This window comes from Xanthomonas nasturtii (assembly GCF_001660815.1).
GTDB lineage: Bacteria > Pseudomonadota > Gammaproteobacteria > Xanthomonadales > Xanthomonadaceae > Xanthomonas > Xanthomonas nasturtii.
In genome coordinates this window covers 57,672-115,342 of the sequence record NZ_LYMI01000003.1, presented here as the reverse complement: position 1 = coordinate 115,342, position 57,671 = coordinate 57,672, and the positions used below count along the sequence as shown (strand labels likewise).

The window sequence follows — 57,671 nt, the reverse complement described above, 5'->3', positions numbered from 1 at the left end:
CCCGGCATGCGCGAGCTCAAGCCCACCGGTGAAGAAGATCTGGCCGAAGGCGGCTTTTCCGATGTGGAAGCCTTGGCGGCGCAGTGCCGCTTCAACGATTGCGCGCATATCGCCGAACCCGGTTGCGCGGTGCGTGCGGCGATCGAAGCCGATACGCTGGATCCGGAGCGGGTGGCCAACTACATGAAGCTGCGGGTGGAAGTGGCCAGTGCCGCCGAAAAGCTCGCCACCCGCGTTGCGCAGAACAACCGTGGCAAGGGATCGGGCAAGCGGCCGGCCAGCGTCGATCGCCCCGGGCGGCGCTAACCATGCCATCGCGCAAAGGCCCGCCGGACATCGTCCATCACGCGGCGCTGGATGCGCGTTTGGTCAAGGCGGTGCGCGGCGTGCGCCTGCTGGCGTTGGCCAGCTGGCCGCGCTCGCTGCAGGAGCCGTTTCTGCACAGCGTGGCGCGCGGGCAGCCGGAATTGCCGCAGGTGGAGTACCCCGCGCTCGATTTCAGCGACACCCGGCGCGAACTGGCCGCCATCGCCAAAGCCGCCGATCCGCATCACCCGCTGGGCGCGTACCTGATCGATTCGGCGCATAGCTGGAGCCTGGCCGCCGGCCTGCTGGAATCGCTGGGCACCAGCGCGGTCAGTGATTATTCGGCGCAGCTGTTCGGTGTGCCCGACGACCCGATGCCGGGTAACGGCCCGACCACGCGCGAAGCGGCCCGGCACTTCATCCAGATCGCGCACGAACTGGACCGCGAACTGCTGGCGCCGGAAGAGCAGGTGCCGGTCTCGGCCACCGCGTTGCGCATGCAGTTGCAGAACGATCTGGACGCATTCTTCGAAGGGCGCGTCATCACCGTCACGCTGGACCCGGATCTGCTCGCCAAGGCGGCGGCCGGCGCGCACCGGATTCGTTTACGCACCGGTGCCACCTTCAGCGATTACGACCGCGCGCAGCTGTTCCATCACGAAGCGCTGGTGCATTCGCTCACCGCGCTCAATGGGCGCGCGCAGGTGCATCTGCCCAGCCTGGGCATTTCCTCGCCGCGCACCACGGCTACGCAGGAAGGTCTGGCCACCTTCGCCGAGCAGATCACCGGCAGCATTGATATCGAACGCATGAAGCGCATCAGCCTGCGCATCGAGGCGATTGCGATGGCGCGCTCGGGTGCGGATTTCATCGAGGTGTTCCGCTATTTCACCGACGGCGGGCAGAGCGCTGCAGAAAGTTTCTCGTCCGCGCAGCGCGTGTTCCGCGGGGTGCCCACCAGCGGCGGCGGTGCCTTCACCAAGGACACCGTTTACCTGCGCGGGCTGGTGGCGGTGCACACGTTTTTCCGGCATTCCCTGCAGCGCGATCAGCTGCAGCTGTGCCGGTACCTGTTTGCCGGCAAGATGGCGCTGGGCGATGTGGCGCGCTTTGCGCCCTTGTTCGATAGCGGCGTGCTGGTTGCACCGCGCTGGCTGCCGCCGTGGGTGAGCCGGGTCAGCGGGCTGGCCGGCATGCTGGCCTTCTCGTTGTTCGCCAATCGCATCCGCATGGATCAGCTGCAGCCGCCGGCGATGAATGTCTGAGAATCGTTACGACAGGGTGCGACCACTTGCCGGGTAGCTGCGAACACGCACCGCGATTTTAGAGCAGCTGAAACAACGACTGCGTTCACCGTCAGGCGGTCGCGGCCGATGCTCGGAATCGGCATAGCCACTCGTACACCCTGGTTCCTCCGTGCCGTCTGCACCACCTGTGGACTGCTCGCTACGTTTTGTTAGCCGCTCTTGGTAGTCGCGCGTCCCGTGCGGATGTAGCGGGCCTCGCGATTGCGTGGCCTTCTGCAAGTGGCGCTGAACCGTATGCATCGCGGCGACACGTTCTACACGATGTTGCAACGGGCTGATCCACACACTGGTCACCTCGCCCGAGATGGGCAACGACACGAGGAAATGCGATGAACATCCTGATGGTGCTCACCTCCCACGACCAACTCGGCGATACCGGCAAGAAAACCGGCTTCTGGCTTGAAGAATTCGCCGCGCCGTACTACGTGTTCAAGGACGCCGGCGCAGACATCACCCTGGTCTCGCCCAAGGGCGGCCAGCCGCCGCTGGATCCCAAGAGCGACGAGCCTGACGCACAGACCGATGCCACCAAGCGCTTCAAGCAGGACGCCGACGCGCAGCAGGCACTGGCCAGCACGCATCGTCTGGCGGACGTCAAAGCCGAGGACTTCGATGCCGTGTTCTATCCAGGTGGCCACGGACCGTTGTGGGATCTGGCCGAAGACGCGCAGTCGATCGCCTTGATCGAAGCCTTCGCCGTTGCCGACAAACCGCATGCTCTGGTCTGCCACGCGCCGGGCGTACTGCGTCGGGTCAAGGGCAGCGATGGCAAGCCGCTGGTCAACGGCCGCCGCGTCACCGGCTTTACCAATGGCGAGGAGGAGGGCGTTGGCCTGACCAAGATCGTGCCGTTCCTGGTCGAAGACATGCTGACCGAACTCGGTGGACGTTACGAGAAGGGCGCCGACTGGGGCGTGCATGTGGTGGCCGATGGCACGCTGGTGACCGGGCAGAATCCGGCCTCGTCCGAAAAAGCCGCCGAGACCTTGCTCGAGCTGTTGAAGCGCTGATTTTGCGGTTGTCGTGTGGTCGTGCATCGACCGCCGGAGGAAGCCGCGCCTTTCGACTTGGAGCGGCTGACACAACGTAGCGATTAGTCGTCAGGTGGGTGCGGACGGGGCGAAGGAGCTGGCATGTACGAGTTGTACATGCCGATGCCGAGCACCAGCTGCACCCGACTGACGGTGAGAGCAGTAGTTTTTTAGCTACTCTTGGTCTTGCGTTTTCAGAATGCCGCAACGTCCGATAGCTCAACGCAATCCAGTGCTCGCAACCAAGCGCACCGACCATCTCGACTGGCCCTTGCCCGTCCACCGTCGCGGGACCTTACGCGGCATGGATGCCGCGTAAGAGCCTACATGGACGTACTTGCGGCGTGTCCTGCGATGGTGGGCGGGCAAGGGCCCTGCAGCCAGGCCGCAGATCGCCCGCTCTGGCAGATCATCCGCTTTGAAGTGCGTTCACTACTGCCCAAAACCGCTTAGGCACTATGCTCCAACCAGCGCACCGCATAAGCCGGCAGCACCAGCCGCATGTCATCGCTCAGCGATTCGACCGCTGCGTCGCTGTCATCAGCCAGTAACGTCCATCGGCCATGCCCGATCGCAGCAAGCTCCACCGTCAGGGGCTGATCGCCGAAGTTGTGGACGGCCAAGAAACCATCGCCACGCGTCAACGCAAACAGTCGCGGATCGCCCAGCGGAACGCTGCCCAACGCCTGATCGGCAGCGAGTGCAGAAAGCGCAGCACGTTGCTGGATCAATGCACGCAATCGGCGATACACCTTGCCGCTCAAACTATCCGCAGCCTCACGTTGAGCAGCAACCTGCCAATCCATCGCCGGACGATGCAACCAGCGGCCTTCGTGCTGACGAAGCGGGTCGCCTCGATAACTGATGTCGTTGGGCAAGGCGAGTTCGTCGCCCATATAGATCAACGGCACGCCCGGCATTGCAAGCACGATCGCATAGAGCAGTACCAACCGATCCACCGCAGTGTCCAATGCCACCGCATTGCCTGCCTCCTGTGCCGCCTGAATGCCCGCAAGCGCAGCGGCCATGCCATTGGTGCCATGCACGCCGTCGCCACTGCTCTGGAAGCTCTCGCCGCGCGCGTAGCTGCCTGGCACATCGTTGGCATAGAAACGCGCGACATCGCGTAACGCAAACGGTGGCTGCTCGGCATTGCCGGCCGCTTCGTGCTGCAGCACGTTCCAGCCGATATCGTCGTGGCAACGCACATAGCTTAGCCATGCGCAATTGCGCGGCAATGGCGGGCTATGCGCGATGACGTCGTGCAGGATGTCGCCGCGTTGCAACGCCAGTGCCGACCAGCCGGCTGCCATCAGCGTGCTGTGATACGCGAGATGGCACTCGTGTCCCTGGTCCGCACCTGTGCCGAAGTAGGGCGGCAGCTGCGTCATCGGCACGATGGCTTCGGCCTTCATCACCACCGCCGGCGCAACGATGTCGGTGACCGCGCGCAACGCCACCAGCAAGGTGTGCGCCTCAGGCTGGTTCATGCAATCGGTGCCGGTGCGCTTCCACAGGTAGGCGGTGGAATCCAGGCGAAACGCCTCAACGCCCAGGTTGGCCAGCCGCAACATGGCCAGCGCCATGTCGCCGAACACGGCCGGGTTGCTCCAGTTCAAATCCCATTGATAGGGGTAGAACGTGGTCCACATCCACTGCGCGGTGTCGTCCACCCAAGTGAAGTTGCCGGGCGCGGTGTGCGGAAACACCTGTCCTAACGTGCTTTCGTACTGATCGGGCAGGGTGCGGTCGGCAAAGTGATGGTAGTAGTCGAGATAGCGTGCATCGCCGGCGCGTGCCGCCTGTGCCCAGGCGTGATCGTCGGCAGTGTGGTTGAGCACGAAGTCCGCGCACAGGCTGATATCGGCTTCGCGCAAGCGGGTGGTGAGTGCGACCAGATCGTCGTTGTTGCCCAGGCTGGGTTCTACCTGGCCGTAATCGCTGACCGCAAAGCCGCCGTCGTTGTCGCCGGCGCGTGCGCGCAGAAACGGCAGCAGATGCAGGTAGCGCACGCCTAGCTCCTGCAGATAAGGCACGCGCTCGGCCACGCCCTGCAAAGTGCCGGAAAAGCGGTCCACGTAGGCGCTGTAGCCCAGCATGTGCTGTGCGCCGAACCAGCCGGGCTTGCGGGTGGCATCGAGCTGTTGCAATGCGTGCGGACGTTGTTGCGCGTTGCTGCCGAGCGCGGCCAGCCACTGCGTCAACCACGCTGCGTAATCGGGGCGTTGCCCATACAGCGACTGCAGCGCATGCAGCAGGCGCGGTGCGTGTTCGTCAAAACGTGCCAGCAACGGGTCGGCGCGCTGTGCATCCAGCGGCGCGGCGAAGGCCGCGCGCAGAGCGGTGGAATCGATGGGGGAGGTGCTCATTGGAAGCCGCCGAGCCTGGACCCGGCGCGGGGTCCTTAGAAGTCGTAACGCAGGCTGATGCTGGTGGTGCGGCCGGCAATCGAGCGCGCGCGAATGATGCCGTTGGCCGGAATGGTGGCCTCTTCGGCTTCGGTCAGGCCGAAGGTGTTGAACAGGTTGTTGACGTTGAGTGCGACGGTGAGCGCATCGGTCACGCGGTAGTCGCCGAACAGATTCACCTGCGTATAGCCGGGCATCTTCAGCTGATTGGAATCCTGCGTATAGGCATCGGTGGTGCCGATCAGGTTCACGCCGAACTGGTAGCCGTCGCCGCGATAGCTGGGCGTCAACTGCCACACCACATCGGCCTGCCGGCGCGGCACATTGCCGGTGTTTTCCGGGGTGATCTGGTCGCGGGAGATTTCTGCATCGGTCCAGGTCAGGCCGCCGTTGACGGTGAAACCCTCGTAGCGGTAGCTGGCTTCCAGCTCCACGCCGTGCGCTTCGTAGCTGCGGTTGAAGAAGCGTTGGCTGGTGACTTCGAAGTTCTGCTCCTGGGTGCGCGCGGAGAATGCGGTGGCGAACAGGCTCAATCCATCGCGGCGCCACTTCAGGCCGGCTTCGGCCTGGCGCACCACGTTGACGCCTTCGTCGGACGACACCGAGCCGTCGTCGCGCACCACCCCGAACAACAACCGGTCTGCATTGGCGCGTGCGCCGCGGCTGATGCGCGCGAAGGCGCCCAGGTCGTCGGTGATCAGGTAATTGCCGCCCAGCGAGTACGACAGGTAGTTCCAGTCGTAGTCCACCGGGCGGGAGTTGGCGGTGTCGACCGTGGCCACGCGTTGCTCCACCGGCTGGATCACGCCGTCGCCGTTGACGTCCAGGTTCTGCGCGATGGCGGTGCCGTTGTAGGTGCCGCGCGCGTCGCCCATGTCGTAACGCAGGCTGCCGTCGACGCTGAACTTGCCGCTGTCGAAGGTAAGCGCCACGTACGGTGCATTGACGTCGTAACGCACGTCGTAACTGCGGGTGATGCAGCAGTCGCCCCAGAACGGGGTGCCGTAGGCGTACAGGCCGTTCTGCGAGCGCGACACGCCGGCAGCGTCGACCACGTTGAGCAGGCGCGAATCGCGGCCCAGGCTCTGCACGTAGGAGTTCCAGGTCCAGTCCATGTCGATGGTCTGGCGCGAGCTGTAATAGCCCATGCGCAGGTTGAGCGTGCGGCCGTCGCCGCCGAACTCGCGCGAGACGCTGAGGTCGTTGGTGACGTTGCCCAGGTCGTTGATGGCCACGTTGAACAGATGCGTGCGGATGGCGTTGCCGGTATAGGCCTGGCCGGCGTCGGCGCCGCTGGCTTGTACCAACTGCGCACCGGCACCACCAATGGACGCTGCCAGCGTGGCCGCGTCGGTGACTTCGGCCGGGAACGGGCTGACGAAGCGGCCGCTGTTGTCGGCAATACGGAATTTTTCGCTCAGGTTCCAGCCGTTGCCCAGGTCGAACCAGGCCTCGGCGCCGATGGTGCGCGAGATCGGATGCATGCCGTCGCCCAGGTCGGTGCGGCGCGGCTGGTTGTTGCCATCCAGGCCGACATCGCTGCGGAAATTGCGGCTGTACAAGGTGTCGTTGCCGGGGTCGAAGCCGGGGAAACCGCCCAGGTCCGGCGAGCCGTCGCGGCCACGCACGGAGGTGGGCACCGGCAGGTAGCCGGCGGCGCGGTCGTTGAGGTATTTGCCGTACAGGCGCACGTAGCCGTTGTCGAACAAACGGGTGAGGTTGGCCTTGATCTGGCCGCCCTTGTCGGTGGTGTAGCCGGCATCGCGCACGCCATCGCCCTGGCGGAAGAAGCCGCCGATGTTGAACTGCCACTGCTCGGCGAACGGCGCGCCGTAATTGAAGTCGATGCGGGTGTTGTCGTAGTCCAGGCCGCGGCTGACGCCGACACTGCCGCCTTCGGTATCACCGGTCTTGCTGATGAAGTTGATGATGCCGCCGGGCGCGTTACTGGTGAACGTGGACGCCGAGCCGCCGCGGATGGCCTCGATACGGTCCAGGGTGAAATCCGAACGCAGGAAGATGTCGGCGTTGCCGAAGGCGATATCGCCGAACTCCATCACCGGCAGGCCGTCTTCCTGCAACTGCAGGAACTTGGCGCCGCCAGAGGCCACCGGCAGGCCACGCACGGCGATGTTGGCATTGCCTTCGCCACCGCTGGATTCGGAGCGGATGCCGGGGATGTTGCGGAAGATTTCCGCAGTGCTGCGTGGCGCCGATTGTTCGATGGCCTCGGCACCGACGGTGCTGACCGAGACGCTGGATTTCAGCTTGGTGGTGGCGGTGGAGGTGCCGGTGACGAACACCGAATCCAGATTGACCGCGGCGCTGTCGGCAGCCGGCGGCGTGGCCGGCGCAGCGGCGGCGGTGTCCTGGGCCAGCGCGGCAGGCGCGCACAGGCAGGAAACGACCGCGCAGGCCAGGGCGTGCAGGCGCAGGGTGTGCAAGGTGGACATTGCGATTCTCTCTCTCACGGATGGTGGTGTGCCGACGCCTGCATCGTCCCCTCCCAGGGAGTGGCCGTGTGGCCTGCAGTGCGAGCGCAGTAATACGCCCGAATACAATCGATTGCAATCTTGCGTTGCAGCATGGAGATCGTTTTCTAAGCTAGCTACACCGAAATGCTAAAGCGTGCTGCGGCGCAGCGTTACAATCGATTGCAGAGAGGGCAGGGTACAGTGCGCTGCGGCCACTGGGAGCCGCACCGATGCCCAGGGCTCTGCATGTCGTCGACCGTTCCTCCGCTCTCTTTCGCGCGCATCCTGGCGCTCAATGCCGGCTTTTTCGGCGTGCAGTACAGCTTCGGGCTGCAGCAGAGCAACATGAGCCCGATCTACAACTACCTGGGCGCCGACCATGCCAGCCTGCCGTACCTGTGGCTGGCCGGGCCGATCACCGGCCTGGTGCTGCAGCCGTTGGTGGGCGCGTGGAGCGATCGCTCGGTGACCCGCTGGGGCCGGCGCATGCCGTACATGGTGCTGGGCGCGCTGGTGTGCAGCCTATGCCTGCTGGCGATGCCGTTCAGTACCGCGCTGTGGATGGCGGTGTGCCTGCTGTGGATGCTGGATGCGGCCAACAACGTGGCGATGGAGCCATACCGCGCCTTGGTCAGCGATGTGCTGGCGCCGCCGCAGCGGCCGCTGGGCTATCTCACCCAAAGCGCCTTCACCGGTCTGGCGCAGACGCTGGCCTACCTCACGCCGCCGCTGCTGGTGTGGCTGGGCATGAACCAGGATGCGGCCAACGCGCACCATATTCCATACGTCACCATCGCCGCGTTCGTGATCGGCGCGGGCTTTTCTGCGGCCTCGATCCTGCTCACCGCGCGCAGTGTGCGCGAGCCTGCGATCGCGCCGGCGGAGATCGCACGCATGCGCCAGACCGGCGCCGGGCTGGGCGCGACCGTGCGCGAAATCGGCAGCGCCTTGCGCGCGATGCCGCCCACCATGCGCCAGCTGGCGCCGGTGATGCTGTTCCAGTGGTACGGGATCTTCTGCTACTGGCAGTACATCGTGCTGTCGTTGTCGACCACCTTGTTCGGCACCACCGATGCCACCTCGCACGGCTTCCGCGAGGCCAGCCTGGTCAACGGGCAGATCGGCGGTTTCTACAATTTCGTCGCGTTTGCGGCGGCCTTTGCGATGGTGCCGGTGGTGCGTCGCTTCGGCCCCAAATATACGCATGCGGCCTGTCTGGTCGCCGCCGGCATCGGCATGTGGCTGCTGCCGGGCATCGAGAACCGCTGGCTGATGCTGCTGCCGATGATCGGCATTGGCCTGGCCTGGGCCAGCATGATGGGCAACCCGTACCTGATGCTGGCCGACAGCATCCCGCCCGAACGCACCGGCGTGTACATGGGCTTGTTCAACCTGTTCATCGTGCTGCCGATGCTGATCCAGATCGTCACCTTGCCGCTGTATTACGAGCGCCTGCTGCACGGCGACCCGCGCAACGTGATCAAACTGGCCGGTGCGCTGATGCTGGCCGCGGCCGTGGCGATGCTGTGCGTGCGCTTGCGTAAGCCGAAAGTGATCCTGACAGATTCTTAGGACTACCTAGCTGACGTCGCCGGCTGCCTGCCCCCCTCATCCGCCCTTCGGGCACCTTCTCCCGCCTGCGGGAGAAGGAAGCGGGCTGCCGGCTGGTATCTCCGAATCGGCAATCCCAATCCCGAATCCCGAATCCCGAATCCCGAATCCCGAATCCCGAATCCCCAATCCCAAATCCCAAATCCCAAATCCCAAATCCCCGCTTCACGCCGACTCGCGCACCACCAGCTTCACCGGCATTTCAACCGATTGCACGGTTTCGCCTGAGATCAAGGCAAGCAGGCGGTCCACCAGGAGCCGCGCAGCCAGGCCCAGATCCTGACGCACCGTGGTCAACGGTGGCTGGCTGTAGGCGGCCAGCGGAATATCGTCGAAGCCCACCAGCGAGATGTCCTGCGGCACGCGGTGGCCGGCCTCGACCAATGCCCGGATCGCGCCCACGGCGATCACGTCGGAGGCGGCGAACAAGCCGTCCGGCGGGTCGGCCTTCTTGAGCATCGCGCGGGTGAGGCGGTAGGCATCTTCGCTGACGAAATGGCTGCGCGCATGCAGCCGCGTGTCGAATTCCAGCCCTTGGCGCGACAACGCATCGCGGTAGCCGGCAAACCGCGGCGCCACTTCCGGCAACTGGTCGTCGCCCAGGAAGGCGATGCGCTGGCGGCCGCTGGCGATGAGGTGTTCGGTGGCAAGCGCGCCGCCCTGGAAGTTGTCGCTGCCCACGCTGATGTACGACTGCCCGTCGATCTTGCTACCCCACACCGCCATCGGCAGGCCGTCGCGTGCGGCCGCATCCAGCGCGGCGTGCTCGGAACTCTGGCCCAGCACGATCACGCCGTCGGAGCGGCTGCCGCGCGCAAGCTGTTCCACCCAGCCGTCCTGATGCCGGTCCAGTTTGGACAGCAGCATGCTGTAGCCGCGGCCGGTGAGTTCTTCGGCCAGCAATGCCAGCATGGTCATCAGGAACGGATCAGAGAGCGGCTGATCCAGCGCGTGCATCATCGGCACCGCCACGCTCACCGTATTGGAGCGTTTGGCGCGCAGGCTGCGCGCGACCGGGTCGACCTGGTAGCCGGCATCGGCGGCAATCTGCTTGATGTAGGCGCGGGTGCGTTCGGCCACGACCGGGCTGCCGGCCAGTGCACGCGACACGGTGGACTCGGACACGCCGGCCATGCGCGCGATATCGGCCATCTGCGGGCGGGCAGTGAGCGTGGTGCGTTCTGAAGGTTTGGCCATGGCAGCGTAGTGCGGAAAAGCCAGAGTGTAATCAGTTCGCACTAGAGGCGGGTTGTTCGCGCAGTGGCGGCTGCTTGTGCGCCAAGGTGCCGCGCCATCGCGCACACGCGTCCCAGCCTTGCGATCGCGGTTGCGGATCGAGTGCCGGGAGAGTGTCGCGGCTGGACAGCGCGTCATTGTGCATCCGGACATGCGGGGCTTAGAACCGTCAAAAGAAGCGGGCGGCTGCCAGGCGGGTGTGGGCGGCGTACAGGAACTGGAGTGCGATGCGTCGTACCTGCCGATGCCGAGCACCGGCCGCTCCTGTCTGCCGGCCGCGGCGTCGTTTTGTTGGTCGCATTGGGTGATCGCGGCTGGCGTGCCGGGGTGCACTCCGACAACCGCTTGCGGCCCACTGTCCGTGTCAGCCCATGTAGAGCCCGCCATTGACCGCGTAATCGGCACCGGTCACATAGGCGGCCTCGTCGGAGGCCAGCCACGCGCACAGGCCGGCGACTTCGACCGGCTTGCCCAACCGGCGTACGGGCACCGAGGTGGCGAGGCGGTCGAGCACGTCGGGCGGAAAACTGCTGATCGAGGCGCTGGCGATATAGCCGGGCGAAATGGTGTTGACGGTGACACCGCGCGAGGCGACTTCCTGCGCCAACGCGCGACTGAAGCCGTGCATCGCCGCCTTGGCGGTGGCGAAGTTGATCTGCCCGATCTGGCCCTTGTGCGCGCTGACCGAACCGATGTTGACGATGCGCCCCCAGCCACGTGCGGTCATGCCATCGACCACCTGCTTGGTGATGTTGAACAGCGAATGCAGGTTGCTGGCGATCACCGCATTCCAGTCGTCGCGCGTCATCTGCCGGAACAAGGTGTCGCGGCTGCCGCCGGCGTTGTTGACCAGCACATCGATCTCGCCGACTTCGGCCTTGACCTTGGCGAAGGCAGCCACAGTGGAATCCCAATCGGCGGCATTGCCTTCGGAGGCCACGAAGTCGAAGCCCTGTTCGCGCTGCTCGCGCAACCACGACGCCTTGCGTGGCGAATTGGGCCCGCAACCGGCAACCACGGTATGCCCGCTGCGCGCCAGCTTCTGGCAAATCGCGGTGCCCACACTGCCCATGCCGCTGGTGACGTATGCGATGCGGAGAGTCATTGGTTGGGATTCCTTTAGAGGTGGATCGGGATTCGGGACCCGGGACCCGGGACCCGCAAAATCAAGCGTAGATGGCGGGGTTTTTGGCGAGCGACGTTCTTCGGGTCCCCGCTTCCGGGTCCCGGGTCCCGTGTCCTAACGCGCCAACGGAAACAGGCCAAACAACAACCCGCCGCCAAGCATCAACAGCGAGATCAACACCGCCCACTTCAGGGTGAAGCGTTGATGGTCGGCAAAGTCGACCTTGGCCAGGCCCACCAGCAGATAGGTCGAGGGCACCAGGGGGCTGAGCAGATGCACCGGCTGGCCGGCGAGCGAGGCGCGGGCCATTTCCACCGGGGTGATGCCGTAGTGGCCGGCGGCTTCGGACAGGATCGGCAGCACGCCGAAGTAGAACGCGTCGTTGGACATGAAGAACGTAAACGGCATGCTGACGATCGCCGTGATCACCGCCAGATACGGGCCCCAGCTGTCCGGGATCACCGCCAGGAAGCTGCGCGACATCGCTTCCACCATCCCGGTGTTGGACAGGATGCCGGTGAAGATACCGGCGGCAAAGATCAGCGACACCACCGACAGCACGTTGCCGGCGTGATTGACCAGCCGGCGGCGTTGCTCGGCCAGGTTGGGGTAGTTGATCATCAGTGCCAGCGCGAACCCGATCATGAACAGCACCGGCATCGGCAGGATGCCCACCACCAGCGCGGCCATCAGCGCCAGGGTCAGGATCAGGTTCACCCACAGCAGCTTGGGCCGCTTCATGTCCTCGGTGTCTTCCACGCGCGGCAGGGCGTCATTGTCTTCGGGGATGCTGGTCTCCAGCCAGTTGCCATCGGCGGGCAAGCGCACCACGCCCAGGCGGCGACGTTCGCGCATGCCCAGGTACCACGCCAGCGCCAGGATGCCGGCGATCGCCAGCAGCATCGCCGGCACCAGCGGCACGAACACATCGGCCGGGTCCACATGCAACGCCGTCGCCGCACGTGCAGTGGGGCCGCCCCACGGGGTCAGGTTCATCACGCCGCTGGCCAGGATGGTGACGCAGGTCAGGTTGAGCGCGTTCATGCCCAGCCGCTGGTACAGCGGCAGCATCGCCGAGACGGTGATCATGTAGGTGGTGGAGCCATCGCCATCGAGCGAGATCAGCATCGCCAGGATCGCCGTGCCCATCACGATCTTCAGCGGGTCGCCCTTGACCAGCCGCAGAATGCGCCCGACCAGTGGATCGAACAGCCCGGCATCGATCATCACCCCGAAGTAGAGGATGGCGAACATCAGCATCACGCCGGTGGGCGCGATCTTCTTGATGCCTTCCAGCATCATCTCGTTGATGCCGGTGCCGAAGCCGCCCAGCAACGCGAACACGATCGGCACCGTGATCAGAGCCACCAGCGGCGACAGCCGCTTGCTCATGATCAGGTACATGAAGGTGATCACCATTCCGAAACCGAGCGCGGTCAGCATGCGGGAAAATCCTTTGAGGCGTGCAACAGGGGGAGGGTGGAGCGTGCGCATGCAGCGCAGGAACGATGACGCGTTTGCAGTTGCCTTGAAACGGATGTGGTCATGAACGACACATCAGAAGTCATATTGAAAACGGCCGGTCACCGCCAGCGTGTGGTCGACCACCGCATTGAACATGCGATCGCGGTTGCGGCTGTCGATCACATTGAGCATCACGCGCAAATTCGGCTTGAAATACCAGTTGCCGCCCAGCGTCCACGACTGCGTGCTGGCATTGAGGAAGTCCGGTTGCCCATCCAAATGCTGGTCGCCGCGCATGTAGTCGTAGCGCAGCGCCAGCTCGAATGCACCGGACGGGCGATTGGGCGTGGCGATGCGGCTGAAACGCCCGGTCTTGCGGTCGTAACCGCGCGACTCGCCGGTGACGAACCAACTCACCAACCCGTAGCTGGCCAGCAGCTTGGCGCGCTGCGCGCCATCGTCGAGCAGGCCGCCGCTGAATTCGGTCTGCCACGACCACGAGCCGAGCACTTCGGCATATTCCAGCGACCATTTGTCGAAGTCGGTATCGCGGCCATCGGCAAAGCGCGCCAGCGTGATGCGGCTGTTGTTGGCCAGATCGTTCTCGGCGCGCGGGCGGATCAGCAGCGGCGGCGCTCCGCTACTGCCCGGATGCGAATAGCGCTCGTGCGCCAGCGAGACGCCCAGGTGACGCAAGCGTGCCTGGCCCATTTCCGGGGCGTAGGTCAGGCGCGTGCCCAGCGCACCGCCCTTGGTCGACGAATTGTCGATACTTTCCAGGCTGTAGGCGGCCGTGGACCAGGTCGCATCCGGGCGATTGGTCTGCCATGAAATCGCCTTGCGATAGATCGGCGCCAGCGTGGTGGCGGCATAGCCGCGTTCCAGGAACGGGCCATAGTTGGAACCGGTGCGATCGTCCAGCGCAAAATATTGCTTGAACTGGCCCACCGTCAGCGTGCCGGCAGAAAACTTCTTGGCGATGTATACATCGCGCGCCAGGATGCCGCGGCCGCCGGACTCGTATTGCAGGCCGGCAAATTCCGCTTCGGCCTTGTAGTTGAAGCCGTAGAACTTGCCCGCCACATCCAACCACAGGCGGCGGAACTGGGTGTCGTTACGCTCGGGCGTGCCGCGTTCGTCGTTGTCGAACATGGTGAAGTCCCAGTGCACACGCCCGCCTACCTCGGCAGTGACCGGGCCTGCCTCATCGGCCGCGCGCGCAGCCGATGCCAGGCAGAGCGCAGCGCAGGCGGTGAAGGCGCGCAGACGTAAAGTGTCGTTGCTCACAGACCCTCCCAGGTACATGTGTAAATCACGTTCAGCGATGCACCGCACAACCACACTGCGGCGCGTTGGCGGAAGCCTAGTCCGGCGAAGCTGTCATGGACCTGTCGTTGGGGGGGGGGAATGGGGGAGTGGGGAATCGGGAATCGCAAGAGCGGGATTGGGGCAGCTGAATTTTTGGGGCGTAGAAGCTTTTGTTCGCCTGGCCTGTTACCTTCCGGCCGCGACCTATCGCCGTTCCGATTCCCGATTCCCGATTCCCCATTCATGCGCCTGCTGCTAGTCGAAGACAATGCCGACCTCGCCGATGCCATCGTGCGGCGCATGCGCCGTAGCGGGCATGCGGTGGATTGGCAGGCTGATGGGTTGGCGGCGGCGAGTGTGTTGCGGTATCAGAGTTTCGATCTGGTGGTGCTGGATATCGGCCTGCCCAAGCTGGATGGATTGCGCGTGCTTTCGGGGATGCGCGAGCGTGGCGATACCACGCCGGTGTTGATGCTCACCGCGCGCGATGGCATCGAAGACCGCGTGCAGGCGCTGGACGTGGGCGCGGACGATTACCTGGGCAAGCCGTTCGATTTTCGTGAGTTCGAGGCGCGTTGCCGCGTGTTGCTGCGACGCAACCGGGGCCAGGCCAGCGAGGTGGTGCAGATCGGCGGATTTGTGTTCGACAACGCTGCGCACACGGTGATGCTCGATGGCGCGCCGATCGAATTGCCCAACCGCGAATACCGCCTGCTGGAAATCCTGATCGGGCGGCTGGGCCATGTGGTCGGCAAGGACGAGATCGGCAACGGCCTGTTTGGCTTCGACGACGATGCCGGGCCCAATGCGATCGAGCTATATGTCGGGCGGCTGCGGCGCAAGCTGGCGAGCGCGCCATTGCGCATCGTCACCGTGCGCGGCGCCGGCTACAAGCTCGAAGAGGCCGACCCGCACGCGCCGGTGGAGCCGGGCGTCGATGGCTGAGCCGCTGACGGTGGCGCCGTCGATCCGGCGCACCTTGCTGCTGTATCTGGGCAGCCTGTCGCTGCTGGGTGCGGTGGTGCTGTTCTTTGCCGCACGCGATTACGGCGAACGCGCGGCCAATCGCTCTTACGATCATCTGCTGGTCTCCTCGGCCTTGTCGATCATCGATAGCGTGGCCCTGGTCGGTGGCGACTGGCAGGTGGATCTGCCCTACGCCTCGCTGGATCTGCTCGGCATGGCGCCGGAAGACCGCGTGTTCTATCGCGTGTTCGATGCGCAGGGCCGTACGATCACCGGCGAAGAGACGCTGCCGCTGCCGCCGCGCTCGCCGCGCGACGAGCGGCCGTTGTTGTTCGATGCGCAGTACAGCGGCGAGCCGGTGCGCTTTGCGGTGGTGATGCACCGGGTGGCATCGGCATCCGGGCAGGGCGAGGTGCGCGTGCAGGTAGGCCAGACCCGGCGTGCGCGCGATGCGGTGGCGCGCGATGTGGTGCTCAACGCCCTGGTGGCGATCGGCGTGCTGTCGCTGCTGGCGCTGGGCCTGGTATGGCTGGGGGTGTACCGCGCGTTGCGGCCGTTGCAGCGCATCGAGCGTGATCTGTCGCGGCGCGAACCGTCCGAGCTGAAACCGCTCAGCGTACCGGCGCCGCAGGAAATGCAGTTGATGGTGACCGCGCTCAATCGCTTCATGGCGCGGCTGTCGTCCAGCAACGAAACCTTGCGCGCATTCATGGCCGAAGCCGCGCACCAGATGCGCACACCGCTGGCAGCCTTGCGCGCGCAGGCGCAGCTGGCGATGGACGACGACGACCCGCGCGAGATGCAACGCAGCCTGGTGGCGATCGAACGCAATGCCAGCCATATGAGCCGGCTGCTCAACCAGTTGCTCAGCGATGCCAGTGTGATCCATCGCGCCAATCTGCAGCGCTTTGCCACCGTGGATCTGGCCGAGGTGTTGCACCAGGCCTTGCACGAAGCGTTGCCGCGCAGCGAAGGCGCACCGCGCGTGCAACTGGCCATCGACCCGCAACCGGCGTTGCTGCGTGGCGATGCCTTGCTGCTGCGCGAAGCGCTGAAAAACCTGATCGATAACGCCTGCAAGTACGCTGCCGGTGCACCGCTGCAGGTGGCGCTCACCAGCGACGGCAACCAGCACGTACTCACCATTGCCGATCACGGCCCCGGCATTCCGGCCGCCGAGGCCGAACGTGTGTTCGAACGGTTCGTGCGTGGGCCCGACGCGCCGGCCGGCGGCGCCGGGCTGGGGTTGGCCATCGTCAAGCGCGTGGTGGAAGCGCATGGCGGGCGTATCGATCTGGCCAACCGCATCGGCGGCGGGCTGATCGCTTCGTTGCATTTTCCTGGAGGAAGCGCGTGATGCGGCTGATGTGGGTGCTGGTGTTGCTGCTGATCCACGGAATCGCCTGTGCGGCGCCCGGCGACGTGCGGCGCTTCCCTGCGCAGGGCCCGGTGCATGCGCAATTGCGCGTGCAGGGCTCCACCGATCTGGAAGTGTTCGGCGCAGTCATCCAGGATTATCAACGCCTGCATCCAGGCACCGAGGTGATCTACGAAGACGTGATTGCCTGGGACATCTACGCGCGCTATCTGCATCCGGGCAAGGGCGCACCGGTTGCCGACATGCTGATCAGCGCCAGCATGGATCTGCAGACCAAGCTGGTGAACGATGGCCATGCGCTGGCGCATCGTTCCGCGCAGACCGAAGCGCTGCCGGCGTGGGCGCAGTGGCGGCACGAAGTGTTCGGCATCAGCTACGAGCCGGTGGCCATCGTCTACAACACGCGCAAGCTGGATGCCGCCCGCGTGCCGCGCACCCGCCGGCAATTGCTGGCCCTGTTGCGCGCGCCCGATGCACCGCTGCGCGGCAAGGTGGGCACTTACGATGTGGAACGCAGCGGCGTGGGCTACCTGTTCGCCACCCAGGACGGGCAGGTGGGCAGCATTGCCGGTGCGCTGCTGGCAGCGCTGGGGGCCAACCGGGTGGCGCTGGAAGAGCGCACCGGCACCTTGCTCGACCGCGTCAGCCGTGGCGAGTTGCTGCTGGCCTATAACGTGCTCGGCTCCTATGCGCAGACCCGCATCGATGCCGGCGCGCCGCTGGGCATCGTGCAGCCGCAGGACTACACGCTGGTGGCATTGCGCACCGCAGTGATCCCCAAGACGGCGCCGCATGCACCGGAAGCACGCAGGTTCCTCGACTATCTGCTCTCGCCGCGCGGCCAGCAGGTGCTCTCGCGCGAGGCCCGGCTGATGCCGATCCTGCCGGCGGCCGGCGGCCGCGGCGGCTCCGCGCAGCCGCCGTTCCGCCCGATCCCGCTCGGCCCCGGCCTGTTGGTGTACCTGGACAAGCTCAAACGCCGTCAGTTTCTGGATGCCTGGCGCGCGAGCACGCAGCCGCCGCGCTAGGGCGTGTGGTGCACGTTGAGATGAGGTGCGTTGGCCGTCAGCGGTGCGCAGCGGGTGCTGTGTGGCGCGGCTTGTCTTGTGCCAAGGCAAGCCGCGCGGCGCGCGCTCCGTGCCGCTGACGGCCAACCCTCCGGGAAGCGCCCTGTGGCGCGCCGATACCGCGTTGCGCGCCTTGCCTCGACGCGCCACAGGACGCTTCGCACTCACCTCAAGGTACATCGCACGCGCTAGGGCAAGGCAGCGGCGGCGGCCATGTGCCAGACTTGGTGTATGGCCGATCTCACCATTCTCGTCGCCGACGACCACCCGCTGTTCCGCGCCGCCGTGATCCACGTGCTGCAGCAGACCCTGCCGCAGGCCAATGTGGTGGAAGCTTCCAGCGCCGCTACCTTGAGCGCGATGCTGCGTTCGCACCCGCAGGCCGAACTGGTGCTGCTGGATCTGGCGATGCCGGGCGCACGCGGTTTTTCGGCGCTGCTGCATGTGCGTGGCGAGCACCCGGACATCCCGGTGGTGGTGATCTCGTCCAACGATCATCCGCGTGTGATCCGGCGTGCGCAGCAGTTCGGCGCGGCCGGTTTCATTCCCAAATCCACCCCGGCCGAATCGATCGGCACCGCGGTGGCCAGCGTGCTGGAAGGCGGCACCTGGTTCCCGCCGATGACCGCCGAACGCTCGGAGGCCGACGCGCAACTGGCCTCCAAGCTCGCCCAGCTCACCCCGCAACAGTTCCGCGTGCTGCTGAGCCTGGCCGATGGGCTACTCAACAAGCAGATTGCGCACGAACTGGGCCTGGCCGAAAACACCGTCAAGGTGCACGTCACCGCGATCCTGAAAAAGCTCGACTGCTACAGCCGCACGCAGGCGGCAGTGCTGGTCAAGGCGCTGGAGCCGGAAGGCGAGGGTTGATTGCACGTGCGCTGCGGGTTGCGGCCTGCAGCCGCACCACACATGGTCCACAGCGCACGCAGCTAGTGCACCTGCCGTCGCGCAGCGTGGCCACGCCCTCCCACTGCACGATGACATGCTCGCCATCGGCCCAGATGCGTTGTTGCACCGGGCGCAGTGGCGGGGCCAGGCGCTCGGCCAGCGAGCGGGCGGACTGCAGTGGCGATCAATGCAGCGCGGCCGCGCAAGCTGCCTGCGCTTGGGCCGGAGCCTTCGATGGTCCACACCACCTCGGGCGACAGCAGCGTCTGAAAGAAGTCGCTGCCGCCGGCCTGCCACTGCGCAAACTTCGCTTCGACAATGCGCTGGTTGCACACGTGTACCGGCTGCTCCGCACAGGCCTGTGCGGATGCAGCGTCCTTCGACATGGCAACGGCGTTGCCTGCGAACGCTGCGGCGACCAGCAGCGCTGCCGCCGCGATGGCTGTGGGTCTGGTCATGGTTGCGCCGTGGTGATCAGCTGCGCAGCTGCAGCTGATGGATGCCGTAGATCAACTGCTGCGCCATCGGCCTGCCGATAAAGCGTTCGGGGAAGATCGGCGGCAAGGCGCTGACGCTATCCAGGCGCGCAAGCTGGTCGTCGCTGAGCACGATCTCCAACGCGCCGAAGTTGTCTTCGGCCTGCTGCAGGGTAGGTGCGCCCATCACCGGCGAGACCACCGCCGGGTGGCGCAAGGTCCAGGGCAGCGCCACCTGCGAGGGGAAGCGCCCGCTTCAGCGGCGACCGCACCGGGAGGAGAACCGACAGGTGTACGGCGTGCGCAAGGTCTGGCGGCAACTCAAGCGCGAGGGCTATCAAGTGGCCCGCTGCACGGTGGAGCGGCTGATGGGCGAGCCGGGCCTGCACGGGGTGGTGCGCGGGAAGGTGGTCAAGACCACGATCAGCGACAAGCGGCCGTGCCCGCTGGATAAGGTGAACCGACAGTTCCATGCGCCGTCGCCGAACCGACTGTGGGTCAGCGACTTCACCTATGTTTCGACCTGGGCCGGGTTCGTGTACGTGGCCTTCGTGATCGACATGTACGCGCGGCGCATCGTGGGTTGGAAGGTCTCGCCGACCGCGCAGACGGATTTGGTGCTGGACGCCCTGGAGCAGGCGCTGCATGCGCGGCGCCCAACCGAGGGTGGCCTGATCCACCACTCCGACCGCGGCGTGCAGTGCGTGTCGATCCGCTACACCGAGCGGCTGGCCGACGCCGGGATCGAGCCGTCGGTGGGCAGCGTGGGCGATAGCTACGACAACGCGCTGGCCGAGACGATCAACGGGTTGTACAAGGCCGAGGTGATCCACCGGCGCGCGTGGCGCAACCGCCAGGATGTGGAACTGGCCACGCTGGATTGGGTGGACGTCGGTACAACCACAAACGCTTGCTGGGGTCGATCGGGAACATTCCTGCCAACCGCTCGCTGCGTTTTGTTAGCCGCTCTTGCTCCTGTACGAGCGACCCTGGTCGCGAGGGCCTTCGCCGTGACGGGCAAGCCCTCGCGGCCAGGCCCGCTCCTGCAACGGCCGTGGAAATAACCGCGCAAGCCAACAGGTATGCCTGCGCTCTGCGCGCGTGTCGAGGTCAGGGCTTGGGCCGATAGACCACGATGCCGGCTGTTCTGGCGACGTACTCCATGAACGGCGAGTCGACGACCTTGTTGTTTTCCGGTCGTGAGGAGGCGTTGCGCAGCACCGGGCCGGCGTCGGTCATGCTGAAGATGCCGACATGGCTGACATCCAGCCCGTCCGCAGGCGAGTACCTGCCGACATAGTCGCCGGTGCGCAGCTGACCCACGACATTGCTGTCCACCGCAGCCACCGGGATATAGGTGATGGTCCGCTGCACCACCGGCAACCCGGGCAGGTTGCTGCCATCGGCTTTCAGATTCAGCGCCTTGTCCACGCTGACCGCGTTGGGGCTGATTGAGGCGGTGATGTCGTCGGCCAGCTCATAGGGGCGGGCCACCCAATCCGAAAAGAAATGCTTGCGATAGGGAAAGCCGACGATGCCATCGACGTAGCGGGTCAGCACCAGCCGATCGACGAAATCCTGCTGCGAAGACGCCCTGCGGGCCGCTTCGACGTAGCCCAGATAGGTGAAGCAATCCAGGCCGGTGAAGTCGATGATCAGTTTTTCCGGTGTGGTCGCAGAGCCTTGCAGCATGTTGGCCTGGTACGGCGTGTCGAGAAACAGTGCAGAGATGCGCTTGATCAGATGTCCCGGGCTCAGGCCGCGATGCCGGGAGACCTGGCCCAGCACCGTGTCCAAGCGTTGCACGGTGTAGGGGTTCATGTCCGCACGGATCGGCCCGGAGGGCTGCACGCCAGCCGCAGGCGTTGTCGCCTGCGCGGGCAGGCTTGCCGCGCAGCCTGCAGACAACAGCGCGGCCATCTGTATCGCAACGGGTAACAGCAAATGCCGGCATAGCAACCATCAGAAAAACCACGGTTATTTCGCTATTTCCACAGTGAAAAAGCCAAAATTTTGAAACCCAGGCAATGCAGCATTTCGACGCCATGTGCTTTGACGCCACGTGCTTCGGCACATGGCACGCGGCATCACCCGCGCCGCATCAGCATCTGCGTCACCAGGGCACGCAGGGCAGGTGGGCGCACCGGTTTGGACAGGAATCCCCAACCCAGATCCAGCGCATGTTCGCGCAATGCAGGGTCGGGCTCTGCGGTGACCAAAATCACGCGCGGTTCGCGTTGCCAGCGTTCCACCAGCTGGGGCAGCAGCATGGGGCCGTAATGCGCGCCCATGCGTACATCCAGCAACAGCAATTCCGGCACCTCGTCGGCATTGGCAGCGCTCAATGCCTCGTCGGGGCCGCCGGCAAAATCCACGCGGCATTCCCAGCGCTCCAGCAGCGTGCGGGTGGCCTCGCAAACCAGCGGCTCGTCGTCCACGCACCACACGCGGCAGCCGTGCAGGATGGGGTCGTTGCCGTGTTCGGCGGTGCTGGCAGGCGCTGGCAATTGCCGTGCGATGGCGGCGCGTTCGCCCAGCGGCACGGTCACCGAAAATACGCTGCCACGCCCCAGCGTGGAGCGTAGCCCGATGCGGTGGCCGAGCAGGCGGCCGATACGTTCGACGATGGCCAGGCCCAGGCCCGCGCCGCGGTCGTTGGCCACGCCGTCGTCCAGGCGGCGGAATTCTTCGAAGATTTCGTGCTGCAAGGCGTCGGGAATGCCGGGCCCCTGGTCGTGCACTTCAATACGTAGCCAGCCGCCGCGACGACGGCAGCCGATCAGCACGCGTCCGCGCGGGGTGTAACGGATTGCGTTGGAAAGAAAGTTCTGCAGGATGCGGCGCAGCAGGTTTTCATCGCTCAACACCACCGCCGAGGTGGGTACCCATTCCAGCGTCAGGCCACGGTCTTCGGCCAGGATGCCGAATTCGCGCGCCAGGGTTTCCAGCAAGGGCGCCAGCGCAAAGTCGCGTACCTGGGTCTTCAGGCTGCCGGCTTCCAGCCGCGAGATGTCGAGCAAGCTGTTGAGGATGGCGTCCTGTGCAGCCAGCGCACCGTCGATGTTGTCGACCACGCGCGCGCTGCCAGCCTCGTGCACTTGCCCGCGCAACACCGAGACGAACATGCGCGCGGCGTTGAGCGGCTGCAGCAGGTCGTGCACTGCCGAGGCGACGAAGCGGGTCTTGTAGCGGTTGGCGCTTTCGGCCTCGCGTTTGGCTGCCGCCAGGTCGCGGGTGCGCTCGGCTACGCGGTGTTCCAGTGCATCGGCCAGCGAACGCAATTCGCGTGCGGCATTCTTGTAGCTGGTGATGTCGGCATAGCTGGTGACAAAGCCGCCATCGGGCAGCGGGTTGCCGCGGATCTCCAGCACGGTGCCGTCTTCTTTTTCGCTCTCGCGCATATGCGGTTTGCCGCTGCGCAAATGGTTCAAGCGGCGTTCGATCGCCGCTTCGATCGGCCCCGGCCCGAGCAGGCCGCGGCGTGCGTTGAAGCGGAACAGGTCTTCGATCGGGCGGCCGATCTTGAGCAGTTCCGGCGGGAAGCGGAACAGCTCCACATAGCGCGAATTCCACGCCACCAGATTGAGCGCCTCGTCGATCACCACCACGCCCTGCGGCAAATGTTCCAGGCTGCGGCTCAGGCCGGCATTGGCCTGCTGCGCGGCGGTGACCACGCCGTCCTGCGCGGTGCGCAGTTCTTCGGCATGTTGTTGCAGCAGCGTTTCCAGCTCATGCCGGCTGCGCTGGCGCAGTGCCGACAGCCGCCGCCGTTGCTGCACGAACAACCACAACAACGCCAGCGCCAGCCATGCACCGGCGGCGGCAATTGCCGCTGCGCGCCCGGCGGCGGCACTGGCGCGGGTGTCGTGCAGCAGATGCAGGCGCCAGCCGCTTTCGGGTACTTCCAGGGTCTGCCACAGCACCTGCGCGCCGAGCGGCGGGTCGTGGATGTCGGCCAGGACACCGCCATACCCGGTCCGTTCGATCAGCCGGCGCCGCAGCGGCAGCAGATCCTGGTCGGCGTACTGCCGCGTACTCTGCAACTCGCGGCGATCGCGCTGGCTGAGCGGGGCCAGTATGCGGTAGCGCCATTCCGGCCGGCTGGCCAGAAACACCACATCGTGCGCGTCCGAGGCCAGCACGATGTCCGGGGTCTGCAGCCATTCGCGTTCCAGTGCGGCCAGCGCGATCTTGATCACCACCACGCCCTGCACCTGGCCGGCAGCATCGACGATGGCCTGCGACAGGAAATAACCCGGCTCGCTGGTGGTCATGCCGATGCCGTAGAAGCTGCCGCTGCCGGTGGCCAGCGCCTGCTGGTAATACGGGCGGAAGGCGTAATCCACGCCGACGTTGCTGCGCGGCGCCTGCCAGTTGCTGGCCGCCAGCGCCACGCCGTCTTGGTTGATCAAGGTCAGCGTGGACGACTGGGTGACGTTATTGGCGCGTTCGAGTTTGCGATTGAGCCGCTGCACCTGCTCTGGCGACAGCGGGCCGGATACGGCCGCACGCAGCTCCGGGTCCAGCGCCAGAATCTGCGGCAGCGTGCGATAGCGGTCGATACGCTGCTGCAGCGCCTGCGCGTAGAGGCGCAGCTGCCGGCGCACGGTGGCGCTTTCGTCGTGCAGTGCATTTTGTTCGACGAAGTGCCCGGCCGCGAACATGGCCACGACCATGCCGCCCAGCACGATGGACAGGGTGAGCAGCAGGCGGCGGCGTTGCGAGGCATACATGGCTGCAAGTATGGCGGTCTGCCGCTGGATCGCGCAGCCATCGCCTCACCGTGCGCTGCGCAGACGCCCAAAAACGACAACGGCCGCACCCGTGCAGGAATGCGGCCGTGTCGAACATCTGTTGCCCTCAGCGATGGCAGCAGCGCGCCGAGCGCAAGGCAAGCAGGTACCGCAGCGCACGCCGGACCGAATCGCCGGCGTGCTGCAGCGCCTCAGCGCTGCTTAGAACTGCACCTGCGCACGCAGTTCCATCACGTGCGGGGTTTCATGTACGCCGTTGCGCGAGGAATCCACCCAGCTGTAGTTGGCCTGGAACTTGAAGTGGCTGGTGAGATACCAGTTGGCGCCGATGGTGGTGTCGTGCTGGCGGCCGCCGTGCACGTTGTTGTCTTCCAGGTTCAGGCGGCTGTAGCGGGCGGTCAGCTCGACTGCGCCGTAGTCGTGCGCCGGCTTGATGTTGCCCGGCACGCCGCCGGCATAGCTGCGCGACTCGCCGGTCAGCGACCAGGTGCCGTACACGTACTGGCCCTGGGCGATGAAGTGCGGCTGGCCGGCATTACGCGCCACTTCGGCACGCAGCGCTTCGCTCTGCAGCGAGAACGGGCCATGGATCCACACCGCTTCCACGCCGGTACGGATCACGTGATCCACATCGAGGATGGTGCCGGTGTCGATCAGACGCACGTCGGTCAGGCCGGCTTCCGGGCGGGCACGCAGACGCACGCGCGGGCTGAACGACACGCCGCGGCCGTCGCTGAAACCGCGCGGGTTTTCCACCGAGCCGGCGATACCCAGGTGCAGCACGTCGCCTTCGGCCTTGAACGGGGTCCAGGCGGCATGCACGGCCTGGGTGGTGCCCGGATTGTCGCCCTGCAGATCCTTGCCGCCGTAAGCGCCGGCCTGCAGCAGGTACTGCTGGCGCTCCAGCGTCCACTCCACGCCGGTGCGGCGGCCCTGGAACACCGCCTGCACCGGCAGGCCCAGTTCCATGAAGCTGCCCGCGCGCGAGCTCTGCACCGCTTCCAGACCCACCGGCACCTTCATGTAGCCCAGGCGCACGCGGCCGTAGTCCTGGCCCAGCAGCGCCTTGGTCTCGAAGCGGTAGAACACGTCCAGCCACAGCTTGGCTTCGAAGTCGAAGTACACCATGGCATCGTAGACGCCCTTCTTCTTGATGGTGGCGCCGAATTCCTTGCGGCGGAAGTCGGTGCGGTCTTCCAGGCGGTCGTCGCCGGAGAAGTTGTTGTCGTCGTAGGCGTAGTTGCCGGTCACGCCCAGCTCGGTGCCGTCACCGAAGGTGACCTTGGTCGGCCAGTTTTCGATCGAGGTGGCTGCAGTGGCAGCGGCGGGGACGATGGCAATGGCCAACGCCAGGACAAGCAGATTGAGGCGCATAGGAATGGTCTTCGGCAAGGAAAGGGGCCGGGCGTCCTGCCATGGCGGTCGCAATGACTGTCTTCAGCAAGCGCGCAGGGTCCGGACGACGACAGCACCGGATCGGTGTCCGGGTTAAACGGAATTAACGGCCGGCGGTGGCGCGGCTGAAGTGTAAGCCGACGTTCAGCCGGTGCACATCGGGTAGTACCAATGGGCTATCGGCCACGGCTGTGACGTGCGGCCAGAATGCGTGCATCGGGTACCTGCTCAGGCACCCTCTCTCGCCCCTCGGAGTGGTGTCATGCACATCAGCAAGCCTGCCGGCCCCCTGCCGGCGTCCGTCCCCTTCTACCGCCAGCTGTATTTCCAGGTGGTGGTGGCGATCGTCCTGGGTGCCCTGCTGGGCCACTTCGAGCCGGCCTTCGCCGAAAGCCTCAAGCCGCTGGGCGACGCCTTCATCAAGCTGGTGAAGATGATCATCGCCCCGGTGATCTTCCTGACCATCGTCACCGGCATCGCCGGCATGACCCACCTCAAGACGGTGGGCCGGGTGTTCGCCAAGGCGATGACCTACTTCCTGTTTTTCTCCACGCTGGCATTGGTCGTGGGCATGGTCGTGGCGCACGTGGTGCAGCCCGGCGCCGGCATGAACATCAACCCGGCCGAGTTGGATCAGAGCGCGGTCAACACCTACGTGCAGAAGTCGCACGAGCTGAGCCTGGTCGGCTTTTTGATGGACATCATCCCGGCCACGCTGATCAGCGCTTTCGTCGATGGCAACATCCTTCAGGTGCTGTTCGTAGCGGTGTTGTTCGGTATCGCGCTGGCCCTGGCGGGCGAGCGCGGCCGCCCGGTGCTGAGCTTCCTGGAAGCGCTGACCGCCCCGGTGTTCCGCCTGGTGCACATTCTGATGAAGGCCGCCCCCATCGGTGCGTTCGGGGCGATCGCCTTCACCATCGGCAAATACGGGGTGGAATCGCTGGTCAATCTGGCCTGGCTGGTCGGTTCGTTTTACATCACCTCGCTGTTCTTCGTGCTGGTGATCCTGGGCCTGGTGTGCCGGTTGTGCGGCTTTTCGGTGCTCAAGCTGATCCGCTACCTCAAGGCCGAGCTGCTGCTGGTGCTGGGCACCTCGTCCTCGGAGTCGGCGCTGCCGTCGCTGATGGAAAAGATGGAAAAGGCCGGCTGCGAGAAGTCGGTGGTGGGCCTGGTGGTGCCGACCGGCTACTCGTTCAATCTGGATGGCACCAACATCTACATGACCCTGGCGGCGCTGTTCATCGCCCAGGCCACCAACGTGGACCTGACCCTGGGGCAGCAGATCACCTTGCTGGCAGTGGCGATGCTCAGCTCCAAGGGCGCGGCCGGCGTGACCGGCGCCGGCTTCATCACCCTGGCGGCGACCTTGTCGGTGGTGCCGGATGTGCCGGTAGCCGGCATGGCATTGATCCTGGGCGTGGACCGCTTCATGAGCGAGTGCCGCTCTCTGACCAACTTCATCGGCAATGCGGTGGCCACGGTGGTGGTGTCGCGCTGGGAAAATGCGCTGGACCGCGACCAGCTCAAGCTGGTGCTGGATGGCGGCTCGCCGCCGCTGCAGGCCCCGGTGGCCTCGACCGACGTGGTTGCCCCGATCAGCGCACGCTGACGCTTCCTACGGCCCTGTCTTCCGTCGGCCTTGCCGGCGGGATGCAGGGCCGTTCTACGTTTTATTAGCCGCCTTGTGCTGCACCCCGGCTGCACCGCGCCGCGCTGCAGCATGCAACTTCCCTGCCGCGCTGACAGCTGCGCGACAGGCCCTTGTTCAGGCAGGAGGGTAGAATTCAGCTCTCCTGCGCCTTCGAGACCCACACAGCCGATGTCCACCGACGACTTCAAACAGGCCGCCCTCGACTATCACCGCCAGCAGCCGGCCGGCAAGATCAAGGTCACCGCGACCAAGCCGATGCTGACCCAGCGCGATCTGTCGCTGGCGTATTCGCCGGGCGTGGCCTTCGCCTGCGAGGCGATCGTCGAAGAACCCGCCCAGGCCAGCGAGCTCACCGCGCGCGGCAATCTGGTGGCGGTCATCACCAACGGCACCGCCGTGCTGGGCCTGGGCAACATCGGCCCGCTGGCCTCCAAGCCGGTGATGGAAGGCAAGGGCGTGCTGTTCCAGAAGTTCGCCGGCATCGACGTGTTCGATATCGAAATCAACGAGAACGACCCGGACAAGCTGGTGGACATCATCGCCAGCCTGGAGCCGACCTTCGGCGGCATCAACCTGGAAGACATCAAGGCGCCGGAATGCTTCATCGTCGAGCGCAAGCTGCGCGAACGCATGAACATCCCGGTGTTCCATGACGACCAGCACGGCACCGCGATCATCGTCGGCGCCGCCGTGCTCAATGCGCTGGTGGTCACCGGCAAGAAGATCGAAGAGGTCAAGCTGGCCACCACCGGCATGGGCGCGGCCGGTATTTCCTGCGTCAACATGCTGGTCTCGCTGGGCTTGAAGCCGGAGAACATCCTGGCGCTGGACCGCGACGGGGTGATCCATACCGGCCGCACCGACCTGGACCCGGACAAGCAGCGTTACGCGCGCGACACCGACAAGCGCACCCTGGCCGAGATCGTCGAAGGCGCGGACATTTTCCTGGGCCTGTCGGCTGCCGGCATCCTCAAGCCGGAGATGGTCGCCAGCATGGCGCGCCAGCCGGTGATCTTCGCACTGGCCAACCCCAACCCGGAGATCACCCCGGAAGCGGCCAAGGCGGTGCGCCCGGATTGCATCATCGGCACCGGCCGGTCGGACTATCCGAACCAGATCAACAACGTGCTGTGCTTCCCGTACCTGTTCCGCGGCGCGCTGGACGTGGGCGCCACCGGCATCAACGAGGAAATGAAGATCGCCTGCGTCAAGGCGATTGCGGCGATGGCGCGGCGCGAGGCCTCCGACCTGGGCGCAGCCTACGGCGGCGAGACCCCGAGCTTCGGCCCGGAATACCTGATTCCGCGTCCGCTGGACCCGCGCCTGCTGGTGGAGTTGTCGTCTGCCGTTGCGCAGGCGGCGATGGATTCGGGCGTGGCCACGCGCCCGATCACCGACATGGAAGCCTACCGCGACAGGCTCAGCCAGTTCGTCTACCGCACCAGCCTGATGATGAAGCCGGTCTACGACCGCGCCCGCGCCGACAAGCAGCGCGTGGTGTATGCCGAAGGCGAAGAAGAAGTGGTGCTGCGCGCGGTGCAGAACGTGGTCGACGAAGGCCTGGCCTTCCCGATCCTGATCGGCCGCCCGGACGTGATCGAAGCGCGCATCGAACGCATGGGCCTGCGCCTGACCGCGGGCGTGGACTTCGAGATCACCAACATCCTCGACGACCCCCGCTTCAACGAATACTGGCAGTACTACCACGCGCTCACCGAGCGTCGCGGCGTGACCGTCACTGCCGCCAAGGAGTTGATGCGCTCGCGTCCGACCCTGATCGCCGCGGTGATGGTGGCGCGTGGCGAGGCCGATGCGATGCTGTCCGGCGTGGTTGGCCGCTTCCACAAGAAGCTGGGCTACGCGCGCAGCGTGATCCCGCTGGAACCGCGGGTGAGCTCCACCTCGGCGATGACCGGTGTGATCAACCAGCTGGGTGTGTTCTTCTTCCTGGACACGCATGTGCAGGAAGACCCCACCGTCGAGCAAGTGGTGGAAGCCACGCTGCAGGCGGCATATCGCCTCAAATTGTTCGGCATCGAACCCAACATCGCGCTGCTGTCCCATTCCAACTTCGGTAGCCACGACTCGCGCGACGCACTGAAGATGCGCCAGGTGCGCGAAGCCCTGCTCAAGCGCAAGCCCGAGCTCAACATCGACGGCGAAATGCAGGGCGACACCGCCTGGGACGAAGCGCTGCGCAAGCAGATCATGCCCAACAGCACGCTCAAGGGCCGTGCCAACCTGTTCGTGCTGCCGAACTTGGAAGCGGCCAACATCGCCTACAACCTGGTGCGCGTGTTCACCGACGGCGTGGCAATCGGCCCGATCCTGATGGGTATCTCCAAGCCCGTGCACATCCTCACCACCAGCGCCACCTCGCGCCGCGTGATGAACATGACCGCCATCGCGGCGGTGGACGCACAGATCCGCCGGCAGCGCGATGCCGAGAAGAACGCTGCCGAAAAGAGCGGTAGCTAAGAAGCGAAAAGCTAAGAAGCGCACTAGCCGAAAAGCGCAGTAACCGAAAAACCGCGGTAGTCGAAAAGCATAACGGCTAAGAGTTGCTGCGCTGCTTAAAGCCCCTCTCCCCCCGGGAGAGGGGTTGGGGAGAGGGTACGGTTCACCAGACCTGCCGACCTTGCAGTGGGGCCTAGCCCCGCAGCAGTCGTGCACATCCGCTGTGTGCGTCCGCATCAGTCCACCTGCCCATCAACAGCAGTGCGACCGCAGATTTCGATAAAAGCCCTCTTCAACGCAGCGCAGGCTCCACCCCCAGCAGTTCGATCTCCGCCAGCTGCACCTTCGCCGGCGCACTGAAGCGCAGCCGATATTCGGCATACGCACCAGGCGTGGCAATACGAAACGGCCGCGTCTGCAACGGCCATTCGAACGTCTCCTCACCGCGCTGGTCGATGACCTTCCACGCGCCATCAGCCGTACGTGCTTGCAAGGTCCATCCACTTGCCGCAAGTGCCGCATTGCCATTGGTCAGCGTGTAGAGCGTTGGCGTGCCGCGCGCAATGCCGCTAAGCGTCAGTGTCGATGTCGCTGCAATTGCAGCGACCGTCCCCGCATCGTCGTCATGCAACGCAACCACATCGCCACCATCGGCCAGCGTGATGCGCGCCGTGTTTCCAAGCAAATCCCGCAACGGGGCAGGGCGCTCCCCCGCAGGGGTCAACGACGGCGGCATTTCATCCGGGCCGCTGCCCCAGCGCGAAGGCGCCGGCCCCATCTCGAAGTCCAGCCTGGCACCGTCGGCAATGGCCGCATGCGGCAGCCAGCTCTTGCGCCAGGGTGTGCCGTTGACCTTCAGCGATTGCACATAGACGTTCTGCGGCGAATTCTGCGGCGCATCGACTACCAGCGTCCCGCCATTGGGCAACCGCACGCTGGCATGCTTGAACAACGGCGAGCCGATCACGTACTCCGGCGCGCCCATGCGCAACGGATACAGCCCCAGCGCGGCGAACAGATACCACGCCGACATTTCGCCATTGTCTTCGTCGCCGGCGTAGCCCTGGCCGATCTCGCTGCCCAGATACAGGCGCGCCAGGATCTCGCGGGTGAGCCGCTGCGTTTTCCACGGCTGCCCGGCATACAGATACATCCACGGAATGTGGTGCGCGGTCTGATTGCTGTGCGCGTACATGCCCATGCGCACATCGCGCGCCTCGGTCATCTCGTGAATGGTGTCGCCATAGGAGCCTGCAAAGCGGGCTTCTGCGGTTTCCGGCGTGGCAAAAAACGTATCCAGCTTCGCGGCCAATGCCGCGCGTCCACCGTACAGCGCAGCCAGGCCTTCGCCATCGTGCGGCGCGGTGAACGCAAACGTCCAGCCGCTGGATTCGGTGTAATCGTTGCCCCATACGCGCGGGTCGTACTGTGCCGCAGCCACGCGCCACGCACCATCGGGTGTGCGGCCCTGGAAAAAGCCGACTGCCGGATCGAACAACGCCGCATACCCGGCCGCGCGGTGACGGAAATACAACGCCTCGGTCGCATAACGCTCGCGCGCTGCCGCCGTCGTGGCCTGGTTGGACAACCCATCGGCCATGGCGGCGATGCCGAAGTCGTTGAGCGCACCTTCCATCGACCACGACATGCCTTCGTGCGTGTCGGTATCGGTGTAGCCGCGGAAGGTCGAACGCGCCATGCCCTTGCGCCCGACATGCCGGTCCGGCGCGACCACCGTGGCATTCTTCAGCGCGGCGGCATACGCCTCGGCCGGGTCGAAGCCGGTCACTCCCTTTCGCCACGCATCGGCAAACGCCACGTCGGAGCTGGTGCCCACCATCAGGTCTGCATACCCCGGCGATGACCACCGCGCGATCCATCCGCCCGCGCGCGACTGCTCCACAAACCCCTGCACCAAGGCACCGGCGTCATCGGATGCAAACAACGCATACGCCGGCCAGGCCGTACGAAACGTATCCCACAGCCCGTTGTTGACGTATACCCGGCCATCGCGGATCGGTGCGAAGCTGCGCACCGCGCTGCCGTCGATGTTGTTGTCCGACCAACTGTTCTGGCTGGCGTAGCGCCAATCCGGCGCAGTCGCAGTGCCCACGTTTTCATGCGCCGAGTTCGGGTACAGGTATAGCCGGTACAGATTGGAATACAGCGTGGTCTTCTGGTCGGCAGTGGCATCGGGCACGTCGAAGCGACCCAGTAACGTGTCCCAGGCGTCCTGCGCGCGCATGGCAACCTGCTCGACGCTCGCGTGCGGTGCGATTTCCAGCGCCAGGTTGTGCCTGGCCTGATCCAGCGAAATCAGCGAGGTGGCGATGCGCATCTGCACCTGTCGTGCGCTGCCGGCGTCGAACTTGATCCAGCCGGTCGGGCGCCCGGTGTCGATCGCACCGCTGCTGTGCCAGGGCGTATCGAAGCTGGCGTAGATGTACATGCGCGTGGCACCCGTCGATAGCCCGCTACGCACATCGGTGTAACCGGAGAGGGTCTGCGTTGCCGCATCCAGGCGTAGCCCGCCGCGCGCATCCACGTTGTCGAACAGTAGATTGGCATCGCCCCGCGCCGGGAAGCGAAAGCGGAACAGCGCCGCATGATCGGTCGGCGCGATCTCCGCATGGATGCCGTTATCCAGCTTCACGGCGTAGCGATAGGGGCGGGCACTTTCGGCGTCATGCGAAAACCCCAGCGCGCGTTTGCTGCGATCGGCTTCCGGCACCCCGGCAGTGAGCGAAGGCATCACCTGAAAGGTCTGCCGGTCGCCCATCCACGGGCTGGGCTGATGGCTGAGCGACAGCGCCTGCAGACGCGGCCGGTTATCGGTGCCGTTGCGTTCGTTCCAGCGATACAGCCAGGTCAGCGTTCCCGCATCGGTCACCGGCGTCCAGAAGTTGAACCCATGCGGCAGAGCCGTTGCCGGGAAATTGTTGCCACGCGAAAACGTACCATTGGACTGCGTGCCGCGCGTGGTCAGCACCCAATCCGATGGCCGCGCCGGCGGAGTCAGCGGTACCTCGGCAATGGAGATATCGTCGACCCAGCCGGCTGCGCTCGCGCCCGCAGGCGGCGCCACATCCAGTTCGATCGCCACGACGCGCCGCCCGCGCAACCCGGCCACGTCCCCCAATCGCACCTGCTTGCGCGCCCACTGTTGCGGATACAACGTCTTCGACTGACCTTGCGCAAGCGCGCCCATCGCCACGCCTTGCTGGTCCCGCGCAGAGGTAGCGGACAATCGCGTGCCATTGTCGAAGACCAGATCCAGCGACACATAGGTCGAAGCAACATGATCGGCGCCGATGCTTTCCGGAAGCACCATCCACGACAGCGTGGTGTCCGCACCGATCAGGAGGTCAACGCTGAACAGCGTGCGTCGGCCGTCTGCATCGCCGCCGTGATAGCGCAACGCATGCACGCCGCTGTAGCCGGCATTGGGCCTGGCTGCGTAGGGCGCCGCTGGTCCGGCGCCGACATTGACCTTGAGGCGCTGCGCAGCGTCCATCGCCGGACTGGGCTCTTCTGGCTCGAACGACGTAGCGAACCCGGATTCTGTGCTCGCCTTGGTCGTGAGAGGCTGCAAGGCAAGCATTGAAGCGAGCAGGCTTGCTTGTGCGATGGTCAATCGGATCACGTTGTGCAGATTCCTGAGCGATGGAGTAGCGGCGGATGGGTGACAGCGGGGGATGAAATGCGGACTAGACAGCAGCGTGTTCCCGCCGTTGCCGAAGTCGAGGAATTCGATGCTGGCCAAAGACGTTCAAACAGACAAGCGAGCTGGGCCTGTTGCTGATATGCAGCGTCGTCATCGCTGTGGATTTACCGGTACCTTCGCAATCGGGGACTTCATTTCGCTTTTTGATAGGCCGAAGAAGGTATTTGCCAGACAAAGCGCCTCGGTAAACGATCACACGGCAATCCCCTGCCGACCTGCCGTTTAAAGCTTTCGCCGAATCGCGGAAACTCGATTGACAAGCTCGACCTTTACGCCAAAATCCAGTTACCACATTTAAATGGTAATGCGCATGGAGAGCACGATTAACAACGATCAGATGGATCTTGTCGCGGTATCCGGCCGCATCAAATCTGCGCGTGCGGCACTTGGTCTGTCGCAGGGTAGCCTGGCCGCCCGCCTTGGTGTGCATCGCGCCACGATTGCGCATTGGGAACGTGAGAGTGGCTTTGTTCCGAGTGTCGAGCATCTGCGCTCGCTAAGCCGTGAGCTCCAGGTGGGCTTCGAGTGGCTGGCGGTTGGTGGCATTGCTGATGAGGCCAAACCGAAGCCGTCCAGTACCTTACCGAGTTCACGCCGCGATCTTGAGGCGCGCCTGCTTGAGCTCTCACGCCATGCCCCGGTGTCCTTTCTCTCGACGGTCATTGCGCTACTGGAGAGTGCCAGCATTTTCATGGAGTGATCCCCGCCTGCTCGGCGGTGGCGCGGCAACCATGTGTCTTGGAAGCGATGTGGCACCAGACTGGCTTGGGTATGGAGGTGCTGGCAGTAAGCCGGCACCCGTGTCGCATTGAGGCGACATGGGTGGCAAACCATGCCAGGTTTGCCACACCCAAGCGCTTGTATCGCCTTCAGGTGGCGAGCCTAATAAAGGCCGAGTCAGGGAAGCTCGGTCCGCCGGAGACCCAGGCCCCGTTGCCATCGCCCGTTGCTCGTTGCCAAGGATCGTAGCGTGCTCGAATCCATCTCCATCGCGTTCCACCGGGTCGTAGCACTGATCCTGCCGTCCTCCGTGCTGGCGATTGCGCTTTTCAATCGCCATGCCGCGCGCGGCACAATGTGCGGCAATGCGGAATGAGCCAGGGCCTGTTCCGCGAGGAGGTGTTGCAGGCTCGCCGTACCAGTTGGCTGGGCGGCATATCATTGGTGCAACCGTTGCAGTCATGGGTGGTTGCAAGCGTGGCTGCGATTGTGGCGACAGCGGTGGTTGCATACCTGTGCATTGGCACCTACACGCACCGGTCCACGGTGACCGGCCAACTGGTACCAACTAAAGGCCTGGCTACGGTGATTGCGCCCGCCACCGGGGTTGTCACCAGGCTAGACGTTAGCGAAGGCCAACGAGTCGAGGCCGGACAGATCCTGGGTGTCGTGACGGTTCCGCGCGCGACGCTGGCCAGTGGCGATACCGAGCTTGCCTTGCAGCGCCATCTGCATCAGCGCGGGGATGGCTTGAAGGCATCTGAACAGGCACAGCTGCAGCAGTTGGATGCGCAGGAGCAGGGCTTGCGCGCGCAGTTGTCCAATATCCAGCAGGAATTGGTGCAGGTGAACGGGAAAGTCGCTACACGTCGCAGCCAGATCGCCCTCGCCAATGAAGTGCTGCAACGTTGGCGCCAGTTGCAGGATGACAAGTACGTCAGCGTGTTGCAGATCAGGCAGCAGGAATCCAGCGCGCTGGAATACACCAGCCAGCTGCAGGCGTTGCAGCGGCAAGCCACCGAAATGCGACGCAACGCCGCGCAGATCGAACAACAATTGCGTGTATTGCCGGGGCAGCGCGGGGGGGTGCAGGCCGACTATCGCCGTGATGCGGCGACGGTGGAACAGGAGCAGGTGCAAACCCAGGCCAATGGCGCGTTGGTGCTGACGGCACCTGTGGCAGGGGTGGTGGCGACGCAGATGGCAAAACCGGGGCAAGCGATCCAAGGCGGGCAACCACTGCTGAGCGTGGTGCCGGGGGATGGGCGCCTGGAAGCCGAATTGCTTGTGCCCAGCCGTGCCGTTGGCTTTGTCGCTCCAGGGGACACGGTATTGCTGCGCTATCAGGCATTCCCGTATCAGAAGTTTGGTCACCAGCAAGGTCGCCTGAGCCAGGTTAGCCGCGGCGTGCTCGTTGGGAGTGCATCGGGTCCGTTGATCGGGAATGCCGGGCAGGGGGAACCGTGTTACCGCGTCACTGTTGCCCTGGGGCGGCAAAGCGTCATGGCCTACGGCAAGCCCCAGATGCTCAAGCCAGGAATGCTGTTGCAAGCCGACATCATTGGAGAACGGAGAAGGCTAATCGAGTGGGTTTTTGAGCCATTGTTGACACTCGGCAAGTGATCTATCCCAGTGATGGATGAGCATTAGGCATGATAAATCTTTCAGAGCTGCTCTAGTAATTTTGACAAATTCTGAAATCCCTGGAGATCAATGAGGATTGGTGGAATGGACTTGGGAGTCGCTGTGTTGATTAATAGCATTGTAGGCAGGGATGAATAGTTTTGGGGGGGTTGCCCCGATAGCTGGCACATGGCTAATGTGCAATAACCAAGGTGCTAATACTCTGTTGGATCTGACAGATAATGATATCGAGCTGATTTCTGCAGGTGTCGGTTGGAAGGACGTTTTAGCGATTGGTGATGCAGTCATCGATTTTGGCCAAGTTTTTGCTAAAGGCTGGAACGAATCTAAAGCACATCCACTCACTTAACTTTACTGCAAGATTTCTAATAGGGAGATGTAGTCATGAGTGAATTTGCACTAGTGGAAATATCCGAAGAAGAAACTGCTATGGTAAGCGGGTGTGGTGTCTTTAGTGCGATTGGAGAATTTGCCGGTAACGCAGCACACTGGGCCTGGGAAAACGGTGCGGCCATCAATGATGGTTATGTTCGTGGCGAGCGATTTTAATTTTTAACGCGATATCGCCGGGCTATAACGTCCGGCGATATCAGTGTTAGATGCGAGCATGCAAATGTTTTTTTTTAGAAAATTGCTACCTTTAATTTTTATATTAAGTGCCCCTGTTACTTATTTCTTCTTCGGCTCGGTTGATTCTGGTAAATATAAGTTTGGATTATTTTTATTATATGTGGTCGTCTACCCTTTTCTTGAGACAGTTATGTACCAATTTATCACCCAAGAGCTAGTGTTGCGATTTGGATGGGGTGCGAAAATTTCTATTGCAGTTTCGTGGGTTGTCTTCCTACTGGCGCATACTGGGGGGGGGGTCAGAGTGGTGGTTCCTGGATTGATTGGGGGCGGAATTCTCGCTTTCACGTATGGGCTGACCAGGCGTTGGGGGCGTGGGAATGCGTTCATTTCAACTCTTCTGTTGCACGCCACCTGGAATTGTTGCGCTATTATTTTTATTAATTTTTCTAGCGGAATTAAATGAAGTCAATTATCCGCCAGGTTGAGGCTGCTGAATGTGCGCTGGCTTCATTGGCGATTATTATATCTATACATGGCGGGCGGACTCAGCTATCAGAGTTGCGTCGCCGGTTTCCATTATCGCTTAAGGGCGCCAGACTCAATCACCTGATCGCTATGGCCCAGCAACTCGGCTTTGCGACCCGCCCACTGCGGTTGGGTATGGAGAACCTGAGCCAGCTCCAGCTACCGTGCATCCTGCATTGGGATCTCAATCACTTCGTCGTCCTGGCAAAGGTCGGCAAGGCCAAGGTGACGATTCTTGACCCCGCTATCGGTGAGCGGATCTTGTCGCTTGATGAAGTATCAAGATCCTTTACCGGCGTTGCGTTGGAGCTCACGCCAACTGCGGAGTTCAAACCACAAAAGACTGCGCCTCCCTTCTCTGTGCGCCAGCTCACTGGCCAGATCCGCGGGCTGTGGGGCGCGCTCTCACAGATACTGCTGTTGTCTGCCGCGCTGCAGATCTTTGTGATTTTGGCGCCGTTCTACATGCAGTGGGTGGTGGATCAGGTATTGGTGTCGGCCGACCGCGATCTTTTGGTAGTGGTTGGTTTCGGCTTTGGTCTGGCGTTGTTGTTGCAGATCGGCATTGGTCTACTCCGTGGATGGGCAGTGGTGTATTTGTCTTCCAGGCTGGGGCTACAGTGGATGGGAAACGTGTTTGCCCATCTGATTAAGCTGCCGCTGGATTTCTTTGAAAAACGCCATCTGGGCGATATCACCTCGCGGATGTCGTCGGTACAGACGATTCAGCGCACGCTGACGACCAGTTTCGTCGAGTCCATCATCGATGGACTAATGGCAGTAGTCACGCTGGGATTCATGCTGATCTACAGCTGGAAGCTGGCCTTGGTAACATTAGTGGTGGTCACGCTGTATCTGACCATTCGAGCGGTTGCATATCGTCCGGTGCGTGACCGCACCGAGCAGCAACTAGTCGCTGCCGCCAAGCAGCAGACGCATCTGCTGGAATCGTTACGCGGAATGCAGAGTTTGAAAATAGCCGGCGAAGAATCGCAGCGTCGCTCTGCCTATGAGAATCTGCTCAACGACACCGTCAATCAGGACGTGAGGTTGGCCCGGATGGGGCTGGGGTTCAGCACGGCCAGTCAAGTGGTTTTTGGCCTCGAACGTATCGCAGTGATCTGGATCGGGGCCACCCTGGCGCTGGATAACGTGTTCTCGGTAGGCATGTTGGTTGCCTACTTGGCCTACAAGGATCAGTTTGCCATGCGGGTGAGCGGGCTGATCGACAAGTGGATAGAATTCCGAATGCTGCGCCTGCATGGTGAACGGCTGGCCGATATCGTGCTGACGCAGCCTGAAAACGATCACGCGCTGCCGGAGACGCTGCCACCGGCGGAGCTGCGGATCGAGTTGCAAGGGCTGTCGTTTCGGTACGCAGAAGGTGAGCCCTGGATACTCAAGGAGTGCAGTTTCAGCATTCAGGCCGGTGAATCGGTAGCGATCGTCGGCCCGTCCGGTTGTGGCAAGACCACGTTGTTGAAGCTGTTGCTTGGTCTACTGCAGCCGACCGAAGGCGTCATCCGCATCGGCGGTCATGACCTGCATAAGATCGGCCCGCGGAATGTGCGCGCGATCGTGGGTGCGGTGATGCAGGACGACCAGTTGCTCGCCGGGAGCATTGCCGACAACATCAGTTTCTTCGACCAGGATTTCGATCTTGAGCGTATCGAGTCGGCAGCGCGGCTGGCAGCGGTCAATGAGGATATCGCTGCAATGCCGATGGGTTATCACGGATTGATTGGCGACATGGGCAGCTCGCTGTCTGGCGGCCAGAAACAGCGGATCATCCTGGCACGTGCGCTATACCGTCAGCCGAAGTTGCTGTTTCTGGATGAAGCCACCAGTCACCTCGACGTGATGCGTGAGCGACTGGTCAATGAGGCGGTCAAGCGGCTGAAGGTAACCAAGGTGATCGTGGCGCATCGACCGGAGACCATTGCCAGCGCAGATCGGGTGATCGTGCTTGAGCAAGGGCGCGTGGTACAGGAGTTCCGTCCCCACGCGGCGCTGTCGGACGTGCTTCCCGCTCGAGATATCGAACACGCATATGGTCATGCTGTTATATAACCCTCCAGAACTCGCTGGTCGGGGAGGTTGACGTGGAGCAGGCACAATGAGGAGGGCGATGTGTTTCAGGAGCGCCGTGGTAGCGGCCAGCATGCTGCTGGCGGGCTGCGCGAGTGACGATTGGGGGACGGCAGGCGCCTCGTCCGCGCCTGCCGATTGCCTGGTGGGCAATGACGATGGCCCGGTGGCGCCGGCCGGTGCAACGGGTGCGCGCAGCCTGCGCGACTCACGCTGCGATCCCTCCAAGCAAGCGGAGTCCACCGGCATGCGTGCCGATCCGATCAAGCCGAACTTTGGCAAGCGGAACGAGTGAAGCGCCAAGCGGCGTGCTTCGACATCGATCGGTGCCGCAGCCGCTCTCGAAACGGCTAGCGCTGCTAGAATACCGGCCGTTCCCCCCGCCTGCGATGTACGCCATGAGCCAGACCGCCACCGCGCCCGCCAATGCGCAAACGCGTTACACCGTGCACCGCGGCGACCTGCCGCTGAGCTGCCCGACCCCGCAGATGGCGTTGTGGAACTCGCATCCGCGCGTGTACCTGCCGATCGAAGACGAACCCAACTGCGAAGCCAAGTGCCCGTATTGCGGCGCGCTCTTCGTTCTCGCTGACTGATCCTGGCCGGATGCACCGCCTGACCGTGGTGCAACTGCTGCCGGCGCTGCAGTCCGGCGGCGTCGAGCGCTCCACCCTGGAAATCGCCGCCGCGCTGGTGCGGGCCGGCCATCGCGCGGTGGTCGTTTCGGCCGGTGGGCGCTTGGTGCAACCGTTGCTGGATGCCGGCGGCGAACACCTCACCCTGGATATCGGCCGCAAGTCGCTGCTGACGCTGCGCCATGTAGTCGGTTTGCGCCGCTTGTTCGCCGAACTCGGAGCCGACATCGTGCATGCACGTTCGCGGCTGCCGGCCTGGCTGGGGTGGTACGCATTGCGCGGCAAGCCCGCTGCCACGCGGCCGCGCTTGGTCACCACCGTGCACGGGCTCAATTCGCCCAGCCGCTACAGCGCGGTGATGACCTACGGCGAGCGGGTGATTTGCGTCTCGCAGACGGTGCGCGATTACGTCTGCACGCACTATCCGCAAACCGATCCCGCACGCTTGCGCACCATTGCGCGCGGGGTCGATATCGCCCAGTTTCCGCGCCGGCTGCAGCCCGACCGCCGCGCCCGCGCGTGGGCACAGACCCTGCTGCCAGGGCTGCCTGCCGATGCACCGTTGTTGCTGCTGCCGGGCCGCGGCACGCGCCTGAAGGGGCACGCCGACGGCCTGCAGCTGCTCGCCGACGTGCGTGCGGCGGGTACCCCGGCCTTCCTTTGGTTGCCGGGCGCGCGCGAGCCGGGGCGCGAAGCCTACGTGCGCGAACTGGAAGCGCAGGCGGCCCGCTTGGGCGTTGCCGACGCAGTCGCCTTTACCGAGCCCACCGCGCGCATTGCCGAGGCCTATGCCGCCAGCAACCTGGTGCTGCAGCTCTCGCGCAAGCCGGAAGCCTTCGGCCGCACCGTGGTGGAGGCGCTTTCGGTCGGTCGCCCGGTGCTGGGCTGGGCGCATGGCGGCGTCGGCGAATTGCTGGCCGAGTTGCAGCCCAGTGGTGCGGTTGCCGCCTTCGATACCCAGGCCTTGCGCACGCAGGCGCTGCAGTTGCTGCAGCAGGCGCCGGCAGCGCCGGCCGTGCTCCCCTACACGTTGCAGGCCATGCAAACGGCCACCTTGAAGGTCTATGACGAACTCCGCCACTGAGGCCCTTGCGCAGGCGCCCGTGTTGACGCCCGATGCCGGCCGCTGGGCACCGCTGTGGGTGATTCTGTTCGTGGCGCTTTGGCCCACGCCCGGCCTGGCAGAAACGGTGCTGTCCCTGGGCGCGCTATTTGCGACATATCGCTTGTTGCACGCGCGCTTTCGCGGCGGCACGCGCCTGCTCAGCGGAGCGGCATGGGCGCTGACCAGCGTGCTGTTCTTCGCGTATTGGCTGCCGCAGATGCTGTCGGCGTTCGATGCGGTGGACGTGGCGCGCGCGTTGCGCAAGTCGGCCAGCGATCTGCGCTATCTGCCTTTCATGTGGTTATGCGCCATCGCCGTGGCCAATGCGCAGCGCCGGCGCCGCACCTTTACCGGGCTGGCGGTGATCGGCGGGGTGTGGACGCTGGATGCGCTGCTGCAGGCCGTCTTCGGTACCAGCCCATTGTTCTTCGGTATGGATCAGATCAAGCAGCTGATCAGCGGCCACGGCCTGTGCACGGCCCAGGAGCTGGCGCTGGTGGACCGGCTGAGCGGCGTGTTGGGGCCGTGCAACCTCAAGTTCGGGCAGACCCTGGCCAGCCTGTCGCCGTTCCTGTTGCTGGCGCTGGGGCGGCGTAACGCCTGGGCCTGGGCTGGTGCGGCGGCGGCGGTCGGTATCGTGCTGGTGTTGGCGGGCTCGCGCGCATCGTGGATCACCTACGCGGTGATCGTGCTGCTGTCGGGCTGGCAGTTATTGGGTGGGCGCCGTCTGCTGGGGGTTGCGCTGATCGGTGCGCTGCTGGCCGTTGCGGTGGCGGCGGCGGCGCCACAGGCGCGCGAGCGCATCCAGCGCACCACGCTGGCGTTCGGCAATGGCCAGCAAGGTGTCGACCAGGCCTTGTCCGGGCGTGCCCAGATCTGGGGCGCGGCGCTGTGCATGATCCGCGCGCATCCGCTCAACGGCGTCGGCGCGCGCGGGTTCCGGCAGGCCTACCCGGCCTGCAACCCGGCGCCCGATCAGGCGCCGGCGTGGGGCGACGGGCCGGCCTTTCATGCGCACCAGATCGTGCTGGAAATCCTGGCCGAAACCGGCGTGATCGGTTTGCTGTTGTGGCTGGCCGGCGCGGCGCAGGCGTGGCGCGCCTGGCGCTATTCAAGCGTGGTGGCGCGTGAGCAGGCGCGTCCGGCAATGATTGCGCTGGTGGCGACGGTGTTCCCGCTCAACACGCATCTGGCGTTCTATTCCAGTTTCTGGGGCGGGCTGAGTCTGATGCTGGCCGGGCTATATGCCGGCGCCTTGCTCAACGACGATGCGGATCGGTCAGCGCCGCCGTAATGCGCCGCGTGCTGTCAGTCGGCATGTCGTAAGTCTTCGCGTGCTGAACCGCGATGCCCCGATGCCTGCGGCACGCATTCGCCCAACCGAGATCAGCGATAGAACGCGCTGCGCCCGCCCGGCTGGCGCTTGAAGCGCCGATGGATCCACAGGTACTGGTCCGGCGCTTCGCGCACCATGTCCTCGATCGCCGCATTGACCTGGGTGGTATCGGCGATCACATCGTCTGATGGAATGCCTGCCAGCGGCGGTGCGATCTTGAGGATGTAACGGCCGCCTTCGCGGCGATGGAAGTACGGCACCACCGCGCAGCCGGTCAGCCGCGCCAGCTGGTGCGTGGCCGTGATGGTGGAGGCCGGGTGCCCGAAAAATGGCACGAACACGGTGTCCTTGCCGCGCATGTCCTGATCCGGCGCGTACCACAGGAACCCCCCGCGCTTGAGGTGCTTGATGGTGGCGCGCAGGTCTTCGTTGGCGAACATGTGCGTGGCATAGCGCAAGCGTCCACGCTTGACCGCCCACTCGAACACCGGGTTGCGGTGCTTGCGGTACATGCCTGCCAGCGGCACGTGGTCGCACAGCAGCCGACCGCACATTTCCAGCGTCATGAAGTGGCCGGACACCAGCAGCACGCCGCGCTTTTGTTCCTGCAGCTGCTGCAGCTGTTCCAGGCCTTCGATCTGCACGCCCGGGCGAATGGCCTCGATACTGCCCCACCAGGCACGTGCGAATTCGAACAAGCCCACGCCCAGCGCGTCGAAACTGTCGCGCAACAGCCGCGCTCGCCAGGCATCGTCCTGCTCGGGGAAGCACAGCTTGAGGTTGACCTCGGCCGCGCGCCGACGCGTGCCTGCCACGCGCATCGCGGTCCAGCCAACGCCACGGCCGATTGCGCGTTGCAGCGTCCAGGGCAGGCGCCCGGCCAGCACCATCACCGCAAGGCCCAGATACATCGGCCAATGCTTGGGGTTGCGCAGGGAAGGGCGGATGGCGACGTTGGCGGACTCGGACATGCGCCAATTCTAAGGGATTGCGCCCAGTGGGCAGCGTGCACATGCGCACGCACGAACGCTCCCGTATCCTGCACGGATGCGGAAAGACCCGATCGAATGGCTGTTGCGCGGGCTGTACTCGGCGCTGCTCTACCTGTTGTTGCCGGTCACGGTGTATCACCTGGTGTGGCGCGGCTTTCGTGTGCGCGAATACTTCAATCGCTGGAACGAGCGCTATGCCTCCTACACGCATGCCTGCGGGCGTCCGCGGGTGTGGGTGCACGCGGTGTCGGTGGGCGAGGTCAATGCGGCTGCGCCGCTGGTCAATGCCTTGCGTGCGCAGCGCCCGGATATCCGCTGGGTCATCACCACCATCACGCCCACCGGATCGGAGCGCGTGCGCGCGGTGTGGGGAGATGCGGTGGACCATGTGTACCTGCCGTACGACGTGCCTGGCAGCGTCGGTCGGTTCCTGGAACATTTTCGGCCGCGGTTGGCGCTGATTCTGGAAACCGAGCTATGGCCGAACATGTTGTTCGGTTGTCGTGATCGCCAGATTCCGCTGTACATCCTCAACGCACGCTTGTCGGCGCGCTCGCTGCGTGGCTACCGCGTGCTGGCGCCCTTGATCAGCCGCGCGCTGCGCACGGTGACCTGCGTGGCGGCGCAGTCGCAGGACGATGCCGAGCGATTCGTCACCTTGGGCGCGCGCCCGGATCAGGTGATCGCATTGGGTAATCTCAAATTCGATATCGCCGCGCCGGCACAATTGCAGGCGCTGGTTGCGCAATTTCGCACCCACGTGCCGGCCACACGCCCGGTGTGGATTGCCGCCAGCACGCACGAAGGCGAAGAGGCCGCAGTTGCCGATATCCACGCGCGCTTGTTGATGCAGTTTCCTGATGTGTTGTTGCTGTGGGCGCCGCGCCATCCCGAGCGCTTTCCAAAGGTGGAGGCCTTGTCGCGCGAGCGCAGCTGGCGGGTTGCCACCCGCAAGGCGCAACAATGGCCGCAGGCACACGACAAGGTGTTCGTCATCGACACCCTGGGCGAGCTGATGAGCTTCTATGCATGCGCGCAGGTGGCCTTCGTTGGCGGCAGCCTGCAACCGATCGGCGGCCACAATCTGCTCGAGCCAGCCGCTGTCGGGACACCGGCGATCACTGGCCCGCATCTGCATAATTTCTCGGAAATTTCGCGGCGCATGCGCGAAGCCGATGCGGTCGCCATCTGCGAGGACGCCGATGGCGTGTACCAGGATCTGGCGCGCCTGCTCGGCGACCCCGCACAACGCGAGGCGATGGCCGCCGCAGGCCTGGCACTGGTCGCCAACGGCAAGGGCGCAGTGGCCCGCACGCTGGTGCAGATCGCAGCGGATCTGCCGCCGGTGGTGACTGAGACTGTGCCGTCTTGAAAGATGTCTTCGCGTGCGCGCGGCGTCGTTGCAGAGCACCCGTTGCAGGCCTGCCAGGTTAGATCATCAAGCGGGCTTGGAGCGACTGAAAAAACCTGACGATCGCGTGGTGGTGGTGGCCGCTTTTCACGTCAGCTGATGAGTTCCAAGCCGCGTTAGTCGCGTGCGCGCTGCCCTCACCGCCCGCGGGACACGCCGTTAACCCGTCCATGGGGACCGTTGGCGGCATCCATGCCGCCAACGGTCCCGCAATCGGTGAGGACACCGCACCAGGCACTTTACTGGTGCCTCCATTGAAGAACGGAATCGGTGCACCAGGCAGCTTGCAGGCTATTTGATTGAAAGCTCTGCGCACCGACCAACTTGACCGGTCCTTGCCCGCTCACCATTGCGGGACCTTGAGCGGCATGGATGCCGCGCCAGAGCTACAAGGACGTACTTGCAGCGAAGCCACAGATCACTCGCTCTGCAACCGACGCGCTCATAGCGTCCAAGCCCCTCGCAAGCCAGTCGAAACTCACTGCCTGACGAATCGCATGCAAAAAGGCGGGCCTGAGCCCGCCTTGTGCGTTACATCTCAGGTCGTCTTACTGCAGCGAGCCGCTGCGCTGAAGCTTGGACTCGGCATCCTGCGACAGCAGGCGATTGACGTCCTGCAGGTCGGCGATGTCGAGCTTGCCGATGGCCTGGCCCAGCAGCAGACGGTTCTGCAGGAAGGTGTAGCGCGATTGCGCGTAATCCAGTTGCGCCTGGAACAGCGTGCGCTGGTTTTGCACCAGGTCCAACACCGTCCGCGTACCCACTTCCAGGCCGATCTGCGAGGCGTCGTACGCGGCCTGAGCAGACACCACGGCCAGGCGCCGCGCTTCCACTTCACTGATGCCGGCCACCACGGTCTGATAGGCATTGCGCGTGTTGCGGTCCAGCGCGCGCTTCTGCTGCTCGTAGGTGTCCTGCTGGATGTCGCGACGCGACAACGCCTGGCGCACGGCAGATTGGGTGGCACCGCCGGCAAAGATTGGTACCGAGACCGTGAAGCCGATCGAGTCAGAGTCGATGTTGCGCCCCTGGGTAGTGAATAGGCCGGCTTCCGCGTTCGAGGTACCCCAGCTATTGCTACGCCCGATGCTCCCGTTCAGATTTATCGTGGGCAGGTGGCCTGCGCGCGCGGCATTGACCTGCGCCTCGGCAGCGCTCACCTGCAGTTGCTGGGCCTTGAGTTCCGGGTTGTCGGCGATGGCGGTGGCGACCAATTGATCGACATTGCTGTAGGCGGCCGGCACTTCGGGGCGGAAACTCTCCGGCAAAGCGCGCAGGGCCGTTACCGGCTGGCCGGTGAGTTCGGTCAGCGCCTGATAGTAATCCTTCAGCAGGTTGCGCGCATTGATGGTGTCGGCGCGTGCCTGATCGTACTGGGCACGCGCTTCATGCACGTCGGTGATCGGCGCCAGACCGACCTCCAGACGCTTGTCGGCGAAGTCGAACTGCTTCTTGGCCGCCGCTTCGTTGGTCTCCGCCGCCGCCAGCGATTCGATACCGACCAACACCTGGAAGTACGCCGCCGAGGTGCGGGTGATCAGGTCGTTGTTGGCCGATTGCAGGGTGAAATCCGCTGCCTTGGCGACGTCGCGCTGCGCGCGCAGGTTGGAGAACTGCGCCCAGTTGAAAATGGTCTGGCTGCCCTGGATCTGCTGGGAGCGCGAGGAGTTGGTGATGCGACCAGGCACCCCTTCGATCTCACGATGCGCCTTGCTGTAGTCCGCCTGTCCATTGAGCTGCGGCAACAACGCCGCACGCGCCTGCACCTGACCTTCCCGATTGACCAGCCGCGTGGACTCGGCCACGGCCAGCTGCGGATCGCCGTTGCGGGCCATTTCGTAGACCTGCAGCAGGTCGGTGGCATTTGCTGCCATCGGAGACAGGGCGGCGGCCAGGGCCAGAACGAGGGATCGGCGGATCATCGGGGAAGCTTCCTTGGGAATCAAAATTGGAATCGGGGCGTCGGTGCGGCGCCCTGGAGATAGGCGAGGTCGGTTTCGAACAACGATTCGATGCGCGGGGCGTTGACGTCGCCACCCACCAAGACCGCTTCCATCACCGGTTCGTGACCGCGCACGACAAACAGCCGGCCGTTCGGGCGCAACCACTGCAGCCACTGGACGGGGAGGGTGTCGACCGCGCCGGTCACGCAGATGGCATCGAAACGGCGCTCGCTCTGCCAGCCGAACACGTCGGCGGTTTCGATACGGACATTGCTGCCCAGGCCGGTGCGGTCCAGATTGGCGCGCGCGGCGGCCGCCAGCGCCGGGTCGATCTCCAGGCTCACGACGTCGCGCGCCAGCGCGGCCAGGCAGGCGGTGGCAAAGCCGCTGCCGGTGCCCACTTCCAGCACGTCTTCGCCCGGCTGCAGATCCAGCGCCTGCAACATGCGGCCTTCGATGACCGGCTTCATCATCTTGTGACCGGCCGACAGCGGAATTTCCACATCCACATAGGCCAGGGTCTTGTAAGCCTCCGGCACGAAGGCTTCGCGCGGCATGCGCGCCAGCACATCGAGCACGCGCAGGTCCAGCACGTCCCACGGCCGGATCTGCTGCTCGACCATCTTTTCGCGGGCCTGGGTGAAATCGATCGTCATGGTGCGGTTATCCATCGCGGTGGGGCGAACATTTTACCGGTGCGCGAGGCGCCTGGCGCATCTAGCATCGCCGCGCGTGGCCAACCGGCGCAGTGCCGGAAGTCATCGCCACCAACGTCTCGGTGCGATCAGCGCGGCGCATACGCTCTCAAAAAGAAATCCACGCTGGCCTGAATGTGCTCGTCCACCTGCGCGCGGGTGGGCTGGCCGTGCAGGCCGCACATCATCAGCGCATACAGCTCGCCTTTGAGCAGGCAGAAAAACTGCGAGGCAGCGCGCGGAAGCTCGGGGATCTCCAACTGTCCATCGGCGACCCGCGCCGACAGAAAATCCGCCAATGCCAGTTGGGTCCGCTTGGGGCCGGCTTCCCAAAACATTTCGCGCACATGCATGTCGCCAGTGCCTGGCGCCATCATCATGCGATGCGTGGAAATGGCCGACTCGGTGCTGACCATGGCAAAGAATGCATGGGCAATTTCGACCAACTGGTCGCGCAGCGCACCCTCGGGAGCGTGATCGAACAGGTCGTCCGGCATCATCTGCTGGCATTGTGCACGGATCGCCTCGGAAAACAGGCTCTCTTTGTCGCCAAAATGGCTATAGACGGTCAGTTTGGAGACGCCGGCCTGCGCGGCGATCCCATCCATGCTGACCCCGGCATAGCCCTGCTCCATGAACATGGTGCGGGCGGCGCCCAGGATGGCGGCGCGTTTCCCAAGGTCCTTGGGGCGCCCAGGGCCGTTGCTCTTGGCCTTGGACTTGAGGGGGGACGAACTGGACATGCCGCCAATACTAGACCATCGGGTTCTATATTTATACTCGGCGTCCATCCGTTGCGTTAACGATTCCGTCTAGTTGGCTCCCGGTGTCATGGCACGCCCGGCAGCTGTCAGGGAGCCACCGAAGGCAGCGCAAAAACCCCGGTAATAGATTTGCCGCAGGCCTGTCGGTGCATACCGGCAGGTATTGTCAGCGAACATGGACGAGGGGACGGGGAGCGCGGACAGGGTCGGGACGCATGCGCATACGGCTGCGTTCGCAGCACGTGCGTGCGGCATCTGGCGGTCAGCGCCTTGCTGCGGCGCGCCGATGGCGCGCTCTGGGTAGGCACGCCGCAGAGGCTGTACCGCATCGAGGCCGACGGGCGGCTGGTGGACGTCGGCCGCCAGGCCGGTGCCGCGTGCGCGCATCACTGCATTGTCGGCCGATGACGGGGGCGATCTGTGGGTCGGCACCGGAGTCGGCCTGTACCGCCTGCCGCACGATGGCGCGTAGCCTTGGGCAGGGCCCACGGGATGGGCGATGCGTCGGTGCGGCGGCTGGCCCGCGACCGGCAGGGCGGGCTGCTGGTCGCGCGCGACGACGGCGTGTGGTGGTGGAGCCGTGGCGGCGGCCTGCAGCGCTTCCGGCAGGCCGGCGCGTGGATTCGCTGTTGCTGGACCGGCGCGGACATCTGTGGACGAGCCTGTCGTCGGGAATGTTGGTGATGCTCAGCGGCCCGCGCGACCCGGACGAGCAGATCGCCATTTCCGAGGTCGCCAGCCCGGCGCTGCTGGACGATGCCGAAGGCCTGATCTGGGTCGGCAGCACACACGGGCTGTTGCGGGTTGCCGAGGGCGCCGCGCACGGCGTGACCCACGACGACGGTCTGAGTTCGAACCATGTGCGGCGTGCTGCAGGCCGGCGACGGCACCGTGTGGGTGGGCAGCGCAGTGGGTCTGGACCGCTGGCGCGACAGCACCATCAGCCGCGTGTCGCTGTCGCCCAGCGAAGGTAGCCGCGTGGTCGAACAATCGGTGCTGGCGCTGGCCGATGCAGGCGACGGCGGTGTCTGGGCCGGCACCTACAGCCAGGGCGTGGTGCGTCTGGATGCGCAAGGCCGCGTGCTGGTGCGCATCGGTGCGGCCGATGGCCTGCCGTCGATGTCGGTGCGCGCGGTATTGCCGGATGGCGACGATCCGTGGATCGGCACCACTGCCGGGCTGGTGCCTGGCGCAACGGCAAGGCGCGCCGCTACACCGCTGCCGACGGTGTACCGGACGGCTCGGTGCAGGGGCTGTACCGCGATGCGCAGGGCATCGTGTGGATCGGCACCGATCGCGGCATGACCGCGCTGCCGCCGGGCGGTAGCACGCGCGCCTGGCTGGGGCAGCCGGATTTCCCCGGGCAGAACGCGTTCGATTTCCTGCGCGATGCCAGCGGCGATGTGTGGATTGCCAGCGATCGCGGCCTGCTGCGTTTGCGCGGCGACAGTTTCCGCGTCTACGACCACCGGGTCGGGCTGCCGCGCGACAAGGAATTCCTGCTGGCGGTCACCGGCCTGGATGCGGCACAGGCACGCGCACTGTGCGAGCGGATGCGGCAACGGCCTGCCGCAATCGATATCGATGCTCATGGTGCCAACGTGCTGTGCACCGCCAGCATGGGCATGGCGATGAGCGACGAAGCGCCAAGCCGACGCGAACTGCTGGCGTTGGCGGATCGTCGCCTGTATCAGGCCAAGCGGCAGGGGCGGGATCGGTTGGTGGGGCCGTAACGGGGCGCGTTGCTGCGGTGGCGCGAATGCCGTGGCGGTGGGTGGCGTGCTGCGCACGCTGTTGAGGTGACTTCGTCTGCGACAGCAGACAAAGACTGGGATCAAACATCTAGTCGATCGAACCGGCGTTGACGAACGTGCGGCGACCCGAATCTCTGCAGCACGCAGTACAGTTCGCCCGCGCTACACCTGCGCCAGATCCGCCTGCGCATGCAGCAACGCGACAAACGCCTGCGCGGCCCGCGACAAGGTGCGCCCGCCATGCGTCACGCAGCCCAGCTCGCGCGATAGCGCCACATCGGCCAGCGGCAGTGCCACGATCTGATGATCGATCATGCGCTCGGGCAAGACGCTCCAGGCCAGCCCCACCGACACCAGCATCTTGATCGTCTCCAGATAATTGGTGGTCATACGCAGGTGCGGCACCAGGCCGCGCTCGGCAAACAGGCCGGCGACGATGCGATGGGTAAACGTGCCGGGGTCGGGCAACACCGCTGGATACGCCACCACATCGTCCAGCGTCACCTCGCGCAATGCGGCCAACGGATGGTCGGGCGCCACCACGCATTGCAGGCGGTCGTGCCAGATCGGCTGCGCACGTAGCGGCGCGCGCGTGTCCGGTGCCAATGTGGTCACTGCCAGTTCCACCTCGCCACGTAGCACCGCCGCGTACGCAAGTTCCGAATCCAGAAACTGGATGTCCAGCGCGGCCTGCGGATGTTGCGCGGCGAAGTTGCGTAGCAATGCAGGAAGCCGATGCAGGCCGACGTGGTGGCTGGTGGCTAGACTCAGGCGCCCACCGACCGCAGCGCCAAGGTGTTCCAGTACGCGGCGGGTGTCTTCCAGTTCGGCAAGGATGCGTTGGGCACGTGGCAACAAGGCGTGGCCGGCCTCAGTCAGTACCACCTGGCGGCCCAGGCGATCGAACAGCCGTGTGGACAATTGCCCCTCCAGCAAGGCGATGCGTTTGCTCACCGCAGGTTGGGTGAGATGCAGCGCCTCGCCAGCCGCCGAGAAGCTGCCGCTGTCGGCAATCGCCACAAAGGCGCTGAGATTCGCCAGATCCATGCCATTCCTGAAATTCATTTGTTGAATAAACAATATGAATTTGCGTTATCCGATTCAAGCTCCTAGCATCGAATCCAGCTAGGTGATGCACCCACCAACCGCCACTCCATCGGATCGCCGCGATGACTGCCAAGACGCTGTACGACAAATTGTGGGACCTGCACGAGGTCACCCGCCGCGACGATGGTTCGTCGCTGATCTACATCGACCGCCACATCCTGCACGAAGTGACCTCGCCGCAGGCGTTTGAAGGCCTGCGCCTGGCCGGACGCAAGCCATGGCGCATCGATGCCAACATCGCCACGCCCGACCACAACGTGCCGACCACGCGTGCCGAACGTCAGGGCGGGCTGGAATCGATCACCGACGAAGTCTCGCGCCTGCAGGTGCAGACCCTGGACGAGAACTGCGACGACTTCGGCATCCTCGAGTTCAAGATGAACGACGCGCGCCAGGGCATCGTGCATGTGGTCGGCCCGGAGCAGGGCGCCACCTTGCCGGGCATGACCGTTGTTTGCGGCGATTCGCACACATCCACGCATGGCGCGTTCGGTGCGCTGGCGCATGGCATCGGGACCTCGGAGGTCGAGCATGTGCTGGCCACGCAGTGCCTGATCGCCAAGAAAATGAAGAACATGCAGGTGCGCGTAGAAGGCACGCTGCCGTTCGGCGTGACTGCCAAAGACATCGTGCTGGCGGTGATCGGCAAGATCGGCACCGCCGGCGGCAACGGCCACGCGCTGGAATTTGCCGGCAGCGCGATTGCTGCGCTGTCGATGGAAGGCCGCATGACCATCTGCAATATGTCCATCGAAGCCGGCGCGCGCGTGGGCATGGTGGCGGTGGATGAAAAAACCATCGCCTATGTCGAAGGCCGCCCGTTCGCACCCAAGGGCGCGGACTGGGACGCTGCCGTGGCGCTGTGGAAGACGCTGGTCTCCGACCCGGGCGCGCACTTCGACACCGTGGTGGAACTGCGTGCCGAGGACATCAAGCCACAAGTGAGCTGGGGGACCTCGCCGGAGATGGTGCTGGCGGTGGATCAGCACGTGCCGGACCCGGCGGCCGAGCAGGACCCGACCAAGCGCGACTCGATCGAGCGCGCACTGAAGTACATGGGCCTGAAGGCCAATCAGCCAATCACCGATATCCGCCTGGACCGTGTGTTCATTGGCTCGTGCACGAACTCGCGCATCGAAGACCTGCGCGCCGCCGCCGCAGTGGCCAAGGGTCGCAAGGTCGCTTCCACGATCAAGCAAGCGCTGGTGGTGCCGGGCTCTGGCCTGGTGAAGGCACAGGCCGAAGCCGAGGGCCTGGACAAGGTGTTTCTGGAGGCCGGTTTCGAATGGCGCGAGCCGGGTTGCTCGATGTGTCTGGCCATGAACCCGGACAAGCTCGGCAGCGGCGAGCATTGTGCCTCCACCTCCAACCGCAACTTCGAAGGCCGCCAGGGCGCTGGCGGACGCACGCATCTGGTGAGCCCGGCGATGGCGGCTGCGGCCGCGGTGAGCGGCCACTTTGTCGATGTGCGTGACTTGCAGGGAATCGAGAATCGGGAATAGGGAATCGCCAAAGCCCGCTTCCTGCTCTGCCTATTCCCAACTCCCCATTCCCCATTCCTGGCACTCAAATGACTCCTTTCACCCAACACACCGGCCTGGTCGCCCCGCTGGATCGCGCCAATGTCGATACCGACCAGATCATTCCCAAGCAATTCCTCAAATCGATCAAGCGCACCGGCTTCGGGCCGAACCTGTTCGACGAGTGGCGCTATCTGGACATCGGCGAGCCTGGCCGCGACAACAGCAAGCGCCCGCTCAATCCAGAGTTCGTGCTCAATTTCCCGCGCTATCAGGGCGCCAGCGTGTTGCTGGCACGCGAAAACTTCGGCTGCGGCTCCTCGCGCGAGCACGCGCCGTGGGCGCTGGGCGAATATGGCTTCCGCGCAGTGATTGCCCCCAGCTTTGCCGACATTTTCTTCAACAACAGCTTCAAGAACGGCCTGCTGCCGATCGTGCTTGCCGAAGCGGAAGTAGATGCGCTGTTCGAGCAGTGCCTGGCGACCGAGGGCTACCAACTCACCGTGGACCTGGCCGCACAGCGCGTGCGCCGCCCCGATGGTGTGGAGTACGCATTCGAACTCGACGCCTTCCGCAAGCACTGCCTGCTCAACGGGTTGGACGACATCGGCCTGACCTTGCAGGAAGCCGATGCAATTGGCCGCTTCGAGCAGGGCCATCGCGTGCATCAGCCGTGGTTGTTTGGCGCGTTGCAGTAAGTTGTGCAGTGACGTTTGCGCGGTGAACACCGCAGCACATTGAAATAACCGGCGCCGTTGCGTCATTCCACGAGGATTGCATGAGCAAGCAGATTCTGATTCTTCCCGGCGACGGCATCGGCCCGGAAATCATGGCCGAAGCGGTCAAGGTGCTGACGCGCATCGACGCGCAGCACGGTCTTGGCTATAGCCTGGTGTACGACGAACTGGGTGGCGCGGCCTACGACAAGTACGGCAGCCCGTTGGCCGATGAAACACTGGAGCGCGCACGCGCTGCCGATGCAGTGCTGCTGGGCGCAGTCGGTGGCCCCCAGTGGGACACCATCGACCCGTCGCTGCGCCCGGAACGCGGCCTGCTCAAGATCCGCTCGCAGCTGGGCCTGTTCGCCAACCTGCGCCCGGCGTTGCTGTATCCGCAATTGGCCGATGCCTCCACGCTCAAGCCGGAGGTGGTGTCCGGGCTGGATCTGCTGATCCTGCGCGAACTCACCGGCGGCATTTACTTCGGTCAGCCGCGCGGTACGCGCACGCTGGATAACGGCGAACGCCAGGCCTACGACACCTTGCCGTACAGCGAAAGCGAGATCCGCCGCATCGCCAAGGCCGGCTTCGACATGGCGCGCTTGCGTGGCAAAAAGTTGTGCTCGGTCGACAAGGCCAACGTGCTGGCATCCAGCCAGCTCTGGCGTGCAGTGGTCGAAGAAGTCGCCAAGGACTACCCGGATATCGTGCTGTCGCACATGTACGTGGACAACGCGGCCATGCAGTTGGTGCGTGCGCCCAAGCAGTTCGATGTGATCGTGACCGACAACATGTTCGGCGACATCCTGTCCGACCAGGCCTCCATGCTCACCGGCTCGATCGGCATGCTGCCATCGGCCTCGCTGGATGCCAACAATAAGGGCATGTACGAGCCGTGCCACGGTTCGGCGCCGGACATCGCCGGCAAGGGCATCGCCAATCCGTTGGCCACCATCCTGTCGGTGGCGATGATGTTGCGCTACACCTTCGCGCAGGCCGCCCCTGCCGATGCGATCGAGCAAGCTGTCGGCAAGGTGCTCGACCAAGGCCTGCGCACTGCCGACATCTGGTCGGAAGGCACCACCAAGGTCGGCACTGTGGCAATGGGCGATGCAGTGGTGGCCGCGCTGTAAAAGTGCTCGCTTTCTCGAAGCGTTGTAGTTGTGCTGGTGGCTATCGTTCTTCGGGCGATAGCCACTTTCGTTTGGTGGCTCTCCATGTCTGATCACATCAGTCAAGCGAAGCACTCGCATTGAAGTGAGGGATGTCGCGCACAGAATTTTTCGACAGAAGCGTATTGGTCGATCGTGCGATGCCGCATCCGGTGTCGGGACACGCCGTGAATCCGTCCCTGGAGGCTTGTTGGCGGCATCCATGCCGCCAACGGTCCCGCCCCTGGACACGACGCCGCGCTCCCGCTCTTCGCGGCTGCTGATCGGCAAGCAAGCATTCTTAGAAGACGTTCAAATTACCAATCACCAAACACCAAAACGGCCAGCGGATCACTCCGTCGGCCGTCAGGTTTGCATCGTCCAGCGAATGAGCAGTGTTACGCTACCGCAGCGGTCTTGCCGGCGACCACGCCGCGCTCGCGCTGACGCAGCAGGCGGTTGGCCACATCCAGCCATGCCAGTGCGCTGGCTTCGATGATGTCCTTGCTGGTGCCGGTGCCTTCGTATTCCACACCCTCGTGGCGCACGCTCAGGCTGGCTTCGCCACGTGCGTCCGCACCGATGCCCACGCTGTGGACCTGGTAGCTGTCCAGTTCCAGCTTCACGCCAGTGGCCGAGGCCAGCGCTCCGAATAGCGCATCCACCGGACCATTGCCTTGCGCAGTTTCGGCGACGCGATTGCCTTCCGGATCGGACAATTCCACCAGCGCATTCGCGCGGCTGCCGACATCGCTGATGGTCATCGAGGCCAGGCGATAGCCTTCCTGGACGGTGGCGTCCTGCATCAATGTTTGCAGATCCACGTCGGTGACCACGCGCTGCTTCTCGCACAGCGCCTTGAACTGCTCGAACACCAGCTTGACCTCTTCCTCTTCCAGCAGGTAGCCCAATGCACGCAGGCGTTGCTCGACCGCTGCACGGCCGCTATGGCGGCCCAGCACCATCTGCGACGACTCCCAGCCCACGTCTTCCGGGCGCATGATTTCGTAGGTGCCGCGGTGGCGCAGCATGCCGTGCTGATGGATGCCCGATTCGTGCGCGAACGCGTTGCCGCCCACTACCGCCTTGTTGCGCTGTACCGGCATGCCGACCAGGCGCTGTAGCAACTGCGACGTGGACACGATGCGCGGCGTGTTGATGTCGCTATCGATGTTGTAGAACGCACCGCGCACCTTCAGCGCCATGGTGATTTCTTCCAGCGCGCAGTTGCCGGCGCGCTCGCCGATGCCATTGATGGTGCATTCGACCTGGCGTGCGCCGCCTTCGATGGCGGCCAGCGAGTTGGCTACCGCCAGGCCCAGATCGTTATGGCAGTGCGCGCTGAAGATGACGCTGTCGGCACCTTCCACGCTGGCGATCAGGCGCGAGAACATGCCGCGGATTTCTTCCGGCGTGGTGAAGCCCACCGTGTCGGGCAGATTGATGGTGGTGGCACCGGCGGCGATGGCCACGCGCGTGACCTCGGCCAGGAAATCTTCTTCGGTGCGCGTGGCATCTTCGGCAGAAAATTCCACATCGTCGATGTAGCTGCGTGCCAATGTCACATGCCTGTGCACCGATTCCAGCACCTGCTCGCGGCTCATCCGCAGTTTGTGCTCGCGGTGCAACGGGCTGGTAGACAGGAACACATGCAGGCGCGGATTGGCAGCCGCTTCCAGCACGCGCGCCGAGGTTTCGATATCGGCCTGCAGGCAGCGCGACAGCACCGCCAGCGTAGGGCGCCGCAGTTCGCGTCCCATCATTGCGACCGCTTCGCGGTCGGAGTGCGAGCTGGCCGGGAAGCCGGTTTCGATAATGTCCACGCCGAGCTCGTCCAGCGCGCGCGCCATCACCAGCTTTTGCTGGGGCGTCATGCTGCAGCCGGGGGATTGCTCGCCGTCGCGCAGGGTGGTGTCGAAAATTCGGATACGCGGCGTCTGGTTGGATACGGTCGTGTTCACCAGGAAGACTCCTCTACGGCGATGGCGGTGACAGGCGTTGGAGCGACTGCGGATGGGCGGGAAAGAACGGGTGTGTGGGGTGAAGGCTTGGCGCTGCGTTCGTTACGCAGTCGCTCGGTATTGCGACGGCGCGGCTTGCGTGGCGGACGCGGCCGCACTTCGGACAAGAGTGTGGCCAGAACGGTGGCGTCGATATTACCGCCAGAGACCACCGCACATTTGCGTTTCCCTGAAACGCGGCGACCGGCGGCCAAGGCGAGTGCCCCCGCACCTTCGGCGATAACGTGTTCTTCCAGTGCCAAGCGCACCACTGTTTCGCGTAATTCTGCCTCGCGCACGATCACCACATCGTCGAGCAGGCTCGCGCACAGGCGGCGGGTGAGGAAACCGGGAATCTTGACCTTCACACCGTCGGCCAGGGTGGGGACGGGAGTGATTTCGCGGAAGTCGCCGCGCACCGCACGGGCCATCGAATCTACGCCTTCCACCTGCGCGCCGACAACGCGCACGCCCTGCGATTTCAACGCCAGCGCCACACCGGACGCCAGCCCGCCGCCGCCAATCGGCACGATCACCACGTCCGGCGCATGCGCCGCCAGCTCGATGCCCACCGTGCCCTGGCCGGCGATCACGTCCGGGTCGTCGAAAGCTGACAGGAAGCGATAGCCGTTCTGATCGGCCAGTTCGCGCGCGAACGTAAAGGCCTCGTCATAGCTGTTGCCGTGTTGCCGCACGGTGGCGCCCCAGTGCGCGACGCCGGCGATCTTGGTCTGCGGGGCGCCAAACGGCATCACCGTGATGGCCTGCACGCCCAGCCGATAGGCCGACCACGCGACACCTTGGGCGTGATTGCCTGCCGAGGCGCAGATCACCGGACGCTCGTCACCGCGTTCCAGCCCGGCCAGCAACGCATTCAATGCGCCGCGCACCTTGTAGGACCCGGTGCGCTGCAAATTCTCCAGCTTCAACCACACGCCGAAACGCTCGGCGTAATGCAGTGGCGTGGGCGACAGGTACTTGCGCAGACGTGCCTGTGCGGCCAGTACGTCGGCCACGCTGATGGCCACCTCGCTTACCTCTGGCTCCTGTGCGGAAGGGCGGCCGGAATCAGGCATTGCGGCACGCGCGCGGCCGATCCGGAAGAAGACACCTCCGGACGGCGATCTGATGGTCACGCGAGGTGTGCGTGACCGGGCTCTGCGTACCCGAAGCCTGCATGGTCATGCCGCCGCCTCGACCGAATCCAATGCGGTGATCACCACCGACTCGCAGTCGTACACCTTTTCCAGTTGCAGGCGCAGCGTTTCGGGCGGACGGCTGCTGTCCACGTCCAGTTGCAGATGCCAGCGCCCGGCAGCGTCGGGTGCAGCAGCGCCCTGGATCGCGCACGGGCGAAACCCGCGGCGCTCGGTCATGCCGATCACCCGCACCAGTGCGCCTTCGGCCGGCTTCAACACCAGGTCAAGCCGGTAACGCATGTGTCGTCTCCTTGGCCGCGTGTGCGGGATTGCTGTCCAGCATGGTGCTGTTGGCGTTGTTGGGCGGCACCAGCGGCCACACGTTGGCGCGTGCGTCGATGGCCACATGCAGCAGGCCGGGGCCGGGCTGGGCCAGTAACTCCGCCAGCGCCGCATCCACCTCGCCGCGCGCGATGATGCGCTTGGCCGGGATGCCGAACACCTGCGCCAATGCCGCGAAATCCGGGTTGTCGGACAGGTCGATCTCGCTGTAACGCTCGGCAAAGAACAGCTCCTGCCATTGCCGCACCATGCCCAGCGAGCTGTTATCCAGCAGCACGATCTTCACCGGCAGCTTGCAGCGCGCAATCGTCACCAGCTCCTGCACATTCATCATGAAACTGCCGTCGCCGGAGACCAGTACCACGGTACGGTCCGGGCAGGCGAACTGCGCGCCCATCGCCGCCGGCAGGCCGAAGCCCATGGTGCCCAGCGCGCCACTGGTGAGGTGATTACGTGGATGGTTGAAGCGGCAATGCTG

General features: G+C 64.6%; 46 protein-coding genes, 2 other RNA genes and 4 pseudogenes (2 of these 52 cut by a window edge). 30 read left to right on the top strand and 22 right to left on the bottom strand.

The window, feature by feature from the left end:
- The 4 genes from rsgA to A7D16_RS01825 form a co-directional block, all read left to right on the top strand.
- Positions 1-306 carry the end of a ribosome small subunit-dependent GTPase A gene (gene rsgA / locus A7D16_RS01840; RefSeq protein ID WP_064629294.1) on the top strand. The gene continues 786 nt to the left of window position 1, outside the view, so the window shows 306 of its 1,092 coding nt (coding positions 787-1,092); the start codon falls outside the window, past its left edge; it ends in the stop codon at positions 304-306.
- A gap of 2 nt (positions 307-308) precedes the next feature.
- A complete protein-coding gene (locus tag A7D16_RS01835; RefSeq protein ID WP_064629293.1) occupies positions 309-1,571 on the top strand; it encodes a flavohemoglobin expression-modulating QEGLA motif protein in 1,263 nt (420 codons plus the stop codon).
- Between the two features lie 123 nt (positions 1,572-1,694).
- A non-coding RNA gene (locus tag A7D16_RS01830) (sX9 sRNA) lies at positions 1,695-1,768 on the top strand.
- Between the two features lie 174 nt (positions 1,769-1,942).
- Entirely contained in the window at positions 1,943-2,623 is a 681-nt protein-coding gene (locus tag A7D16_RS01825; protein ID WP_064629291.1) for a type 1 glutamine amidotransferase domain-containing protein, read from the top strand.
- Positions 2,624-2,687: 64 nt separating this feature from the next.
- On the opposite strand, the gene A7D16_RS01820 is transcribed toward A7D16_RS01825, so the two are convergent.
- The 3 genes from A7D16_RS01820 to A7D16_RS01810 form a co-directional block, all read right to left on the bottom strand.
- Positions 2,688-2,763, bottom strand: a non-coding RNA gene (locus A7D16_RS01820) — sX9 sRNA.
- A 330-nt stretch (positions 2,764-3,093) separates the two neighbouring features.
- A complete protein-coding gene (locus A7D16_RS01815) occupies positions 3,094-5,013 on the bottom strand; it encodes an alpha-amylase family protein (RefSeq protein ID WP_064629289.1) in 1,920 nt (639 codons plus the stop codon).
- 35 nt (positions 5,014-5,048) lie between these two features.
- Positions 5,049-7,505, bottom strand: a complete 2,457-nt coding sequence (locus A7D16_RS01810; RefSeq protein WP_064629287.1) for a TonB-dependent receptor — start codon at positions 7,503-7,505, stop codon at positions 5,049-5,051.
- A gap of 267 nt (positions 7,506-7,772) precedes the next feature.
- On the opposite strand from A7D16_RS01810, the gene A7D16_RS01805 reads away from it, so the two are divergent.
- A complete protein-coding gene (locus tag A7D16_RS01805; protein WP_064629284.1) occupies positions 7,773-9,098 on the top strand; it encodes an MFS transporter in 1,326 nt (441 codons plus the stop codon).
- Positions 9,099-9,302: 204 nt separating this feature from the next.
- Here the strand turns inward: A7D16_RS01805 and A7D16_RS01800 are convergent, their stop codons facing one another.
- From A7D16_RS01800 to A7D16_RS01785, 4 genes are all read right to left on the bottom strand, one after another.
- Positions 9,303-10,334, bottom strand: a complete 1,032-nt coding sequence (locus A7D16_RS01800) for a LacI family DNA-binding transcriptional regulator (RefSeq protein WP_064629282.1) — start codon at positions 10,332-10,334, stop codon at positions 9,303-9,305.
- Between the two features lie 403 nt (positions 10,335-10,737).
- Positions 10,738-11,478 carry an acetoacetyl-CoA reductase gene (gene phbB / locus A7D16_RS01795; RefSeq protein WP_064629280.1) on the bottom strand — a complete coding sequence of 247 codons (741 nt, stop codon included), beginning with the start codon at positions 11,476-11,478 and terminating at the stop codon, positions 10,738-10,740.
- Positions 11,479-11,613: 135 nt separating this feature from the next.
- On the bottom strand, positions 11,614-12,942 hold the full coding sequence (locus A7D16_RS01790) for a CitMHS family transporter (protein WP_064629278.1): 1,329 nt from the start codon (positions 12,940-12,942) through the stop codon (positions 11,614-11,616).
- Positions 12,943-13,056: 114 nt separating this feature from the next.
- Positions 13,057-14,250, bottom strand: coding sequence for an OprO/OprP family phosphate-selective porin (locus tag A7D16_RS01785; RefSeq protein WP_064629275.1), 1,194 nt, complete (start codon positions 14,248-14,250; stop codon positions 13,057-13,059).
- Between the two features lie 264 nt (positions 14,251-14,514).
- Here A7D16_RS01785 and A7D16_RS01780 point away from each other — a divergent pair, with 264 nt between their 5' ends.
- The 4 genes from A7D16_RS01780 (at position 14,515) to A7D16_RS01765 (ending at position 18,552) form a co-directional block, all read left to right on the top strand.
- A complete protein-coding gene (locus A7D16_RS01780) occupies positions 14,515-15,216 on the top strand; it encodes a response regulator transcription factor (protein WP_064629273.1) in 702 nt (233 codons plus the stop codon).
- Positions 15,209-16,594 (top strand): sensor histidine kinase, encoded by a 1,386-nt coding sequence (locus A7D16_RS01775; protein ID WP_064629271.1) that lies wholly within the window; start codon positions 15,209-15,211, stop codon positions 16,592-16,594. The genes A7D16_RS01780 and A7D16_RS01775 overlap by 8 nt, the downstream gene beginning before the upstream one ends.
- Positions 16,594-17,643 carry an ABC transporter substrate-binding protein gene (locus A7D16_RS01770; protein WP_064629269.1) on the top strand — a complete coding sequence of 350 codons (1,050 nt, stop codon included), beginning with the start codon at positions 16,594-16,596 and terminating at the stop codon, positions 17,641-17,643. The genes A7D16_RS01775 and A7D16_RS01770 overlap by 1 nt, the downstream gene beginning before the upstream one ends.
- A gap of 270 nt (positions 17,644-17,913) precedes the next feature.
- Positions 17,914-18,552, top strand: coding sequence for a response regulator (locus tag A7D16_RS01765; protein ID WP_003483405.1), 639 nt, complete (start codon positions 17,914-17,916; stop codon positions 18,550-18,552).
- Between the two features lie 73 nt (positions 18,553-18,625).
- Here A7D16_RS01765 and A7D16_RS01760 read toward each other — a convergent pair.
- A pseudogene (locus A7D16_RS01760) lies at positions 18,626-19,031 on the bottom strand (nuclear transport factor 2 family protein); the annotation flags it as partial.
- A 16-nt stretch (positions 19,032-19,047) separates the two neighbouring features.
- A pseudogene (locus A7D16_RS01755) lies at positions 19,048-19,322 on the bottom strand (aldo/keto reductase); the annotation flags it as partial.
- A 2-nt stretch (positions 19,323-19,324) separates the two neighbouring features.
- On the opposite strand from A7D16_RS01755, the pseudogene A7D16_RS01750 reads away from it, so the two are divergent.
- A pseudogene (locus A7D16_RS01750) lies at positions 19,325-19,986 on the top strand (IS3 family transposase); the annotation flags it as partial.
- Positions 19,987-20,159: 173 nt separating this feature from the next.
- Here the strand turns inward: A7D16_RS01750 and A7D16_RS01745 are convergent.
- Positions 20,160-20,870, bottom strand: a complete 711-nt coding sequence (locus A7D16_RS01745; protein ID WP_239686930.1) for a DUF1460 domain-containing protein — start codon at positions 20,868-20,870, stop codon at positions 20,160-20,162.
- On the opposite strand from A7D16_RS01745, the gene A7D16_RS23945 reads away from it, so the two are divergent.
- Positions 20,869-21,066: a hypothetical protein gene (locus A7D16_RS23945; protein WP_239686929.1), complete on the top strand. Its 198-nt coding sequence runs from the start codon at positions 20,869-20,871 to the stop codon at positions 21,064-21,066. The genes A7D16_RS01745 and A7D16_RS23945 overlap by 2 nt on opposite strands.
- A gap of 70 nt (positions 21,067-21,136) precedes the next feature.
- On the opposite strand, the gene A7D16_RS01740 is transcribed toward A7D16_RS23945, so the two are convergent.
- Positions 21,137-23,782: a hybrid sensor histidine kinase/response regulator gene (locus tag A7D16_RS01740; RefSeq protein ID WP_064629265.1), complete on the bottom strand. Its 2,646-nt coding sequence runs from the start codon at positions 23,780-23,782 to the stop codon at positions 21,137-21,139.
- 222 nt (positions 23,783-24,004) lie between these two features.
- On the bottom strand, positions 24,005-25,177 hold the full coding sequence (locus tag A7D16_RS01735) for an OprO/OprP family phosphate-selective porin (RefSeq protein ID WP_064629263.1): 1,173 nt from the start codon (positions 25,175-25,177) through the stop codon (positions 24,005-24,007).
- Positions 25,178-25,460: 283 nt separating this feature from the next.
- On the opposite strand from A7D16_RS01735, the gene A7D16_RS01730 reads away from it, so the two are divergent.
- Both A7D16_RS01730 and A7D16_RS01725 read left to right on the top strand, forming a co-directional pair.
- Positions 25,461-26,807, top strand: coding sequence for a dicarboxylate/amino acid:cation symporter (locus A7D16_RS01730; RefSeq protein ID WP_064629261.1), 1,347 nt, complete (start codon positions 25,461-25,463; stop codon positions 26,805-26,807).
- A 210-nt stretch (positions 26,808-27,017) separates the two neighbouring features.
- Positions 27,018-29,327 carry an NADP-dependent malic enzyme gene (locus tag A7D16_RS01725; RefSeq protein WP_064629259.1) on the top strand — a complete coding sequence of 770 codons (2,310 nt, stop codon included), beginning with the start codon at positions 27,018-27,020 and terminating at the stop codon, positions 29,325-29,327.
- 271 nt (positions 29,328-29,598) lie between these two features.
- Here A7D16_RS01725 and A7D16_RS01720 read toward each other — a convergent pair whose 3' ends face one another.
- The gene (locus A7D16_RS01720) at positions 29,599-32,820 is read right to left on the bottom strand and encodes a GH92 family glycosyl hydrolase (RefSeq protein WP_239686928.1); all 3,222 of its coding nucleotides are present in this window, start codon (positions 32,818-32,820) and stop codon (positions 29,599-29,601) included.
- 520 nt (positions 32,821-33,340) lie between these two features.
- On the opposite strand from A7D16_RS01720, the gene A7D16_RS01715 reads away from it, so the two are divergent.
- The 11 genes from A7D16_RS01715 (at position 33,341) to A7D16_RS01685 (ending at position 41,614) form a co-directional block, all read left to right on the top strand.
- Positions 33,341-33,730 carry a helix-turn-helix transcriptional regulator gene (locus tag A7D16_RS01715; protein ID WP_239686927.1) on the top strand — a complete coding sequence of 130 codons (390 nt, stop codon included), beginning with the start codon at positions 33,341-33,343 and terminating at the stop codon, positions 33,728-33,730.
- A 270-nt stretch (positions 33,731-34,000) separates the two neighbouring features.
- Positions 34,001-34,126, top strand: a complete 126-nt coding sequence (locus tag A7D16_RS24225; protein WP_258872258.1) for a hypothetical protein — start codon at positions 34,001-34,003, stop codon at positions 34,124-34,126.
- Entirely contained in the window at positions 34,123-35,373 is a 1,251-nt protein-coding gene (locus tag A7D16_RS01710; RefSeq protein ID WP_064629255.1) for an HlyD family secretion protein, read from the top strand. The genes A7D16_RS24225 and A7D16_RS01710 overlap by 4 nt, the downstream gene beginning before the upstream one ends.
- 151 nt (positions 35,374-35,524) lie before the next feature.
- Positions 35,525-35,743 carry a hypothetical protein gene (locus A7D16_RS22820; protein ID WP_153043106.1) on the top strand — a complete coding sequence of 73 codons (219 nt, stop codon included), beginning with the start codon at positions 35,525-35,527 and terminating at the stop codon, positions 35,741-35,743.
- A gap of 35 nt (positions 35,744-35,778) precedes the next feature.
- Complete coding sequence (locus tag A7D16_RS23435) at positions 35,779-35,943, top strand: hypothetical protein (protein WP_161945006.1); 165 nt, start codon at positions 35,779-35,781, stop codon at positions 35,941-35,943.
- A 58-nt stretch (positions 35,944-36,001) separates the two neighbouring features.
- On the top strand, positions 36,002-36,430 hold the full coding sequence (locus A7D16_RS21030; RefSeq protein WP_082925689.1) for a CPBP family glutamic-type intramembrane protease: 429 nt from the start codon (positions 36,002-36,004) through the stop codon (positions 36,428-36,430).
- The gene (locus A7D16_RS01705; RefSeq protein WP_064629252.1) at positions 36,427-38,562 is read left to right on the top strand and encodes a peptidase domain-containing ABC transporter; all 2,136 of its coding nucleotides are present in this window, start codon (positions 36,427-36,429) and stop codon (positions 38,560-38,562) included. The genes A7D16_RS21030 and A7D16_RS01705 overlap by 4 nt, the downstream gene beginning before the upstream one ends.
- Before the next feature lie 91 nt (positions 38,563-38,653).
- Positions 38,654-38,875: a hypothetical protein gene (locus A7D16_RS01700; protein WP_064629250.1), complete on the top strand. Its 222-nt coding sequence runs from the start codon at positions 38,654-38,656 to the stop codon at positions 38,873-38,875.
- A 103-nt stretch (positions 38,876-38,978) separates the two neighbouring features.
- A complete protein-coding gene (locus A7D16_RS01695) occupies positions 38,979-39,176 on the top strand; it encodes a zinc-finger domain-containing protein (protein WP_014504522.1) in 198 nt (65 codons plus the stop codon).
- A gap of 10 nt (positions 39,177-39,186) precedes the next feature.
- On the top strand, positions 39,187-40,299 hold the full coding sequence (locus A7D16_RS01690; protein WP_064629248.1) for a glycosyltransferase: 1,113 nt from the start codon (positions 39,187-39,189) through the stop codon (positions 40,297-40,299).
- Positions 40,280-41,614, top strand: coding sequence for an O-antigen ligase family protein (locus A7D16_RS01685; RefSeq protein ID WP_064629246.1), 1,335 nt, complete (start codon positions 40,280-40,282; stop codon positions 41,612-41,614). The genes A7D16_RS01690 and A7D16_RS01685 overlap by 20 nt, the downstream gene beginning before the upstream one ends.
- Before the next feature lie 92 nt (positions 41,615-41,706).
- Here A7D16_RS01685 and A7D16_RS01680 read toward each other — a convergent pair whose 3' ends face one another.
- On the bottom strand, positions 41,707-42,627 hold the full coding sequence (locus A7D16_RS01680; RefSeq protein WP_064629245.1) for an LpxL/LpxP family Kdo(2)-lipid IV(A) lauroyl/palmitoleoyl acyltransferase: 921 nt from the start codon (positions 42,625-42,627) through the stop codon (positions 41,707-41,709).
- Positions 42,628-42,703: 76 nt separating this feature from the next.
- Here A7D16_RS01680 and waaA point away from each other — a divergent pair, with 76 nt between their 5' ends.
- The gene (gene waaA, locus A7D16_RS01675; protein ID WP_064629243.1) at positions 42,704-44,020 is read left to right on the top strand and encodes a lipid IV(A) 3-deoxy-D-manno-octulosonic acid transferase; all 1,317 of its coding nucleotides are present in this window, start codon (positions 42,704-42,706) and stop codon (positions 44,018-44,020) included.
- A 587-nt stretch (positions 44,021-44,607) separates the two neighbouring features.
- Here the strand turns inward: waaA and A7D16_RS01670 are convergent.
- The 3 genes from A7D16_RS01670 to A7D16_RS01660 form a co-directional block, all read right to left on the bottom strand.
- Positions 44,608-45,981 carry a TolC family outer membrane protein gene (locus A7D16_RS01670; RefSeq protein ID WP_064629241.1) on the bottom strand — a complete coding sequence of 458 codons (1,374 nt, stop codon included), beginning with the start codon at positions 45,979-45,981 and terminating at the stop codon, positions 44,608-44,610.
- Between the two features lie 20 nt (positions 45,982-46,001).
- A complete protein-coding gene (locus A7D16_RS01665; protein ID WP_064629312.1) occupies positions 46,002-46,658 on the bottom strand; it encodes a protein-L-isoaspartate O-methyltransferase family protein in 657 nt (218 codons plus the stop codon).
- 128 nt (positions 46,659-46,786) lie between these two features.
- A complete protein-coding gene (locus tag A7D16_RS01660; RefSeq protein WP_064629239.1) occupies positions 46,787-47,440 on the bottom strand; it encodes a TetR/AcrR family transcriptional regulator in 654 nt (217 codons plus the stop codon).
- Between the two features lie 270 nt (positions 47,441-47,710).
- On the opposite strand from A7D16_RS01660, the pseudogene A7D16_RS23940 reads away from it, so the two are divergent.
- A pseudogene (locus A7D16_RS23940) lies at positions 47,711-48,960 on the top strand (ligand-binding sensor domain-containing protein); the annotation flags it as partial.
- Positions 48,940-49,194 carry a GGDEF domain-containing protein gene (locus A7D16_RS24365; RefSeq protein WP_374053782.1) on the top strand — a complete coding sequence of 85 codons (255 nt, stop codon included), beginning with the start codon at positions 48,940-48,942 and terminating at the stop codon, positions 49,192-49,194. The pseudogene A7D16_RS23940 and the gene A7D16_RS24365, both read left to right, overlap by 21 nt.
- Before the next feature lie 183 nt (positions 49,195-49,377).
- Here the strand turns inward: A7D16_RS24365 and A7D16_RS01650 are convergent, their stop codons facing one another.
- Positions 49,378-50,262 carry a LysR family transcriptional regulator gene (locus tag A7D16_RS01650; RefSeq protein ID WP_064629237.1) on the bottom strand — a complete coding sequence of 295 codons (885 nt, stop codon included), beginning with the start codon at positions 50,260-50,262 and terminating at the stop codon, positions 49,378-49,380.
- Positions 50,263-50,384: 122 nt separating this feature from the next.
- On the opposite strand from A7D16_RS01650, the gene leuC reads away from it, so the two are divergent.
- The 3 genes from leuC to leuB all read left to right on the top strand — a co-directional run bounded on the left by leuC (position 50,385) and on the right by leuB (position 53,694).
- Entirely contained in the window at positions 50,385-51,824 is a 1,440-nt protein-coding gene (leuC, locus tag A7D16_RS01645) for a 3-isopropylmalate dehydratase large subunit (RefSeq protein ID WP_064629235.1), read from the top strand.
- Between the two features lie 68 nt (positions 51,825-51,892).
- Entirely contained in the window at positions 51,893-52,540 is a 648-nt protein-coding gene (gene leuD / locus A7D16_RS01640; protein WP_064629233.1) for a 3-isopropylmalate dehydratase small subunit, read from the top strand.
- An 80-nt stretch (positions 52,541-52,620) separates the two neighbouring features.
- Positions 52,621-53,694: a 3-isopropylmalate dehydrogenase gene (gene leuB, locus A7D16_RS01635; protein ID WP_064629231.1), complete on the top strand. Its 1,074-nt coding sequence runs from the start codon at positions 52,621-52,623 to the stop codon at positions 53,692-53,694.
- 416 nt (positions 53,695-54,110) lie between these two features.
- On the opposite strand, the gene A7D16_RS01630 is transcribed toward leuB, so the two are convergent.
- From A7D16_RS01630 to ilvG, 4 genes are all read right to left on the bottom strand, one after another.
- Positions 54,111-55,673, bottom strand: a complete 1,563-nt coding sequence (locus tag A7D16_RS01630; protein WP_064629229.1) for a 2-isopropylmalate synthase — start codon at positions 55,671-55,673, stop codon at positions 54,111-54,113.
- On the bottom strand, positions 55,670-56,740 hold the full coding sequence (locus A7D16_RS01625) for a threonine dehydratase (RefSeq protein ID WP_239686926.1): 1,071 nt from the start codon (positions 56,738-56,740) through the stop codon (positions 55,670-55,672). Before A7D16_RS01625 ends, A7D16_RS01630 begins: the two co-directional genes overlap by 4 nt.
- 153 nt (positions 56,741-56,893) lie before the next feature.
- The gene (locus tag A7D16_RS01620; RefSeq protein WP_064629225.1) at positions 56,894-57,151 is read right to left on the bottom strand and encodes an ACT domain-containing protein; all 258 of its coding nucleotides are present in this window, start codon (positions 57,149-57,151) and stop codon (positions 56,894-56,896) included.
- Positions 57,135-57,671, bottom strand: partial view of an acetolactate synthase 2 catalytic subunit gene (ilvG, locus tag A7D16_RS01615; RefSeq protein ID WP_064629223.1) — the 3' end only. The gene runs 1,185 nt beyond the window's last position; the window shows 537 of its 1,722 coding nt (coding positions 1,186-1,722); the start codon falls outside the window, past its right edge — the gene reads right to left on this strand; the stop codon is at positions 57,135-57,137. The genes A7D16_RS01620 and ilvG overlap by 17 nt, the downstream gene beginning before the upstream one ends.

Coding starts and splice junctions, on each gene's coding strand:
- A7D16_RS01680 (WP_064629245.1), bottom strand. CDS start 42,627: ATGTCCGAGTCCGCCAACGTCGCCATCCGCCCTTCCCTGCGCAACCCC.
- A7D16_RS23945 (WP_239686929.1), top strand. CDS start 20,869: ATGTCCGCACGGATCGGCCCGGAGGGCTGCACGCCAGCCGCAGGCGTT.
- A7D16_RS01745 (WP_239686930.1), bottom strand. CDS start 20,870: ATGAACCCCTACACCGTGCAACGCTTGGACACGGTGCTGGGCCAGGTC.
- A7D16_RS01770 (WP_064629269.1), top strand. CDS start 16,594: ATGCGGCTGATGTGGGTGCTGGTGTTGCTGCTGATCCACGGAATCGCC.
- A7D16_RS01685 (WP_064629246.1), top strand. CDS start 40,280: ATGACGAACTCCGCCACTGAGGCCCTTGCGCAGGCGCCCGTGTTGACG.
- A7D16_RS01720 (WP_239686928.1), bottom strand. CDS start 32,820: ATGGACGCTGCGCAGCGCCTCAAGGTCAATGTCGGCGCCGGACCAGCG.
- A7D16_RS21030 (WP_082925689.1), top strand. CDS start 36,002: ATGCAAATGTTTTTTTTTAGAAAATTGCTACCTTTAATTTTTATATTA.
- waaA (WP_064629243.1), top strand. CDS start 42,704: ATGCGGAAAGACCCGATCGAATGGCTGTTGCGCGGGCTGTACTCGGCG.
- leuD (WP_064629233.1), top strand. CDS start 51,893: ATGACTCCTTTCACCCAACACACCGGCCTGGTCGCCCCGCTGGATCGC.
- A7D16_RS01695 (WP_014504522.1), top strand. CDS start 38,979: ATGAGCCAGACCGCCACCGCGCCCGCCAATGCGCAAACGCGTTACACC.
- A7D16_RS01650 (WP_064629237.1), bottom strand. CDS start 50,262: ATGGATCTGGCGAATCTCAGCGCCTTTGTGGCGATTGCCGACAGCGGC.
- A7D16_RS01810 (WP_064629287.1), bottom strand. CDS start 7,505: ATGTCCACCTTGCACACCCTGCGCCTGCACGCCCTGGCCTGCGCGGTC.
- A7D16_RS01730 (WP_064629261.1), top strand. CDS start 25,461: ATGCACATCAGCAAGCCTGCCGGCCCCCTGCCGGCGTCCGTCCCCTTC.
- A7D16_RS01690 (WP_064629248.1), top strand. CDS start 39,187: ATGCACCGCCTGACCGTGGTGCAACTGCTGCCGGCGCTGCAGTCCGGC.
- A7D16_RS01705 (WP_064629252.1), top strand. CDS start 36,427: ATGAAGTCAATTATCCGCCAGGTTGAGGCTGCTGAATGTGCGCTGGCT.
- A7D16_RS01660 (WP_064629239.1), bottom strand. CDS start 47,440: ATGTCCAGTTCGTCCCCCCTCAAGTCCAAGGCCAAGAGCAACGGCCCT.
- A7D16_RS01725 (WP_064629259.1), top strand. CDS start 27,018: ATGTCCACCGACGACTTCAAACAGGCCGCCCTCGACTATCACCGCCAG.
- A7D16_RS01670 (WP_064629241.1), bottom strand. CDS start 45,981: ATGATCCGCCGATCCCTCGTTCTGGCCCTGGCCGCCGCCCTGTCTCCG.
- A7D16_RS01735 (WP_064629263.1), bottom strand. CDS start 25,177: ATGCGCCTCAATCTGCTTGTCCTGGCGTTGGCCATTGCCATCGTCCCC.
- A7D16_RS01700 (WP_064629250.1), top strand. CDS start 38,654: ATGCTGCTGGCGGGCTGCGCGAGTGACGATTGGGGGACGGCAGGCGCC.
- A7D16_RS23435 (WP_161945006.1), top strand. CDS start 35,779: ATGAGTGAATTTGCACTAGTGGAAATATCCGAAGAAGAAACTGCTATG.
- A7D16_RS01815 (WP_064629289.1), bottom strand. CDS start 5,013: ATGAGCACCTCCCCCATCGATTCCACCGCTCTGCGCGCGGCCTTCGCC.
- A7D16_RS22820 (WP_153043106.1), top strand. CDS start 35,525: ATGAATAGTTTTGGGGGGGTTGCCCCGATAGCTGGCACATGGCTAATG.
- A7D16_RS01740 (WP_064629265.1), bottom strand. CDS start 23,782: ATGTATGCCTCGCAACGCCGCCGCCTGCTGCTCACCCTGTCCATCGTG.
- A7D16_RS01765 (WP_003483405.1), top strand. CDS start 17,914: ATGGCCGATCTCACCATTCTCGTCGCCGACGACCACCCGCTGTTCCGC.
- A7D16_RS01665 (WP_064629312.1), bottom strand. CDS start 46,658: ATGACGATCGATTTCACCCAGGCCCGCGAAAAGATGGTCGAGCAGCAG.
- A7D16_RS01790 (WP_064629278.1), bottom strand. CDS start 12,942: ATGCTGACCGCGCTCGGTTTCGGAATGGTGATCACCTTCATGTACCTG.
- A7D16_RS01715 (WP_239686927.1), top strand. CDS start 33,341: ATGGAGAGCACGATTAACAACGATCAGATGGATCTTGTCGCGGTATCC.
- phbB (WP_064629280.1), bottom strand. CDS start 11,478: ATGACTCTCCGCATCGCATACGTCACCAGCGGCATGGGCAGTGTGGGC.
- A7D16_RS01800 (WP_064629282.1), bottom strand. CDS start 10,334: ATGGCCAAACCTTCAGAACGCACCACGCTCACTGCCCGCCCGCAGATG.
- A7D16_RS01710 (WP_064629255.1), top strand. CDS start 34,123: ATGAGCCAGGGCCTGTTCCGCGAGGAGGTGTTGCAGGCTCGCCGTACC.
- leuC (WP_064629235.1), top strand. CDS start 50,385: ATGACTGCCAAGACGCTGTACGACAAATTGTGGGACCTGCACGAGGTC.
- A7D16_RS01620 (WP_064629225.1), bottom strand. CDS start 57,151: ATGCGTTACCGGCTTGACCTGGTGTTGAAGCCGGCCGAAGGCGCACTG.
- A7D16_RS01805 (WP_064629284.1), top strand. CDS start 7,773: ATGTCGTCGACCGTTCCTCCGCTCTCTTTCGCGCGCATCCTGGCGCTC.
- A7D16_RS01775 (WP_064629271.1), top strand. CDS start 15,209: ATGGCTGAGCCGCTGACGGTGGCGCCGTCGATCCGGCGCACCTTGCTG.
- A7D16_RS01835 (WP_064629293.1), top strand. CDS start 309: ATGCCATCGCGCAAAGGCCCGCCGGACATCGTCCATCACGCGGCGCTG.
- leuB (WP_064629231.1), top strand. CDS start 52,621: ATGAGCAAGCAGATTCTGATTCTTCCCGGCGACGGCATCGGCCCGGAA.
- A7D16_RS01780 (WP_064629273.1), top strand. CDS start 14,515: ATGCGCCTGCTGCTAGTCGAAGACAATGCCGACCTCGCCGATGCCATC.
- A7D16_RS01825 (WP_064629291.1), top strand. CDS start 1,943: ATGAACATCCTGATGGTGCTCACCTCCCACGACCAACTCGGCGATACC.